We start from the raw sequence: 56,183 nt of genomic DNA on the forward strand, positions 1-56,183 counted from the left end.
CGCTTGCAGGCGCCGCCCGCGCCATGGGCGGCGTGATCGAACAGGGACATGCCAACGGCCTGCTGGACCGCAAGGCTGTGGTCAACATCATCAAGGCGAACACCGACAAGAACAGCTTTGCCCTCGGCAGCTGGTTTGCGGAAGAGCCGAACGCCTTCGACGGCAAGTCGCGCGAGACGCCGGAGCAGCTGGAAACCGGCACCTTCAAGGACGGCTCGTTCAACCCCTACTGGACGAAGCGCAAGGACGGCTCGATCACGCTGTCGACCTTCGAATCCGACTACAAGGCGGAATGGTACGCACTGGCTGCCAAGAGCGGCAAGGGTGCCATGAGCTCACCCTATGCCGAAACCTCGACCGGCGAAGGCCTGACCATGGCCTCCATCGCCTATCCGGTCAGTGTGGGCGGCAAGATGATCGGCGTCACCGGCGTCGACGTCTCGCTGAAGACGCTCTACGAGAAACTCAGCCAGCTGAAGCCCTTCGGCGAAGGCCGCGTCATGCTGGTCTCGCAGACCGGCAAGTGGATCGTCGCACCGACAGTCGAACTCCTCATGAAAGACTATGACGGCCAGGGCCATGAGATCGTCAAGGATGCACTTGCCACCGGCAAGGTCGGCCACATCAAGGATCTTTCATTCGACGAACTCGCCTCCTTTGACCGGGTCGTCTATCCGTTCGCCCTGCCGGACATCAACACGACCTGGGCGGTTCTCGTCGACGTGCCGCACAGCGCGATCAATGCGCCGGTCAACGACCAGACCTATGTGATGATCATCGGCGGCCTGATCGTGCTCGGCGCCGTGCTGGCCGGCCTTTACCTCGCCGTACGCTTCTTCGTGCAGAAGCCGCTTGCCGGCCTGGTCAGCGACGTGGCGACGCTCAGCAACGGCGTCTATACCCAGCCGATCGCCGGCCAGCAGCGCTCGGATGAAACCGGCTCGGTCGCCAAGGCGCTCGAAGGTTTCCGCCACCAGCTCGCCGATACGAAACGCCTGGAAGCCGAAGCCGACAGCCAGCGCCAGATGACGGAGGCCGAGCGTAATCGTTCGGAGGCCGAGCGCGCGGAATCGAACGCCCTCCAGCGCGACATCGTTGCACGCCTCGGTGATGGTCTTGCCCAGCTTTCCTCCGGCAACCTGACCTTCCGTCTCTCCGGCGACTTCCCCGGCGAGTACGGCAAGCTCAAGACCGACTTCAACTCGGCGATTGCCAGCCTCGAAGAGACGATCCAGACGGTCAATACGTCGATCGGCAATATCGGCGGCGGCACCGGCGAAATCTCCAAGGGCGCGGCCGATCTTTCGCATCGCACCGAACAGCAGGCTGCAAGCCTGGAAGAGACCGCAGCTGCCCTCGACCAGCTCACCTCGCAGGTCAATTCCAGCGCGGAGAATGCCCGCGTCGCCGCCAAGTCGGTGGATACGGCGAGCCAGGATGCCAGCAAGTCCGGCGAAGTGGTGCACAAGGCCATCGCTGCCATGCATGGTATCGAACATTCGTCGCGCGAAATCTCCAACATCATCGGCGTGATCGACGACATCGCCTTCCAGACCAACCTGCTGGCGCTCAATGCCGGCGTGGAAGCGGCGCGTGCCGGTGACGCCGGCAAGGGCTTTGCGGTCGTCGCCCAGGAAGTGCGCGAACTCGCCCAACGCTCGGCCAATGCGGCCAAGGAGATCAAGACGCTGATCAACACCTCCGAGGTGCAGGTCCGCGAAGGGGTCGATCTCGTCGGCAAGGCCGGTGGTGCGCTGGAAAACATCGCCGAACAGGTCATCCAGATCAACGGCCTCATCCGCCAGATCTCCGGCTCGGCCACCGAACAGGCCGTCGGCCTCAAGGAGATCAATTCGGCCGTCAACCAGATGGACCAGGTGACCCAGCAGAACGCCGCGATGGTGGAGGAAACCACCGCTGCCTCGGTGGCGCTGAACGACGAAGCCCAGACGCTGAAGGCGCTCGTCGCCCGCTTCCGCGCCGGTGCCGCCAGCATGAGCGCCCAGCCGGTGCAGCACGCGGCTCGCACCCAGGCGGCGCCGCGCTCAAGCTACCAGGCACCGCGCAGCACGGCCCGCGCCATGCCGCAGGTCGCCGGCAACACGGCGCTCGCCCGGGACGACTGGGAAGAGTTCTGAGCCAAGACACCAGGCAAAGAAAAGGCCGGCGTTTTCGCCGGCCTTTTTGTTTGGGGAGCCTACTTTGGCTCCGTCGGTTGTGCCTGAAGCCTGCCGCGGGAGCGAGACCGACTTGCGTTCGCCAGTCGCTGCGTGGCTTCCTTCAGCTCCAGTTCGGAGAACAGGCCCTGATATTCGGGCCGCAGCATCATTGCCTCCATCGAAAGCTCCGACTTGCCGGCGTCAAGCAGGCGTTCCAGGCCCGTCGTACCGGGCTTGAAGACGAGATCCTTTGCCGCCGCGACGCCGCCGTTCAACAGCACGAAACGACGCAGCAGGACCGGGCGGAAGCCGAGTTCCGCAAAGCGATCGTAGAGGCCCATCATCTCCTTGTGGAAACGGCCCTCCGCGCCCGGGGCGGCATGGCGCGGCCCGCGCATCAGAGGCGACCGACGCGCTCGGCGAGCAGCGCGAAGAAGCCGTCGGCGTCGACGTCCTTCATGACGCGGGCATTGTGCTTGCGCCCGGTGACCTGCCACCAATCGACGACCGTCATGCCGACGGTGAGCGGCGAGGCCGTTTCCACCTCGACATTGCAGTCGCGGCCGGCAAACAACTCCGGCTTCAACAGATAGGCGATGACCGTCGGATCGTGCAGCGGGCCACCATCGGAGCCGTATTTCTCGATGTCGAAGCGCTCGAAGAAGTCGAGCATCTCGACCAGCGCGATGGCCGGGCGACTGCCGATTTCACGCAGTTTCGCCACACGGCTCTTCAGCGTCAGCACCTTGTGGGTCACGTCGAGCGGCATCATGACGATCGGGATCCCGGACTTGAAGACGGCGGCGGCCGCTTCCGGGTCGACATAGATGTTGAATTCGGCGGCCGGCGTGATGTTGCCGCCCTCGAAGAAGCCGCCGCCCATCATCACCAGTTCGCGCACACGGCCGGCTATCTCCGGCGCTTTCTCCAGCGCGGTGGCAATGTTGGTCAGCGGGCCGAGCGTGCAGAGCGTCACCGTGCCGGCCGGCTCGCGATTCAACGTCTCGATGATGAAATCGACGGCATGCTGGTCCTGCAGCGGCATTTGCGGGTCGTGCAACTCCGGGCCGTCGAGACCGGTCTTGCCGTGGACATGTTCTGCAGTGATGAGCGGTCGTGCGACCGGCTTGTCGGCTCCGGAAAAAACCTTCACGTCGGGCCGCGCGCAGAATTCCAGGATGATGCGGGCATTGCGGGAGGTCAGAGCCAGCGGCACGTTGCCGGCAACCGTGGTGATGCCGAGGATATCGAGTTCCGGGCTGCCGAGCGCCAGCATGATCGCGGCGGCATCGTCCTGGCCGGGATCCGTGTCGATGATGATTTTCCGTGGCTCAGACATGCCCGCTTCCGTCCCTTGTTTCTTATGATTCTACCCGCGCCGCGCGGGCGAAGCGGCGACTATATTTGCGAAATCGCCTTTCGCAAGCGTCTTGCGTCATGCGCCGGCAATCACCATATTGTAGCCAAAGGGATGCCGATGTCGGGTCCCCTTACAGTCGCTTGAAGCCAAGGACTAGACGATGTCACGCATGACCCCTTTCACGAGCCCATTGCTCCTGGGTTTCGACGCCATGGAAAAGACCCTTGAGCGCATTGCCAAGGGCAACGATGGCTACCCTCCGTACAATATCGAGCGGCTGCGGCCGGATGGCGACACGGGTGCGCCCGAGCGCCTGCGCATCACGCTTGCCGTCGCGGGTTTCTCCGAGGAGGAGCTCGACGTGACGACGGAGGAAAACCAGCTCGTCATTCGCGGCCGCCAGGTCGATAGCGGCGAGCGGGATTATCTTTATCGCGGCATTGCAGCCCGTCAGTTCCAGCGCACCTTCGTGCTTGCCGATGGCATGCGCGTTCAGGGCGCCGAATTGAAGAACGGCCTGCTGGCGGTCGACCTCGTCCGGCCGGAGCCTCAACGAATGGTAAAGAAAATTAACATTTCCGTATCAGACTAGATCATGAGCCGTTCCTGCGGGAACACCCGCCGGATCGTCTCAAGCGTAACCTGATCGCTGACGCACCGATGGGCCATTGTGGCCATTGGCGTCCAGCGGCCGGCCCCTGCCGGCATTGCCATGGAGGCAAAGATGGGACTGAAAACTGCAATCCACACCGTCTCGAAGGCAGATCTTGCGCATCTCGGCGCAGGCGAGGTCGGCTATATCCGCAAGATGAAGGCGGACGAAGTGTCGCGCGTCTTCCCGGAAGCGCCTGAAATCGATCCGAGCCTCGACCTCTGGGCGCTGTTTGGCGCAGACGGCACGCCGATCCTGCTCACCGACAACCGTTCGAGCACCTTCTACAAGGCCGCCGAAGACGAGCTGCGCACCGTCAGCCTGCACTGATACCGGATTGAGGCCTTCCGTCAGAGACGGCGGAAGGTGAGATAGGCCGAGCTACGGCCTTCGCGCTTGGCCTTGGCCTCGTAGCGTGTGCCTGGCCAGCCGGCAAACGGCGTCAGCCAATCGGCCGCGTTTTCCGCGGTCCACACGAAAGCGGGATGAGACCCGCAGTGCATCAGCGTCCAGTTGACATAGGTGTCGATGTCGGACGCAAAGCAGAAGAGCCCGCCCGGCTTCAGCACCCGGGCAAAGCGGTCCAGGTTCACCTTGGAGACGAACCGCCTCTTCCAATGCTTCTTCTTCGGCCATGGATCCGGATAGAGCAGATCGATCTGATCGAGCGACGCCGCCGGCAGCCAGTCCAGAAGCTCCGTCGCATCATCATCATAGAGCCGGATATTTTTTGCGCCCGTTTCCTCGACGCTGCCCACCAGCTTTGCCATGGAATTGACGAAGGGTTCCACGCCGATGAAGCCGGTCTCCGGCTGCTCGACGGCGCGATGAATGAGATGTTCGCCGCCGCCAAAGCCGATTTCGAGGCGCAGGCGCGCGGGCTTCACATCATAGAGCGCCGAAATATCCGCCGGGGCCGGGGTCGAGAGATCGACCTTCAGCTCCGGCAGCAACGTTTCGAGATGCTGCGCCTGCCGCTCGCGCAACGGCTTTCCCTTGCGACGACCGAAAAAGGCCTCGGTCGCCCGGCTACGGCGCTCTGCATCCCTCATGTCAGCCTCAGCTCTTCAAGGCGTCCTTGAGAGCCTTGACGAGGTCTAGGCGCTCCCAAGTGAAGGAACCGTCGCGGCCAGCCTTGCGGCCGAAATGGCCGTAAGCTGCGGTCTTGGCATAGATCGGCTTGTTGAGGTCGAGATGACGACGAATGCCCGACGGCGAAAGGTCCATGACCTTGCGGAGCGCGGCTTCGAGGGCATCTTCGCTGACCTTGCCGGTGTCGTGCAGATCGACATAGACCGAGAGCGGCTGGGCGACGCCGATGGCGTAGGACAGCTGGATCGTGCAGCGATCGGCAAAGCCGGCGGCAACGACGTTCTTGGCGAGATAACGCGCGGCATAGGCGGCCGAACGGTCGACCTTGGTGGTGTCCTTGCCGGAGAAGGCACCACCGCCATGCGGGGCAGCGCCGCCGTAGGTGTCGACGATGATCTTGCGGCCGGTGAGGCCGGCATCACCATCCGGGCCGCCAATGACGAATTTTCCGGTCGGGTTGATGTACCAGACGCAATCGTCAGCGATCTTCAGGTCGTGCAGTGCTTCGCGGATATAGGGCTCGACGACTTCACGAACCTTGTCCGAATCCCAGCTCGCATCGAGATGCTGCGTGGAGAGAACGATGGAGGCGACGTCGGCCGGCTTGCCGTCGACGTAGCGCACAGTCACCTGGCTCTTGGCGTCCGGGCCGAGCTTGCCGGCATCGCCCTCGCCCTTCTTGCGGGCATCGGCGAGCAGCTGGAGAATGCGGTGCGAATAATAGAGCGGCGCCGGCATGAGTTCTGCGGTTTCGCGGCAGGCGTAGCCGAACATGATGCCCTGGTCGCCGGCACCCTCGTCGCCCTGCCGGTCGGCAGCGTTATCGACACCCTGGGCAATATCGGCGGACTGGGAGTGCAACAGCACGTCGATCTTCGCCGTCTTCCAGTGAAAACCGTCCTGCTCGTAGCCGATGTCGCGGATCGCCTTGCGGGCGGCGGCCTTGAACTTCGCGGGATTGATGACGTCGTTGCCGTCCTTGTCCTTCTTGAGCAGGCTCGGCGGCAGGCGGACCTCACCGGCAATCACGACGCGATTGGTCGTCGCAAGCGTCTCGCAGGCGATACGCACTGACCACGGATCGACCTTCGACTTCACGGCTTCGCGATAGACCAGATCGACGATTTCGTCGGAGATGCGGTCGCAAACCTTGTCCGGGTGGCCCTCGGCGACGGACTCGCTGGTGAAGAGATAACTGCTGCGCATGCGGGAATTCCCCTCAAAGAAAATAGACTTCGACGTTGTTATTCAGTTCGCGGGGGAAAGACAAGCACAGAAGGACATAAGAATATGTTTATGTCCTGCGATTTCGGGCGTTGTTTCGCATCTGCCGGCGGCGCGATACGGGCCGCCAGAAACAGGAAAGGCGGCCCCATGGGACCGCCCTTTCATCCGTTGCCAGAACGATTAATCACTCAAGCTCGGCTTCGGCTGCCAGCGCCTTGACGAGGTCGACGAGCTTGCGGCGCACCTTCGGATCACCGATCCGGACGAAGGCGCGGTTGAGCTGGAGGCCCTCGGAGGACGACAGGAAATCGACCACATAGTTGGAGCTCGATGCTTCCGCAAACCCGGCCTGCGTGTTTGTCTGGTCGCCCGGCGCGTCCTCGAAGAAAAAGGAGACGGGGACGTTCAGGATGCTCGAAATGTTCTGCAATCGGCTGGCGCCGACGCGGTTCGTGCCCTTTTCGTATTTCTGGATCTGCTGGAAGGTGATACCGAGGCTTTCCCCCAACTTTTCCTGGCTCATGCCGAGCATGGTCCTGCGAAGCCGAATCCGGCTGCCGACATGAATATCGATCGGATTCGGCTTCTTTTTGTTTTCCATCATCACTTTCGTCCTAACGCGCGGAATTGGCCCCACCCATCCGGCAGCCTTAACGATGACTTAACGTCACGTTGTATGCGCAACCACTGAAGGTCATCACAATACAGGAGAACAGCCGGCGGCGTGCACTATGCTATTTTAGGGGTTTTTGGTCAATTCACCCTGTTTCTAAAACCAATGCGAGAAATGCCCGCCATGACAAAGAGAAGGCCGAGAACGATAGGAAATGACCAGTTCCGCCACTTTTCCCCCTCACCCAACGTAAACCTTCCCGGAAGAGTTGCATCCACGAAGCCCGGTACGTCATGTGCGAGGCCCGCCACGACCTGCCCCTTCGCATCGACGATGGCAGAAATGCCATTATTGGCGGCGCGAATCAGTGGCAGACCGCGCTCGACGGCCCGCAGACGCGCCTGCTGGAAGTGCTGGAAGGGGCCGGGCGTAGTGCCGAACCAGGCGTCATTGGTCACGTTCAGCAACGCCGCCGCGTCGTCGGCCGATCTGTTGATCTCGTGCGGGAAGATCGCCTCGTAGCAGACCAGCGGATAAAGACCCTTGCCGAGCGCATTGAGGAGCTGATGGTCGCGGGCGGCGGAAAAACCGCCCGGCATGGCGACGGCACTCACACCAAAGCTTTCAAAGACCTCGGCAAAGGGCATGTATTCGCCGAACGGCACCAGATGAACCTTGTCGGCCGCGCCGATGATCTGCCCCTTGCCCTCGATCGCGTAGATGGAGTTGTAGTAGCGCGGCGCCTTGCCGGAACCGGCACTCTCCGTGCGCACCGCGCCGGCGATCAGCACCTGATCGTCCTCCAGCACATCGGCAATGCGCACGAGGGCGTCCGGATTGTCCGTGAGTATGAAGGGAATGGAGGTTTCCGGCCAGACGACGATATCGGGCCGCTTGCCGTCCCCTTCCGGCTTTGCCGCACTCAGGGAAAGGTGGCGCTCGAAAATCTCCGCGCGGGCGGAATCATCGAGTTTCGTCGCCTGGTCGATGACCGGCTGGACGAGGCGGATGACAGTCGTCTGGCTTTCCGGCGTCGGCACCAGGTTCAGGGCATAATAGCCGTAACCGACATGGGCGGCAAAGAGCAGCGTGGCGAGCGTGAGACCGGGAAGCCTGCCACGCCGGGTGCCGAGCAGGGCCGGCGCGGCGAAGACGAAGACAGCGAGCGCATTCATGCTCGCGATGCCGACAAGGCCCGACGATTGCATGAACAGCGGTACGGGCATCGCCCCATAACCGATGGCGTTCCAGGGAAACCCGGTAAAAAGCGTGCTGCGCAGCCACTCGCCGATACCGAAGGCGAGGGCGAGGGCGGCAATGCGGCCCATGCCATCCGACCAGAGGAGGCGTGCCAGCGCGGTCGCGAGACCGTAAAACAAGGCGAGGAAGGCGGGCAGGCCGAAGACGGCGAGCGGCAGCGCCCAGGCAAAGGCGTCGGCCTCCACAAGCAGCGCATTGCCGAGCCACCAGAGCCCGCCGACGAAATAACCAAAGCCGAAGAACCAGCCGATACGGAAGGCCGGGGCGAGGCGCCGCATGAAACCGGCCTCCGGTGCCGCGCTCGCGCCGTCGAGCAGCCAGACAAGCACAGTGAAGGAAACGAAGAAGGCTGCGAAGAAACCGAAGGGTGGCAGAGCCAGCACGCCGATCAAGCCCGCAAGAAATGCCACAAGCGCCCGTCTCGTTCCAGACAGGAGCATGACCGTGCTCGCAAGCCGCTCCATGCCGTCCCCTTTGCTCGAGCCTGCGCGCTTCTCAAAAACGCGCAAACGCTCCGTCCCCTTGTTTGTCGCAGTTCCGGACGAAAACCCCTGCGCGCCGTGCTGGAATTGCTGCCCGAATCAGCCCGCGCCAGTCTTCCAAAAAACCAACGCCTTGTCCCGCGTCACGGCGGCACAAGGCGCAGATCATTTTAGAAGAACGGCGGACGCTGCCTATTCGGCGCTCGCCCCGTCATTCTGCTGTTCAGGCAGCTTTGCATGGTCGGCGGGTGTCGCCGTCCCCTCGCCTTCCGGCCGGCGCTCGCGGCGACGGACCGAGCTGGCGCGCTTGCGCGTGACACGCACCCGCTTGACGCGGCGCGGATCGGCATCGAGCACATGGAATTCGAAGCCCGGCACCGCCTGCACGACCTCGCCGCGCACCGGAATGCGGCCGAGCGAGGCGAAAATCAAGCCACCAAGCGTATCGGCATCTTCCAGCTGGTCACGAATATCGAAATCCCGGCCGATCGCTTCGGCCAGTTCCTCGAGCTCGACGCGCGCATCGGCGATAAACACATCGTCGCTGACGCGCTGGATCATCACTTCGTCGTCGTCGTGTTCGTCCTCGATGTCGCCGACGACCATCTCGACGATGTCTTCCAGCGAGGCGAGACCGTCGGTACCGCCATATTCGTCGATGACCAGCGCCATCTGCGTGCGGTCGGCCTGCATGCGCGCCATCAGGTCGGCGGCGAGCATGGAGGGTGGCACGAAGAGAACCTGACGGATGATGCCGGCTTCGGCGACCGTCTTGGAGAGATCGACGCGTCCAAGGTCGAATTCGGGCTTGGGCGTGCGCGCCGGCTTCTCGGCGACTGAAACAACAGGGGCGGCGGTGCCGCTCTTCGCCCTGGTGCGGCGCTTGTTGCGGGCCTGCTTGGTGACATAGGCGAGAAGGTCGCGGATATGGACCATGCCGCGCGGGTCATCGAGGCTCTCGTTGTAGACCGGCATGCGCGAGCGGCCGGAATCCTCGAAGATCACCATCAGTTCGGCAATCGTGATGTCCTGGTCGACGGCCTCGATATCGGCCCGCGGCACCATGACGTCTTCGACCCGCACCTCGCGGAAACGAAGAATATTGTGCAGCATCGCCCGCTCTTCGGGCAGGAAGGCCGGCTCGCCGCCGGTGTCCTCGGTCATCAAGGCCTCGGTGAGGTCCTTGCGAAGGGTCGAGGCGCCCGTCATGCGCCAAAGCCGTGTCGCGCGGGACCAGAGGGATGACCGGCCCGTGCTTTCCTGCTTCGGCGCGCTGCTACTACTGCCCGCCTCGTCCTGACTTGAGGCGTCCGCCTCGCTCTTTTCCGTCGCTACCGACTGGTTTCTGAAGTCGCTCATTGGTCCAAACTATTCATCGGGGTCATCCCCGTAGGGGTCAGATAGGCCAAGCTCGGCAAGAATGCGAGTCTCCAGCCCTTCCATTTTTTCTGCTTCTTCATCGTCCATGTGATCATAGCCGAAGAGATGCAGAAATCCATGCACCAGCAGATGCGTGAGGTGATCGTCGAAAGGCTTGCCGAGTTCGCCCGCCTCGCGGGTCAGCGTTTCCTCGGCAAAGATGATGTCGCCGAGCATCGGCCCCGGCATTTTTCCGGGCGTCAGCGGGAAGGCCGGAAAGGACAGCACGTTGGTCGGCTTGTCCTGGCTGCGCCATTCCGCATTGATGCCGCGGATCTCTGCGTCATTGGTGAAGACCAGCGAAACTTCGGGCGCACCCGTCTTGGGGAACGGCTGTTTTTCCTCTCTTGCGAGGAATCCTGCCGCCACGCCCAGAACGCGTTCGCTCGTCGCGCGCAGGCGCTCTTCGGAGGGCCATGCGCCCTCCTCCACGGAAATCTGTATGTCGAGTTCGCTCATGAGATTATGAGGACCGCCTCAGCGATCGACCTGCTCGCTTTCGTCCTGCACGGCCGTCTGGGCTTCGTAGGCCCGGACGATGCGGGCGACCATCGGGTGGCGCACGACGTCGACATCCTTGAAGCGCGCGACGGCAACGCCTTCGACACCCTTGAGGATCTGCAGCGCTTCGACGAGGCCCGACTTGACGCCACGCGGCAGGTCGACCTGGCTCGGGTCGCCGGTGACGATCATGCGGCCGTTTTCGCCAAGGCGCGTCAGGAACATCTTCATCTGCATCGAGGTCGTATTCTGCGCCTCGTCGAGGATGACCGCGGCATTGGCGAGCGTCCGGCCGCGCATGAAGGCGAGCGGCGCGATTTCGATGACACCGGCGGCGATGGCGCGTTCCACCTTGTCGCCCGGCATCATGTCGTAGAGCGCGTCATAGAGCGGCCGCAGATAGGGATCGACCTTCTCCTTCATGTCGCCCGGCAGGAAGCCGAGGCGCTCGCCGGCTTCGACGGCCGGACGCGACAGGATGATGCGATCGACCGCGCCACGCTCCAGAAGCTGGGCGGCATGGGCGACAGCAAGATAGGTCTTGCCGGTACCGGCCGGGCCGACACCGAAGACGAGTTCGGACCGCTCCAGCGCGCGGATATAGGTATCCTGCATCGGCGTGCGGGCCACGATGGTCTTCTTGCGGGTGGAGATCTGCGACATGGAGAGCTTGGCCTTGCGCTCCATGGTCGGCAGCGAAAGCTGGTCGTCCGCGGCGATCGCCATGCGGATCGCGCCCTCGACGTCGGACAGCTCGATCGAGCCGCCGCTTTGCAGGCGCCCGTAGAGATAGTCGAGCGCACGGCGGGCCTGGTTGGTGGCCACGATTTCGCCGGAGATCGATACGGAATTGCCCCGCGCTCGAGCATCGATGCCGAGGCGCTGTTCGATAAGCTTGAGGTGCTGGTCGAACTGACCGAAAAGCTCGCTTGCGTATCGATTGTTCTCGAAAGTGAGCACGAAGTGATTTGCGTCGGTCTGGGTTTTCGACTGGCGCGGCGATGACGTCATCAGTTCGTGTCCGTTCAAGCGGTCAAGCTCCTTGGGTCCGCCCGTCACCTGATCGCTTCTGCGAAGAGGCTGTTGGGCCCGGCATCGGTGATTCGTACCCTGATAATGTCACCGATTTCCGACGTTTTTGCATCAACATTCACAGGCTGCAGCCAGGGCGAACGGCCAACGAGCTGTCCCGGCATGCGGCCGGGCTTCTCCAGAAGCAGATCGATCTCCTTGCCGATACAGGTGCGGGCGAATTCGCGCTGCTGGCGAAACAGCAAAGCCTGCAATCTTTCAAGGCGTTCCGACTTCACGGCCTCGTCGACATGGCCGTCCATCTCAGCACCTGGCGTGCCGGGACGGATGGAATATTTGAACGAAAATGCCTGTGCATAACCGACCGTCTCGATGAGACGCATCGTATCCTCGAAGTCCTGATCGGTCTCGCCGGGGAAACCGACGATGAAATCACCCGAGATCGCCAGCTCCGGCTGGATGGCGCGGATGCGTTCGATGAGGGCGATGTATTCTGCCGCGGTGTGCCGACGGTTCATGGCTTTCAGGATGCGGTCCGAGCCCGACTGGACCGGCAGATGCAGGTAAGGCATCAGCGCCGGCAGGTCGCGGTGCGCCTCGACCAGGCGGTCGTCCATGTCGCGCGGATGGCTCGTCGTATAGCGGAGCCGCGCGAGCCCTTCGATTTCGGCAAGCCGGTAGAGAAGATCGCCGAGGCCCCATTCGGTACCGTCCGGGCCGAGGCCATGCCAGGCATTGACGTTCTGGCCGAGCAGCGTGATTTCGCGCACGCCGCCATCGACAAGGCGTTCAGCCTCGGAGACGATCTGCGAAACGGGGCGGGAAACTTCGGATCCGCGCGTGTAAGGCACCACGCAGAACGTACAGAACTTGTCGCAGCCTTCCTGCACAGTGAGGAAGGCGGTAACGCCGCGGGCGCGGGTCCTGGCTTTTTCCGGTGCCGGCAGGTGCTCGAACTTGTCCTCGATCGCATAATCCGTCTCGACGACGCGTTCACCGCCCTTGGCGCGGCGCAGAGCGTCGGGCAGGCGATGATAGGTCTGCGGGCCGATCACCAGATCGACCGCTGGCGCGCGGCGCAGGATTTCCTTGCCTTCCGCCTGGGCAACGCAGCCGGTGACGCCGATCACCATCTCGCGGCCGTCCTTGGCGCGGGCCTTCTTCATGTCGCGCAGGCGGCCGAGTTCGGAATAGACCTTTTCCGCCGCCTTCTCGCGGATATGACAGGTATTGAGGAGAACGAGATCAGCGTCCTCCAGCACGTCCGTCGCCTGATAGCCGTCCTTCGACAGCGCATCCGTCATGCGCTCGCTGTCATAGACATTCATCTGACAGCCATAGGTCTTCACGAAGACCTTGCGGGTGTTCGGCGTGGCGGTTGCGACGGGCATGGAGAGGGATTGTTCGCTCATGGCCGCTTCCATAGTGGAAAAACCCCGAAAAATGAAGCCCTGTCTGCCGTGGATCTACCGGCCGCGCAGCCGCGCGCCCAGCATGGCGCGAATACGTGCCTCGACGTCGCGGCTCACCTGCTTGCGATTGCTTGCCCGCGTGTAGTCCACGCGCTCGCCGAAATCGACGTCGACATCGACCGCGCCTTCACGCGCCACGCCGAGAAGATGCGGCAGGAGCTCGATGTCACCCGGCCAGGCGGCGATCGGCCGGTGGAACCGTCCCATCGCCATGCCGTGCACGCCGGTATAGGCAATCGACACCGGCTGGATATGCACCACGCCGCCCGGTGCATGCGGCACGGCGGAGGCGGCGGCGCCAAACAACGAGGTCTTCATCTCCAGCAACCGGTTGCCGTCCGAGGTCGTCCCCTCCGGGAAGAGCACGACGATTTCACCATCGGTCAGACGGCGCGCGATCTCGTCCACCTGGTCGCCGGTCTTCTGGCGCTGCTCGCGCTCCACGAAGATTGTCGCCTGCAAGCGGGCAAGCACGCCGAAGACCGGCCAGCCGCGCACCTCGGCCTTGGCGATATAGACGACGTCAGCCACCGAGCCGAGCACCATGATATCCTTCCATGAGGCATGGTTGGCGGCGATCAGCAGCGGGCGGCTGGGTTCCAATGTGCCATGCACGCGCACCTTCAGGCCGAGCACACGGCAGGCGACACGGTGCCAGAGACGCGGCAGGCGGCGGCGGAATTTCAGGTTGAAGCGCAGGCCGACAAGCTGGATCGGCAGCAGGACCAGCGTCACCGTGACAAGGACGATCAGGGCAATGGCGAGGCGCAGCCAGGTGATCAAAAGATCACCGGGAGGTATTCAGAGGGAGCAAGGGTTTGCCTCACTCGCCCTCCTTGAGGGGAACACCGTAGAGTTCCAGACGGTGGTCGACGAGCCGAAAACCGTGCTCGCGCGCGATGCGCTCCTGCAGGGCCTCGATCTCCGGCGAATGAAACTCGATGACGTTGCCGGTCTTGAGGTCGATCAGGTGATCGTGATGCTCGTCCGGCACCGTCTCATAGCGCGAGCGGCCATCGCGAAAATCATGCCGCTCGATGATACCGGCATCCTCGAAGAGTTTGACGGTGCGATAGACGGTCGAGATGGAAATGCGCGCATCGATGGCAGACGAACGGCGGTAAAGCTCCTCGACGTCCGGATGATCGGCAGAACCTTCCAGCACGCGCGCAATGATTCGGCGCTGCTCCGTCATGCGCATGCCGCGCTCGACACAAAGCTCTTCCAGCGATTTCTCCACTTCCGTCATGCGACCCGCCCTTGTTCGTTCAGCCTCCCAATACAGGGGAACTAGCGAAGATCACGCCGCATGACAAGCGCCGTGGACCGGCGACCATCGGCCGCGGCATAATAGGCCTTGCGCTCGCCCACCTTGAGGAAGCCGAGCTTGGCGTAAAGCCCGCAAGCCGCGACATTGCCATCGTCGACCTCGAGGAAAATATCTTCCGCGCCGCGCATCTTCGCCTCGCGAATCGCGGCCTGCATCAGCCGCCAGCCGAGGCCGGCGCGCTCGAAGCGCAGATCGACGCCGATCGTCAGGATTTCCGCTTCACCGGCCATCGCACGGCCGAGCACGAAGCCGCCGGCAGTACGGCCGAGTACGCCTTCCCGCAGCGCGACGAAGCCGTAGACCGGCTGCTGCGACAGCAGGGAATGGAATTCGCCATCGTTCCACGGCTGGGGAAACCGCGCGCGATGCAGCATCGCGGCAATGCCGGCATCGGCGGTTTCGAGCGGAAAGATATCGAAAGCCGGCTTGCGGGTGAAATAGTCGGTGAGCGCCATCAGATCACGCCCTCCGGATCGCGAATCCCGCCTGCGGCTTGGCATCGGGGCCGCGCAGATAGAGCGGTTTCGGCAAGTGGGCTTGCGGATCGAGGCTTGCACCGAGGCGCGCCACGGTGGCGACGGAGACGCCGTCGCCCGCCTGTGGGGCGCCATCACGCAGCAATGCGGCGGCAGAGCCGGCGAGCACACCATCATGGCCCGCGGCGATGCCGCGCACCTCGTCGATGGAGCCGATCGCCGGCGGTGATGCTTCCGCGCCATCGGCTGCAAAGCGCTGCCAGTAGACCTCATCGCGCTTGGCATCCATCGCGACCATCAGGGGCGTTCCCGTCCGGTGGTCGGCAGCGATCGCCGCAAGCGTCGAGACGCCGACGGCCGGCACGCCGAGCGCCAGCGCGAGGCCCCGTGCGGCCGCCACGCCGACACGGATGCCGGTGAAGGAGCCGGGGCCGACAGTGACCGCGATGCGGCCGATATCCTGCAAGGTCATGCCGGCGGCATCGAGTGCCGCATCGACGAAGTCCATCAGCCGCTCGGCATGGCCGCGGCCGATATCGGCGCCGGCAGCGCCGAGGATGGTGTCCTGATCGGTGTCATAGAGCGCCGCGTAACAGCCCGTGCCTGCCGTATCGATCGCAAGGAGGATCATGACGGAGACCTGCGGTTCGCGGGGCAGGCATTACATGACGGCTTCAACTTCCTGCACTTCCGGTACGAAATGGCGAAGAAGGTTCTGCACGCCGTGCTTCAGCGTCGCCGTCGAAGACGGGCAGCCCGAGCACGCACCCTTCATGTTGAGATAGACGACGCCATCGCGGAAACCCTTGAAGGTGATGTCGCCGCCGTCCTGCGCCACGGCCGGACGCACGCGGGTGTCGAGCAGTTCCTTGATGGTCGCGACGATCGTCTCGTCGCCTTCGTTGAAGAACTCGCCCTCTTCCGGCTGGTCGCTGCCGGCAAGCGCACCGCTCGCCACGACCGGCTGGCCGGACATGAAATGTTCCATGATGTTGCCGAGGATCGCCGGCTTCATGTGCTGCCAGTCGGCGCTGTCCTTGGTGACGGTGATGAAATCATAGCCGAGGAACACGCCGGTGACGCCCGGTACGCCGAACAGGCGGGCGGCCAGCGGCGAAGCGGCGCGCGCTTCCGTCTCGTCGCGGAATTCGGCCGTGCCGGTCTCCAGCACAATCTTGCCCGGCAGGAACTTCAGGGTCGCCGGGTTCGGCGTCGCTTCGGTCTGGATGAACATCTTTCTCTCCGTGCGGCACGGCGCTTGCCGGCCGGCCAAGACATTTAGAATAATTCAAAAGAAGATAGGCTTTTCCAAGCCCTTCTTCAAGACCACTCAGTCCTTCACCTTCGCAATTCGCGGCACGCAAAACTGCTGCGCACGTTTGCTGGAATTGCTTTAGCTCAGCGCGTCCAATTCCTCGTCGCTGAGCTGGTCGGGAATGACGGTGACCGGGATCGGGAAGGCCTGCGCGCGGCTTGCGAGCGACGAGACCAGCGGCCCCGGCCCTTCCTTGGCGGACCCGGCCGCCAGAACGAGGATCGCGATATCGCGGTCCTCCTCGATCAGCCCGTTGATGGCTTCGCTCGCGACACCTTCGCGGATGACCATTTCCGCCTCGATGCCGACCGCTTCGCGCAGCGCCTGCGCCGCCTTGGCGAGCACGGCTTCCGCCTCTTCGCGCGCTTCCGCCCGCATGATCTCCTCGACGCCCAGCCATTGCTGGAAATCGGCGTTGGCGATCACATAGAGCAGCACGACGCCGCCATTGGAATTCTTCGCCCGGCTTCCCGCATAGTGGACGGCGCGCTGGCATTCCGGCGTGTCGTCGATGACCGCCAGAAATTTCCGGCGGTGGCCTTCAAGGCGGGAAAGTCGTCGAGAAACCATACGGCCCCCTTCTCTCAAGGACGTTTCGCGGCGACCTTACTGCACAAAACCGACGATGTCGCGAACTTCCTTCATGGTTTTTTCGGCCCGCGCCCGCGCTCTTTCGCCGCCATCCCGCAGGATCGCGTCGATGTGGGTCGTGTCGTCCATCAGGCGACGCATCTCGTCGGTGATCGGCGACAGCACGGTGACGGCAAGGTCGACCAGCGCCGGCTTGAAGGCGGAGAACTGCTGACCGCCGAACTGGGACAGAATCTCGGCCTTGCTCTTGTCGGAGAGTGCCGCGTAGATGCCGACGAGGTTATCCGCCTCGGGGCGGCCCTTCAGGCCGTCGACTTCACTCGGCAACGCGTCCGGATCGGTCTTCGCCTTGCGGATTTTCTTGGAGATCGTGTCGGCATCGTCGGTGAGGTTGATGCGCGAGAGATCGGACGCATCCGATTTCGACATCTTCTTCGTGCCGTCGCGCAGCGACATGACACGCGGCGCAGGACCGCCGATCAGCGGCTCCACCATCGGGAAATAGGCGTGCACCGGCTCCTCGCCGACAACGATATCAACGCCGGTACCGGCATTGCGGATGTGGCTGCCGAAGTCGATGTTGAATTTCTGGGCGATGTCGCGGGTCAGCTCCAGGTGCTGCTTCTGGTCGTCGCCGACCGGCACATGGGTGGCGCGGTAGACAAGGATGTCGGCCGCCATCAGGCTCGGATAGGCGAGCAGCCCAAGCGAGACCTGCTCGGCATTCTTGCCGCCGGTCTTGTCCTTGAACTGGGTCATGCGCTCCATCCAGCCGATGCGCGCCACGCAGTTGAAGATCCAGGCAAGCTCGGCATGCTGCGGCACGGCGGACTGGTTGAAAACGATGTGTTTCGTCGGGTCGATGCCCGACGCGATGAACGCCGCAGCAATCGAGCGGATCTGGCCCCGCATGTCCTCGTGCACCAGCTGCGCTGTCAGCGCATGCAGGTCGACGACGCAGTAGATGCAGTCGTTATCGGCCTGAAGGGCGACGAATTTGCGGATCGCACCCAGATAGTTGCCGAGATGGAGGTTGCCGGTCGGTTGGACGCCGGAGAAGACGAGAGGCTTGAATGCGCTCATGACGATTATCCTTCAGGCGGGTGGAGGGCCTGATCCTGTTGCTGAAGCCATTCCAAGGCGGTTTTCCGTCCGGAACTGCACGAAAAAATATGTGGGCGCTTATGCACGGCACAGGGATGTCGATCAAGAGGGCCAGCGCGGCAGGGTCTGCGCGCCGCGGCCTCAACCGGCCTCTCATCAGCATCTCCTCATAAATGACACTTTCAGGGCCTCTGTTCCCGGCGGGGAAAGGGGCAGTCGGATTTTGATCGGCCGCGTTTCGACGCGGTGTCGCAAACCGGAGTGTGCCATGCGCAACAATTGCTCGACCCTGCTTGCCTGTGTGATCGCACTGACATCGATTTTCGCGGCCGAAGCCACGGCTGGCGGCAATCACAAACATGTCGCCAAAAGCGAAAAAGGCGGTGTCGCGAAAGTCTACACCGTCCAGACGACGCGCGTGCGGCACCGATGTTTTCCGGGCAAACTGCGCGTCATCCTCTCCCACATTGCGCGCCAGGTCGGGCGCCGCCCGCTTGTCACATCAGGCCACCGTTCGGGTGGTCGGCGCGGATCATTGCACCGAAAATGCCTTGCCGCCGATATCCGCGTGCCGGGCGTCTCCGTGAAGCGGATCATTGCCGCCGCAAGGTCCGCGCCGTCGATCGGCGGCATCGGCACCTATTGCAACGGCATCGTCCATGTCGATGTCGGGCCGAAACGGCGCTGGCACCATTGCGGTGGGCTGGCTCGGCTTGGACGGCGCACGGCGCTTGCCGCGCGCTGAGAGCCTATTCCAACGGCTCGTCCGTGGGTGCCGCCGCAGCCTTCGGCTTGCGCTTGATGTTGCGGCGGATCATGCCGAGGTTGGCGCCGCCGATCAGGAAGGCGACGGAGAAGTAGACGACCATGGCAAAGCCGATGAGAAGACCGAGCGCCAGCAGTTGCTCGTAGAGCGGCGACGCCGGGGCGAGGCGATCGGCAAGGTAGTCGGAGGCATAGTCAAGGGCCACGGCCATGACAACAGTCGCGATCAGCAGCCGTGCGACACGCCAGAGCAGCGCCTTCTCCAATGGCCAATGGCCACGGCGCACCAGGGTTACGAAAAGCAGGATTGCCGTCAGCCAACCGGACACGGCTTCCGCCGTGGCAATGCCGCGCTCGTAGAACAACGGGAAGAGCGAGACCGCGAGCACGCAGTTGATGACGACCGACATGAGCGTGATGCGCATCGGCGTCTTGGTGTCCTCTCGGGCGAAGAAACCGGGGTTTAGTGCCTTGATCATCACGAAGCCCGGCAGGCCAAGACCGTAGATGGCGAGCGTGCCCGCCACGATGGAGGTGGTTTCCGGGCTGAAGGCGCCACGCTCATAGAGCACGCGCACGATCTCGTCGGAAATCACCCACAGCGCGCCGGCGGCCGGCAAAGTCAGGAAGAGCACGAATTCCAGCGAGCGGTTCTGCAGGTTGCCGGCTTCCCGCTCCTGCCCGCCCTTCAGCGCCCGCGCCAGCTCCGGCAGCAGCACGACCCCGACGGCGATGCCGACGACGCCGAGCGGCAACTGGTAGACGCGGTCGGCATATTGCAGCACGGAGATCGCGCCGTCCTTGGTGGAGGCGATCATCTGGCCGATGATCTGGTTGATCTGGGTGATGCCGCCGGTGACGGCTGCAGGAAAAGCCAACCACAGGAGGCGCTTGACGTTCGGCGTGATGCGCGGACGGCGAAAGCCGATCTTCATGCCCGCATGGCGCACGCCCGCATAGAGCACCGCCATCTGCAACAGGCCAGCGACGAGCACGCCCCAGGAGAGATACCACGCTGTCTCAAGCGGCGAAGCGCCCTGCCAGAGACCATAACCAAGTGCTGCGATCAGCACGACATTCAGGAAGACAGGCGCAATCGCAGCCGCAAAATAGTGGTGCAGCGAGTTCAGCATGCCCGACAGCATCGCCGTCAGCGACATGCACATCAGGTAGGGGAACATGACGACGGCGAGCTTCACAGTTACGTCGAACTTTTCCGCGTCCCCCACGAAGCCCGGCGCGATGACCCAGGCGACGAGGAGCGGCATCAACAGCTCCATCGCGATGGTCAGCAACAGAAGCACGCTGAAGAGGACGCCGAAAACCTCTTCGGAGAAACGCTTGGCGCCATCGATGCCGCCGGCCTCGATCTCCTTGGCGAAGAGCGGCACGAAGGCGGCGTTGAAGGCGCCCTCGGCAAACAGGCGACGGAAGAGGTTGGGGAAACGGAAGGCGGCGTAGAAGGCGTCGGCCATCGGCCCGGTGCCGAGTGCCGCCGCCATCAGCGTTTCGCGCGCAAAGCCGAGCACGCGGCTGCCGAGCGTCGCGCCGCCGACGGTCGCGAATTTCTTGACCAGACTCATTGTGGTGCCTTGACCCTTCTCGGCGCAGGGGCGGCCGGCGCGATCATGCCCGGCGGCATGCGGTCGCGCACTTCATCCGCCTCGTCCGCCATCACGGCCTTCAACCGGGCGATGATGTTGGTGTGCCTGTTGTCATTGGTGACCTTCTGGCCGACGAGATCGGTGACGTAGAACGTATCGATGACCTTTTCGCCGAAGGTGGTGATATGCGCCGAGGCAATATCGAGCGACAGATCCGACAGCACCGCCGTCACCTCGGACAGCAGGCCGGGCCGGTCGAGGCATTCGATCTCGATGACCGTGAACTTGTTCGACAGCGTATTCGAGATGGTGACGGCCGGCGGCACGGTGAAGGTGCGGTTGCGCTTGCGGCTCTTAGTGCGGGTCGCAATCACCTCCGGCAGGCGCTTGCGGCCGGACAGCACGTCCTCGATCATCCGGCCGATCGTGGCGGCGCGGCGTGTCTCGTCGGCATCGTTGGGAAACTCGCGGTTGACCAGGATAGTGTCGAGCGCCCGCCCGTCGGAGGTCGTGAAGATCTGCGCGTCGACGATGTTGGCGCCCGCTGCCGCACACGCTCCGGCAATCACCGTCAAGAGACGTGGATGGTCGGGCGACAGCACCGTGATTTCGGTGATGGCGTGGAAGGAATGCGTGCGCACCATGGTGGCGAGCGGCTTGCCGGCCTTGTCCGCCTCGCGGATGAACGCGGCATGGCGCACCTGATCCTCCAGCGACACCGTCAGCAGGTAGGGATCGTAGTGCAGCTTGGTGCAGGCCTTGCGGTCCTTCTGGCTCCAGTCGGCCGGAAGCGCATTGGACAGGACTTCGCGCGCCGCCTGCGCACGCTCCTTGCGCGACAGTTCAGAGAAGCCACCGGAAATCAGCAGCTCGGTTTCATAGTAGAGCGTGCGCAGCAGCTGGCCCTTCCAGCCATTCCACACGCCGGGGCCGACGGCGCGGATATCGCAGACCGTCAGCACCAGTAGCATCTTCAACCGCTCCATCGACTGCACCTTTTCGGCGAAGTCGACGATGGTCTTGCGGTCGTTGAGGTCGCGCGTCTGGGCGACCATCGACATGGTGAGGTGTTCCTCGATCAGCCAGACGACCAGCTCCGTCTGCTTCGGCGAAAGGCCGAAGCGTGGGCAGAGTTTGCGCGCGACCTTGGCGCCCGCCTCGGAATGGTCCTCCGGGCGGCCCTTGGCGATGTCGTGCAACAGGACCGCGACATAAAGCGATATGCGGTCCTCGATGCCAGGCATCACCTGATAGCTCAGCGGATGCGCTTCCTTCTCGCGGCCCTGGTCGATATTGGCCAACACGCCGACGGCACGGATCAGATGCTCGTCGACCGTATAGTGGTGATACATGTTGAACTGCATCATCGCGACGATCTTGCCGAATTCCGGGATAAACTTGCCGAGCACGCCGGCCTCGTTCATGCGACGCAGAATGAGGGCCGGGTCGCGCGGCGAGGTCAGGATCGACAGGAAGAGACGGTTCGCCTCCTCGTTTTCGCGCAGTGCCCCGTTGATGAGCTTCAGCGAACGCGTCACCTGCTTCAGCGCGTCCGGGTGGAACTCCAGCCCATTAATGTCGGCGATATGGAACAGTCGGATGAGATTGACCGGATCGCGCTTGAAGACGTCAGGATCGGCAATCGTGATGCGGCCGCGGTCTTCGAGGAAATCCAGCGTACCGGCAATCTTTCGCGTACGGCGGGTGAAGCGGCTGATGGCGGCCGAAATGCCGGGAGCTTCCTTCGCTTGCTGGTCCTCCAGCGTGGCGCAGAAGATGCGTGTCAGGTCGCCGATGTCCTTGGCGACGAGAAAATAGTGCTTCATGAAGCGTTCGACGGCGGAGAGACCCGGATGCGGCTGGTAGCCCAGGCATTCGGCGATCTCGCGCTGGATGTCGAAGGACAACCGCTCCTCTGCCTTGCCCGTCAGGAAATGCATGTGGCAGCGCACCGCCCAGAGGAAATCGTCCGCCTTCTGGAAGAGCTTGTATTCCTGCCGCGACAGCACACCGAGCTTCACCAGCTCGGCCGGATCGCGGATGTGATAGAAGTACTTGGCGATCCAGAACAGCGTGTGCAGGTCACGCAGCCCGCCCTTGCCTTCCTTGACGTTCGGCTCGACGAGATAACGCGTGTCACCGGCCTTGCGGTGGCGTTCGTCGCGCTCGGCGAGTTTGGCCGCTATGAATTCCGGGCCGGTATTGCGCACGATCTCGCGGTCGAAGCGCACGGCCAGTTCCTCGAACAGCGCGACCGAACCGCAGATATAGCGGGCTTCGAGGATCGCTGTGCGGATCGTCATGTCGCCCTTGGAGAGCTGGATGCACTCTTCCAAATTGCGCGTGGCATGGCCGACCTTGAAGCCGAGATCCCACAGGATATAGAGCATGAACTCGATGGCCGGCTCGCTCCAGGCGGCGGGTTTCGCCGGCAGCAGGAAGAGCAGGTCGATATCCGAGCCCGGTGCCAGCGTGCCGCGGCCATAGCCACCGACGGCCGTGACCGTGATGCGGCTGGCAGGCGAGGCCTGGCCGGCACTAAAGACGTGGTTCAGGGCAAAATCGTGCAGGACGGCGATCAGTTGGTCCTGGAGCCAGGAAATGCGGGCAGCGCATTGCAGGCCGCTGCCATCGGCAAAGAGCAGTTCGCGCGCCCGTTCACGCCCGGCCGCATTGACCTTCTTGAATTCGGCCAGAAGCGCGCTGCGCATCCGGTCGCGGTAATCGGCATTGGTGCTGGCGATGAATTCACATCTGGCGCGCAACGCCGGCACGTCGAGAAGGCCGGAATCGGCCGGTGCCAAAAGCTTATGTTCCATCGGATGCCGGCCTGCGTCCCGCTTGTCTTCCACCGCCCGTTCGGTTCGCATGCGCTATAGACCCTTTCAGCGCCGGAAAACAGCCATCCTAGGCGCTAGCGATTGCCAAGTTCTTTCTTCAGCGCGTAAAGCGCATCAAGCGCCTCGCGCGGCGTCATGTCGTCCGGGTTGATATCCTTGACCAGCGCCTCGACCTTGGAGGGCGCAGAATCCCGCCTGGCCTCCTCGCGACGCACCGCAACCTGGAACAGTGGCAGATCATCGATGAGCTGGCTTGCCGGATTCTTGCGGTCGGCATCCTCCAGCTTGGCCAGCACGTCTTTTGCGCGCGCCACCACGGAGGCCGGCAGGCCTGCAAGCCGCGCGACCTGGATGCCGTAGGAACGGTCCGCGGCACCGGGGCCGACCTCGTGCAGGAAGATCACGTCGCCGTCCCACTCCTTGACGCGCATTGTGGCGTTGGAAAGGCGCGCGAGTTTTTCGGACAGCACCGTCAACTCGTGGAAATGCGTGGCGAAAAGCCCACGGCAGCGATTGGCCTCGTGCAGGTGCTCGACAGCGGCCCAGGCGATGGACAGGCCATCGAACGTGGCGGTGCCGCGGCCGATTTCGTCGAGGATGACGAGCGAACGGTCGGTCGCCTGATTGAGGATCGCCGCCGTCTCGACCATCTCGACCATGAAGGTCGAGCGGCCGCGGGCCAGGTCATCCGACGCGCCGACGCGCGAAAACAGCCGGTCGACGATACCGATATGGGCGCTTTCGGCCGGGACGTAAGACCCCATCTGGGCAAGGATGGCGATCAGCGCGTTCTGGCGCAGGAAGGTCGACTTACCGCCCATGTTCGGACCGGTAAGCAGCCAGATCGCGCCGTGCCCCTTGCCGTCCGCCGGCGAGAGATCACAGGAATTGGCGACGAAGGCGGCACCCTGCTGGCGGCGCAACGCTTGCTCGACGACCGGATGCCGCCCGCCGACGATGGCGAACATGGTGGAATGATCGACAGTCGGCCGGCAATAGGCCTGCTCCTCGGCCAGCGCCGCAAGCCCGACGGACACATCGACGACGCCAAGCGCCCGGGCTGCCGCCTTGATGGGCTCGGCTTCAGCAACGACCGCTTCGACAAGGCCGTCGAAGGCTTTCAATTCGATGGCGAGCGCCCGGTCGGCGGCATTGGCGATCTTCGTTTCCAGCTCGGAGAGCACGGTCGTCGTGAACCGCATGGCGCCGGCCATGGTCTGGCGGTGGATGAAGCGCGCCTTCGCCTCGTCACCATCGGTCAGCGCCGAAGCGTTTCCGGCGGAGACCTCGATGAAATAGCCGAGCACATTGTTGTGTTTGATCTTGAGCGACTTGACGCCCGTCTCCTCGGCATATTGCAGCTGGAGACCGGCGATGACCCGGCGCGACTGGTCGCGCAGCGCCCGCATCTCGTCGAGTTCGCCATCCGCGCCTTCGCGAATGAAACCGCCGTCGCGCTTGAGAAGCGGCAGTTCGTCGGCGAGCATGAAGGCGAGCCGATGCGAAAGGTCGATCGGTAGCGCGGCAACGGCCTTGCGGGCCTCAGAAAGCTCGCCATCAAGATCTTCTACGGCCATCAGCTGAGCGATTTCCGCAGAGGTGGAAAGGCCCTGAAAGATCGCGCCGAGATCCCGCGGGCCGCCGCGGCCGAGCGCGATGCGCGAAAGGGCGCGCGGCATGTCGGGAAGGCGCTTCAGAGCCCGTCGCAAGTCCTCGCAGAAGGAGGCCCGGTCGGCGAGAGCCGAAATCGAATCGAGGCGCGCATTGATCGCGTCGGGATCGGTGAGCGGCGACATCAGGCGCTCGGCCAGAAGCCGCGCACCGCCGCTCGTCACGGTGCGGTCGATGGCTTTCAAAAGCGTGCCGCTGCGCTCGCCGGAGAGTGTACGCACCAATTCTAGATTGGCGCGCGTGGCGGGATCGATGAACAGCGTGGAGGCCGAGCTTTCGCGCTCCGGCCGGCCGAGCGGCGGGCGCTCGGCGATCTGCGTCTTTTCCACATAGGCAACGGCGGCGGACGCCGCCGCCAACTCGGCGCGCGAAAAAGTGCCGAAGCCATCCAGCGTGGAAACGCCGAAATAGCGCGCGATGCGGCCTTCCGCCGTTGCGCTGTCGAACAGCACCGCCGGCTGCGGCACCGCCACACGGCCGACGACATCCAGCACCGGGCGGAATTCCGGGTCATGGAACAGCGTGTCCGGCACGATCAGTTCGCGCGGGTCGATGCGCAGGATATCGGCGAGCAACTGACCCTGCGCCGTCTCCGACAGGCGGAAGATGCCGCTCGAGATGTCAATCCAGGCAAGCGCCATCGCCGGCTCACCACCGCCGCGGATACGAACGACGGCCATCAGGTAGTTGGCGTCGGACGGCGAGAGCAGCTTTTCTTCCGTCAGCGTGCCGGGCGTCACCAGACGCACGACGTCGCGGCGCACGACGGATTTCGAGCCGCGTTTCTTCGCCTCCGCCGGGTCCTCGACCTGCTCGCAGACCGCGACGCGGAAGCCGAGCGAGATCAGCCTTTGCAGATAGTCGTCGGCCGCATGGACGGGCACGCCGCACATCGGGATATCGAGCCCCATATGCTGGCCGCGCTTCGTCAGGGTGATGCCGAGCGCGCGCGACGTCTCCACGGCGTCCTGGAAGAACAGCTCGTAGAAATCGCCCATGCGATAGAACAGCACGCTGTCGGGATTGTTCGCCTTGATCTCGATATATTGTTCCATCATCGGCGTCGCCGATGCGCGGCTTTCGTCGCTGGCAAGCTCGGCGGTCGACAGGATATCGTTCTGGCGGGCGATCTGATCGTTCACGGACTGACTGTTCTTCCCAAAAAAGAGGTGTCACCCTAGCCATGCAGCGATATAGAAAACAACAGCTGTGAGTAGCTATGGGTCTATCGCCCACAGGAGTGTAAGGGGGGAACATGCCGGGTACCGACAAAACCGATCGCCAGAGGGCAACCGTCACGGACAAGGAAGCGCTGGATTTCCACTCGTCTGGCCGTCCCGGCAAGCTGGAAATCACGCCGACCAAGCCGATGGCGACGCAGCGCGACCTGTCGCTTGCCTATTCGCCGGGCGTCGCCGTGCCGGTGAAGGCCATCGCCGAAGATCCCTCGACTGCCTATGACTACACGACGCGCGGCAACATGGTCGCCGTCATCTCGAACGGCACCGCCATCCTCGGCCTCGGCAATCTCGGCGCGCTCGCCTCCAAGCCCGTGATGGAAGGCAAGTCGGTCCTCTTCAAGCGCTTCGCCGATGTCGATTCGATCGACCTCGAGGTCGACACCGAAAATGTCGACGAGTTCATCAACTGCGTGCGCTATCTCGGTCCGTCCTTCGGCGGCATCAATCTCGAGGACATCAAGGCACCCGACTGTTTCATCATCGAGCAGCGCCTGCGCGAATTGATGGACATCCCCGTCTTTCACGACGACCAGCACGGCACCGCGATCATCGCCGCCGCCGGCCTGATCAACGCGCTGGCGCTGACCGGCCGCGACTTCAAGACGACCAAGCTCGTCTGCAATGGTGCAGGTGCAGCCGCCATCGCCTGCATCGAGCTCATCAAGTCGATGGGCTTTGCGCCGGAAAACGTCATCCTTTGCGACACCAAGGGCGTCATCTACCAGGGCCGCGAAGACGGCATGAACCAGTGGAAATCGGCCCATGCGGTGAAAACCGACCGCCGCACGCTCACCGAAGCCATGGAGGGCGCGGATGTCGTCTTCGGCCTCTCCGCCAAGGGCGCTTTCTCGGAAGAGATGATCCGCTCCATGGCGCCGCGGCCGATCATCTTCGCCATGGCCAACCCCGACCCGGAAATCACGCCGGAAGAGGTTGCCCGCATCCGTGACGACGCGATCGTCGCGACCGGCCGTTCGGACTATCCGAACCAGGTCAACAACGTGCTCGGCTTCCCCTACATCTTCCGCGGCGCGCTCGACGTACGCGCCTACACCATCAACGACGCGATGAAGATTGCGGCAGCCGAAGCGCTCGCCAATCTCGCCAAGGAGGATGTGCCGGACGACGTCGCCGCCGCCTACCAGGGTGTGCGCCCGCGTTTCGGCGCGCAATACATCATCCCCGTGCCGTTCGATCCGCGGCTGATTTCGGCGATCCCGGTCGCCGTTGCCAAGGCGGCGATGGAGACGGGTGTCGCACGCAAGGATATCCCGGACCTTGACGCCTATGCCCGCGATCTGAAGGCACGGCGCGACCCGATCGCCTCGACGCTGCAGCAGATCTATGCCCGCGTTCGCCGTCATCCGAAGCGGGTCGTCTTCGCCGAGGGCGAGGAAGAGCAGATGATGCGCGCCGCCGTGTCCTATGCCAACCAGCAGCTCGGCACCGCGATCCTCGTCGGCCGCGACGACCGCATGCGCGAAGTGGCCGATCGTGCCGGCATCGATCTCGACCGGCCCGGCATCGAATTGCTCAACGCCCGCATCTCGACGCGCAACGATGCCTATATCGACTATCTCTACGCCCGCATCCAGCGCAAGGGTTACCTCTACCGCGATGCCCAGCGCCTGATCCACAACGACCGCAACCACTTTGCGGCCTGCATGGTGGCGCTCGGCGACGCGGATGCGATGGTGACGGGCCTGACCCGCAACTATTCCACCGCACTGGAAGACGTGCGCCGCTGCATCGATGCCAAGCCCGGCCATCGCGTCATCGGCGCGTCGCTGGCGCTTTGCCGCGGTCGCACGGTTCTGGTTGCCGATACGGCCGTGCACGACATGCCGTCGTCGGAAGAGCTGGCCGACATTGCGGAAGAAGCAGCCGGCCTTGCCCGCCGCCTCGGCTACGACCCGCGCGTGGCGATGCTTGCCTACTCGACTTTCGGCCATCCGTCCGGCGAACGCTCGGAACGGGTGCGGGAAGCGGTGAAGATTCTCGACCGCCGCCGCGTCGATTTCGAATATGACGGCGAGATGGCGGCCGATGTGGCGCTCAACCCGCGCATCATGGAGCAGTACCCGTTCTGCCGCCTTTCCGGCCCCGGCAATGTCCTCGTCATGCCGGCGTTCCACTCGGCCTCGATCGCGACGAAGATGCTGCAGGAACTCGGTGGCGCGATGGTCATCGGCCCGATGCTCGTCGGCCTCGACAAATCCGTGCAGATCGTCTCGATGGGGGCGAAGGACGCCGATATCGTCAACATGGCGGCGCTTGCCGCCTACAATGCCGGCTGACAGCACGATAAAAAGCCGCCCGCCTCGGGATCGGGACGGGCGGCAAATCAAACTATGCTGACCTTCATCGAATATGCTTGTAGCGGCATGCAATTCCGAACGGAAAACCGCGTCGCAGTCTTCCCGGCATTGCTTAGCTGGCGAAACGCCCGGCGTCCGCGCCGTAATAGTTGAGATAGCGGCCGGAAATCTTGCCGATCGGCAGCACGATCAGCACATCCGTCGTGTTGAAGCCGTGATCGACGACGGCGCCGTTGCCGACTGTCGCACCGAGCCGAAGATAACCCTTGATCAGCGGCGGCATGGCGGAGAGCGCCTTGCGCGCATCAATGCCTTCCGATGGCATCAGGTCCATGGTGCGGAAAAGCTCCGGCCGGGCCGAGACGGTCCATTCGTCCTTCGCCAGCACATTGTGATGCAGGAAGGACAGAGCCAGCGCATGTTCCTCCGGCACTGTTCCGTGGAAGGAGGCGCAGCCGAACATCACGTCGATGCCGTGCTTCAGGGAATAGGCCCAGTTGCCCTGCCAGAGCAGTTCCACCGTGCGCTTGGTGCGGTAGGCCGGCAGCACGCAAGAGCGGCCAAGCTCCATGAAGCGCTTTTCCGGATGGCGCGCGATCAGCGCATCGACGTCGAATTCGGATTGGGAATAGAAGCCACCGGACACCGCAGCGACATCCTGGCGCAGCAGGCGATAGGTGCCGACGATCTGCTCTTCGGCGTCGCCCTCGATCGAGGTGTCGAGCACGAGCAGGTGGTCGCAGACCATGTCCCAGGCGTCGATGTCACGCTTGCGGCGCACGGCGTCGGGCGAAAGCTTTGCGTTCATTTCTTCGGCGAAGACGCGGTAGCGCACGGCCTGGGCGGCGTCGATTTCCGTCACCGAGCGGGCGATGCGCGTCTCAAGATTGCCGATGCGGCCGAGCACGGCCGTTCCCGAGCGGCCCGCGACCGCAACCGTCTTCTGGGCGATCTCCACAGGAGCGATGGTCTGGGCGAGGTCGAGCGTCATGGCAGTGTATCCGTCCAACGAAACTTCATGGTTTTAACCACGATTCTGCAACAGGACAATGACGCAAGTCTGGCCGCGCCAGCGAAAAGCCGGCTCGGCTAGAGATCAGGCCGTGGCGCGCCGGGCCAGACGGGCGATTTCCGCAATCAGATGAACGGGATCCGCCGGTTTTGACAGCACCGCATCGGCGCCGATCGCCAGCAGTTCCTCGCTCAGTCCCTGCCGGCTGTCGGCGGTCAGCACCACGACCGGCAGGCGGGCATTGCCATAGTCGCGCTGGACGATGCGCGCGATCATCTCCTTGCCGTCGCCGCCCGGCATGCCGAGGTCGGTGACGAGAAGGTCGGCGGCGAACGGGCCGGCATCCGTGGCGCCGGCAAGCGCGGAAACGAGCGCCGGATAATCCGGCACATGGCGCACGATATGACCCGCACGCTCCAGCACCGAACGCACCAGCATGGCGTTCACCGGGTCATCCTCCGCAAGCAGGATGCGGGCACCTGTGGTCGCGGCCGGTGTGGGTTCCGGGGCTATCTCCGGCAATTCCGTCAGGATCGGGCGGTTGTCGTTGATCGCATCGCGTACCTCGATGCCCTTCATGCGGCCGCGCAAGACTTCGACCAGCGAACGCTCGCGCAAGGGCCGGATGAGCCAGGAATCATAGCCCTCACCATTTCCGATCGCCCGGCCGCTGCGTTCTTCCGGATTGACGAGATAGATGCGGCGCGCGCGGCTGTCGCGCAGATAGCCGAGATCGGCAAGCTCACGACGGAAGGCACCGGCGAGGCGGTTGTCGACGATGATGTCGGTCAGTTCGGCTCCGCGGCCGGCCAGTTCCTGGACGAGGTCAAGCGCCTCGTCGATGGACGTGGCGAGATGGCAGGCGCCGCCGAGCGCATCGATGGTGCGCACCAGCGCCTTCGATGCCGGGCCGGCCGGCGCCAGCACGAAGACCAGGCTGCCCTTCAGCACGCCCTTGCGCGCGCCGGCTGCCCCCGCCGTCTTGCGCCGATCAGCCGGCATGCGGATGGTGAAGGTGCTGCCCTTGCCGGGCGTGCTTTCCAGCGTCAACGCGCCACCGGCCTCGTTGAGGATACGGGCGGAAATGGCAAGGCCGAGGCCGGTGCCGCCGCTCCTCTGCGAGGCGCTTCCCGTCTGCTCGAACTCCTGAAAGATGCGCGCCTGTTCCTCGGCATTCATGCCGGGGCCTGTGTCGGTGACGCGGATAACGACGGCGCCGCGATCGAGCGTGGTTTCCAGCGACACGCCACCCGTATGGGTGAACTTCACGGCGTTGCCGACGACGTTGTAGAGCACCTGGCGCAGGCGCGGTGCATCGTAGAGCAGCAGGCCCGGCACCTCGGGTGCCACAAAGGAGCCGATCTCGATGCCTTTTTCATGGGCGCGGTGCGAGAGCATCTCCACGACGCTTTCCAGCAGCGGCCGAACCGGCTCTTCCGATGGGCGAAGCTGGAAGCGACCCGCCTCGATGGTCGAGAAATCGAGCAGGTCGTCGACGAGTTGCACGAGCGCATGGCCGGACTGGCGGATGCCGGCTAAATAGTTCTTCTGCTCGGCGGTCAGCCGCGTCTGGCCGATCAGGTGCGACATGCCGAGAATGCCGGAGAGCGGTGTGCGGATTTCGTGGCTGACGGTGGCGAGCAGGCGCGACTTGGCGGCACTCGCCTCCTCCGCGCGCTGGCGGGCGCGCTCGCGCTCGCCTTCGGCCCGACGCTCCTCGGTCACGTCGCGAGCGATGGAATGCACCACCAGGTCACCCGAGGCTGGATCACGCACCGTGACGTCATGCCAGGAATAGATACGCTTGCCGGCCGGACCGTTTACGTCGACATCATAGCGGTGCGCCATGGCCTGCGAGCGGAAGGCAAGACCGAGCGCCTCGCAGGTCTTGCCTTCGACAGCAGCCGTGCCGGTCAACTCGCCAAGCACGGCATTGGCGCGCAGGATGCGGCCATCGAGCGTGCGCATGACGACGATATCACCGAGCACGTCATGGATGGCGGAGAGGATTTCGGAGGTTTCGCTGCGTTCCCAGGACCGGTCATGCGCCGCTTCGACGGCGGCGACCGGACGGTGCGACCAGAAAAGGAACGCAGCACCCGCAATACCGGCGAGACCGAGGCCGATCGCCGCGATATAGAACCCGGTCGCCATGCCGGTTGCCAGCACAAGCGCGCCGCAGAGCAGCCCGACGCCTGCAATCACACTGCGGATCATCGCGTGGCTTTCCGGCTCGGGACGGGGCGCTGCACCCTCCCCGTCGATATCGTGGATATCGTGTGCCGCGTCAAAACGGTCGCCCGCGGAACGCTGCGGCGCTTCGGCAAATTCGGCCTTGAGCCGATTCTGTAGCTTGACGGGTTCGCTCATGACGATCCGCTTAACACACGGACCGTTCAAATCGGCTTCAGCAAGTCGTTAAAAATTTAACGTTTCGCACGACGCAAGAGCAGAAGCTCATCGAGGATGACGAGGCCAGCGCCGATGGTGATGAACGTGTCGGCGAGGTTGAACACCGCGAAGGACCAAGTCTCCGTGTAGAACAGGATATAGTCAATCACGTAGCCGAACAGCGCCCGATCGATGAGATTGCCGAAGGCCCCGGCGATGATGAAGGCATAGCCGGCATGGGCAAAACCCCGCGCCTTGGGTGTCTGCCGCCAGAGCCAGACGACGAAGCCGACGACGAAGAGGCGCAGCGTCACGATGAACCAGCCCTCCATGCCCGACAGCATGGAGAAGGCGACGCCGTAATTGTAGGTGCGGTAGAGCGCCAGCATGGGCACGACATGCACCGCTTCCTGGAAGGGAAGCCACATTTCGACGGCGAATTTCACCGCCTGATCGAGAAGCAGCGCCAGCAGGATGACGACGATGACAGGCACCGGCCGGGACATGAGCGGAATGCGTTCGTTCATGCGCGCTCGTCCAGCGTCAGCAGGTGGCGGCGCGCCTCGAACAGCATGATGCCGGTGGCAATCGCAAGGTTCAACGAATCCGCCCGGCCCGTCTGCGGGATGCGGGCAAGCGCATCCGCCTCGCGGGCGAGCTCCTCCGGCAGGCCTGACTGCTCATTGCCCATCAAGAGCACGACGGGTTTTTTCTTGTAGTCGATGGTGCGGTAGTCGACGGCGCCGGCCAGATGGGTCGCGACGACCTGAACGCTCGCCGTCTTCTTCCAGCCAAGGAAGTCGCCGACGCTCGTTTTCACCAGCGGCACGGCGAAGACCGAGCCCATGGTGGCGCGCACGGTTTCCATCGAGAACGGATCGGTGCTCTCGCCGACGAGGATGACACCGCCGGCGCCTGCCGCATCCGCGGTGCGGATGATCGTGCCGAGATTACCCGGGTCGCGCACGCGGTCGAGCGCGATATAAGTTTCGCCGGTCTTCGGCTTGAGATCGCGCAGGCTCGTCCAGCGCTGCGTGAAGATGCCGACGACCATCTGCGGATTGTCGCGCCGGGTGATCGAGGACAGAACCTTCTCGCTGACTTCCAGCACCAGCCCGCCACGCGCCACCGTCTTGGTGGCGACCTGCACGACCTGCGGCTTGTCCTTGACGTTCTTGGCATAAACGAGCGTCTTGATTTCGAAGCCGAGTTCCAGCGCGTCGATGACGAGCTTCAGGCCTTCGGCCATGAAACTTTTCGTCTCGTCGCGGTCCTTCTTGTTGGCAAGTGCCTTGATGTCCTTGATGATCGGGTTTGCGAGGCTCGTCACCTCTTTCACCTGACCGACGCGGCGCGTTCCGTGATGTTCCTGGCTCATGCGCTGATCCATCGGCTGAAAAGGGAGGTGGAGAGCGCGCGGCCGGTGTCCTTGCCGTCCTTGCCGCTCTCGCGGATGACGAGTTCACCCGATTCCACCGTGCCGCCGGCGCCGCGCATCGTTTCGCGCATCAGTTCGTGGATGGAATAGAAGCTCGCGCGGATCGAGTAGGCCGTCAGCACGAGGCCGATGGCCTTGGGGGACAGAATCTCGCGGCAGATATCGAGCATCAGCGGCAGGTGCTCGAAGAGATGCCAGACCTCACCGTTCGGGCCACGGCCGAACTTCGGCGGGTCCGTCAGGATGATGTCGTATGTGCTGCCCCGGCGCTCCTCGCGCTGGATGAATTTCATCGCGTCTTCGCAGATCCAGCGGATCGGCAGCTTTTCCATGCGGCCGAGCGCCTGGTTTTCGCGTGCCCAGCCGATTGCCTTCCGCGAGGCGTCGACATGGGTGACTTCCGCACCCGCCGCAGCCGCGATGAGCGAGGCGACACCGGTATAGCCGAAAAGGTTCAGCACCTTGACCGGCCGGCCAGCCGTCTCGACCTTCTCCTTCATCCAGCTCCAGTGGGCGAGCTGTTCCGGGAAGACACCCACATGGCGGAAGGCGGTGAAGCGGCCGTGGAAATCGACGCCGAGCAGCTGCATCGGCCAGGTCTCACCGAGCATCGTCTTGGGGAACTTCCAGCGCCCCATGCCGTCTTCATCCGTATCGCCGGTGAAGAGGGCGTCTGCCTTGTCCCAGATGCCGTCGGCGAGGCTGCGCTGCCAGAGCGCCTGTGCTTCCGGCCGCACGATGCGGTAGGGACCGTATTGTTCGAGCTTTTCGCCGGCACCGCTGTCGATGAGACGGTACTGGTCGGAGCCCGCAGTCTCCAGGATGACAGGCAAGCGCTCGGCCGGCTTTTCGCCTTCGCGACGCATCAGCGGGCGGGCGGGTAGCTCGGGCGCCGGGCGCGGCTCCTTCTTGGGCGCCGGCGTCTTTGCGGCCGGGGTCCTTTGGGCTTGCGCCCGAACGGGAGCGGCGGAGCCGACCTTCGGCCGGCGGTGTCTGTCCTTCACGATCGATCATCCGTCGTCGGTTGAATACTTGGCCGGCAGCGCCGGGAAACGAGCGGTCCCCTTACCATTCCTCCCCCTCTTGGCAAAGCGCTTTCCGATTGCGACAATCGGCGCTGTTCCAGGGAGGACCGATCATGGACATGTCCGGCGAAGAACGCATTGCCGCCCCACGCGACGCCGTCTGGGCGGCGCTCAACGATCCGGACATCCTGAAGGCCTGTATTCCGGGCTGTCAGGCGCTCACCATGAAATCGCCGACCGAGCTGGAGGCGACCGTGAAGATCAAGATCGGCCCGGTCTCGGCGACCTTCAGCGGCGAAGTGACGCTTTCCAACCTCAACCCGCCGCTCGGCTACACAATCTCCGGCGAAGGCAAGGGCGGCATTGCCGGTTTTGCCAAGGGCGGCGCCGACGTGCGCCTCACCGAAGACGGCGACGGCACGATCCTGGCTTATGACGTCAAGGCGCAGATCGGCGGCAAGCTCGCCCAGCTCGGATCGCGGTTGATCGATTCCTCATCGAAGAAACTTGCAGCGCAGTTCTTCGCCGATCTCGGCGCGAAGCTCAACGGCGGGCCGGCCTAGCTTATTTTGCCGAGGCCGGAATGACCGCCTGCGAGGCGATCGTCTCGGCGCGCGTGCGGTGCTTTTCCGCCTCGCTGTGCCATTTCACCGCCTCGTGCGCCTCGATGCGGGCACGCTTGCGGTATTTGCCCTGGGTAAACCAGGTGATGAGCGCGCCGAGCACGAGGCCGAAGATCACCGCCAGGAACAGATAGACGAAGAACGGCGCGGTGACGGAGAGCATGCTGTCCTCGGGCCGGAACGGATTGAGCGCCAGCGTCACCGACTGGCGGTTCGCCACCGACAGCACGATCAGCACGATGGCGATCGGGATGAGGACGAGGATGTTGACGACTCTCTTGATCATGGCATCACCTGCTTGGCGCGAGGCGCCGATCAGGCGCCCCGGGTTTTAGTCGTCCTGGTCCGCTTGACCAGGATTAAGCCGCTCGCGCAGCTCCTTGCCGGTCTTGAAGAACGGAACCCACTTCTCCTCGACGAAGACCGCATCGCCCGTGCGCGGGTTGCGGCCTGAGCGAGACGGCCGGTTCTTCACGGAGAAGGCGCCGAAGCCACGCAGCTCGACCCGGTTTCCGCCCGCGAGCGCATCCGTGATTTCGTCGAGCACCGCGTTGACGATATTCTCGACGTCGCGGTGGTAGAGGTGGGGATTGCGCGCGGCGACAATCTGAACCAATTCCGACTTGATCACTGTGTCCCCCTCAAAAATTCTTGTTTTTCAATCACGAGCAACCTGCCAAACCGAGACCAGACCGTCAAGAAACAACTTTTGGCCGGCTAGTTTTTCGATCGTCGGTTGAAGATCGAGCGGCAGGCCGAGAATGGAGCGTGCAAGATCGGCCACATTGCTTCCCAGGAAGGAGAAGCTTGAGCGATTCGGTGCTGTATAGTCGATGAACGGCAGGTCGGCCGCCACCTTGCGCTCGTCGAGATAGGCGCGGATTTCCTCCGGCCCGCCGAGCCGGTCGACGAGCTTGGCGGCAAGCGCCTGGCGGCCGGTGAAGATGCTGCCGTCGGCAAGGCGCAGAACCTCGTCGCGCGGCAGTTTGCGGCGTTCGACGACGAGATCGACGAACCAGTCATAGCTGTCCATCACCATGGCGCGGATCATCGACTTCGCCTCCTCGCTTGCCGGATGGAACGGCGAGGGTTCCGCTTTCAGCGGCGCGGATTTGATTTCCTCGAGGGAAACCCCGATCTTGTCCATCAGTTCCTTCATCTGCGGGTACTGGAAGAGCACGCCGATCGAGCCGGTGATCGAGCTTTCGCCCGCCACGATCGTGTCGCCGGCCGTCGCGATCATGTAGCCGGCGGATGCGGCCAGCGTGCGCACATCCGAGACGACGGGCTTCTTTTCCGCCACCTTGCGCAGCGCCTTGAAGATCACTTCGCCGCCATAGGTCGTGCCGCCGGGCGAGGAAATCGTCACGACGAGCGCCTTCGCCCGGTCGTTGCGGGCAATGCGGTCGAGGCGCTCCAGCAACTCGGTATCGTCCTGGATGATGCCGGAAATGCTGACCCGCGCGATATGATCGCGTGCACCGCTGCCCGGCCAGCGCCAGGCGGCCGCGGCAAAGACGGCGATGAGCGCGATCAGGATGGCGACGACCCGCCAGAAGGTGAGCTTGCGGCGCAGATGCCGGCGGTCGGCGATGGCGGAGTGATCCATTCCCAGTCCTCGATGCTAAAGGCCGCCCATCTCATGAGGTGGCTTGCCGAAGGCCCTATCGATATGGCATTCCAGACGCAAATGGCAATTCGTCGCTGAACATTCTTGGACAGGCATTGTTTGTTCATGAATAATCGCCATATGGGGCCCGTTATCCGAGGCGGCCCACCGTTTCGCAGCGAAGGCCGTACCGCGAGATTTTAGCAGGCAAAATGCTGGACACCGTGACAGAAGCACCGATGACCGGTGCACAGGGCATAGGCGTATCCGCCGAGGCTTACCGCCTCGCGACGCGGCATTCCTCCCGTGTGCGCGTCTTAAAGGTCGCCCTGCCGGTCACCGCCATCATCATCGGCGTCATCTTCGTCATCGTTTCGATCGTGCGCACCTATGTGCCCGATAACCTGCAGGTGGAAAGCGCCTCCATCGAAGACGGCAAGATCGTCATGCGCAACCCGGCGATTTCCGGTCGCAACAAAGACGGCATCAGCTATTCCATGAAGGCGGAGCGGGCGCTGCAGGACATCAAGCAGCCGGATGTGCTCACGCTGGAAAATATCAGGGCGAAGGTGCCGGTCAATGAAAGCACGATTGCCGAGGTGATCGCCGCGACCGGCGTCTATGATCGCGGCAAGAACCTGCTCGACATGATCGCCCCCTTCACCATCAACCTCAATACCGGCCTCGAAGCCGCCTTCCGCTCGGCCCATCTCGATATCGACGGCGGCAACATGTCGACGGAGGAGCCCGTTTCCATCCGTTCGCGCGAAGCATCCATTGTTGCGCAGTCGCTGCGAATGACAGATAAAGGCAGGGTCGTCGTCTTCGAAGGCAAGGTCGTCGTCGACGTCGATCCCGCCGCCATCCGCAACCGAGAAAAGTAAGAGCGCCATGTTCGCCACTCTTTCCGCCCCCATCCGGGCCGCCAGCATTACCGTTCTTGCAGCAAGCCTTGCGCTCATCTCGGTTCCTGCGGGCGCCCAGCAGACGTCGAGCCGCATGAAGGGCATGCAGCTGTCGAACGATCAGCCGATCCAGATCCAGAGCGACAAGCTCGAGATCCGCGACCAGGAAAACAAGGCTGAATTCAGCGGCAATGTGAAGGTCGTGCAGGGCACGACGACGCTCCAGGCCGGCAAGATGATCGTCTATTATGCCGCCGGCGGCAGCGGTTCGGTGGCGAGCGGTAACGCGGATATCGAGAAGATCGACGTTTCGGAAAAAGTCTACCTGAAGTCGGGCACGCAGGAAGCGACGGCCGATACCGGCACGTTCAACCTCGTCAACGAGACGCTGCTGCTGAAGGGCGAAAAGGTCGTGCTGTCGGAGGGCAAGAACGTTTTTGTCGGCTGCCAGCTGCTGGTGACCATGAGCACCGGCGAAGCCAAGCTCGACGCTTGCGGCGGCCGGGTGATGATCCAGCTGGACCCCAAGTCCCGCAAGCAAACGAACTGATATAGCGCCCTGCCCGTGACTTCCTCCCTCATCACCCGCCTGACGCGCCGCCCGAAGAAAGCCGCGCCGGAACCCCAGCGCAGCGCCGATCTTTCGCGCTACGACGGGACCCTCATTGCCCGCGGGCTGACCAAGACCTATCGCGACCGCCGTGTCGTCAACGGCGTGTCGCTTGTCGTGCGCCGCGGCGAGGCCGTCGGCCTGCTCGGGCCGAACGGTGCGGGCAAGACGACCTGTTTCTACATGATCACCGGTCTCGTTCCGGTGGATGAAGGCTCGATCGAGATCAACGGCAACGACGTCACGACCATGCCGATGTACCGGCGCGCGCGCCTCGGCGTCGGCTATCTGCCGCAGGAAGCCTCGATCTTTCGCGGCCTGACGGTCGAAGACAACATCCGCGCCGTGCTGGAAGTGCACCACAAGGACAAGGCGGAGCGCGAGCACAAGCTCGACAGCCTGCTTGCCGAATTCTCGATCTCGCATCTGCGGAAGTCGCCGGCCATCGCGCTGTCGGGCGGTGAACGCCGCCGTCTTGAAATCGCGCGCGCGCTCGCGACCGACCCGACCTTCATGTTGCTCGACGAGCCCTTTGCCGGCGTCGACCCCATTTCGGTCGCCGACATCCAGGCGCTGGTGCGTCACCTCACCTCGCGCGGCATCGGCGTGCTCATTACCGACCACAATGTGCGCGAGACGCTTGGCCTGATCGACCGGGCCTACATCATCCATGCCGGCGAAGTGCTGACGCATGGCCGGGCGAACGACATCGTCGCCAATCCGGATGTGCGCCGCCTCTATCTTGGCGATAATTTCAGCCTGTAGGGCGAAATACGCACCCGATCGCCGCGATCTTCACCAAGTTCGCGGCTGCGACTTGACCAAACTTCTCAAAAAAGCAATTTTTGGGCCAGTTGGATCTCGTCGCCCCGCCACGATGGCCGTGGGCCGCTTTTCCAGGGAGTAAAGCGTCCGCATGGCACTCGCAGCCAGCCTTTTCCTGCGCCAAAGCCAATCGCTGGTGATGACCCCCCAGCTCATGCAGTCCATCCAGCTGCTGCAGATGACGCATATCGAGCTCAACCAGTTCATCGAGCAGGAAGTGGAGAAGAATCCGCTGCTCGAAGTCGTTTCCGGCGATGAGGGGGCACGCGACCCTGAGCGGGCTGCCGAAGACTACTCGACACCCAGTGAAGATCGTGCACACGCCGAACACATTGGCGGTGACGATGGGTTCCAGCCCGACCTCTACGATTCCGCCGATGCAGGAAGTGCCTCCGAAACGCTCGACGGCGGCCTCGACAACATGTTCCCCGACGATGCCGGGCCGCGGACCGCCGATGCGCCGGAACTCGCCGACCAGTGGAAGTCCATGCCCGGTGGTGGTGGTGACGGCGAGGGCTACGACCTCGACGACTTCGTGGCAGGCCGCAAGACGCTGCGGGACGTTCTGGGCGAGCAGATCCCCTTTCTGCTGTCCGACCCGATCGACCGGCTAATCGCCCAGCATCTCGTCGATCAGCTCGACGAAGCCGGCTACCTGCAGGGCAGCACGGCCGAGACGGCGCTTCGCCTCGGCAAGCCCGTCGCTGAGGTCGACCGCGTGCTCTATCGGCTCCAGGAACTCGATCCGCCCGGCGTCTTCGCCCGTTCGCTCAGCGAATGCCTGGCGATCCAGCTGCGAGCCCGCGATCGGTTCGATCCAGCGATGGCGGCCCTCATCGACAATCTCGAGCTTCTCGCGCGGCGCGATTTCGCGACGCTGAAGAAGCTTTGCGGCGTCAACGAGGAAGACCTTCTCGACATGCTGGCGGAAATCCGCAAGCTCGATCCCAAGCCCGGCACGCGCTACGAGACCAGCGCCTCGGAAGCCGTGGTGCCGGATATCCTCGTGCGCGCCGCGCCCGACGGCAGCTGGCATATCGAACTCAATGCCGACACCTTGCCGCGCGTGCTGGTCAACCGTGACTACTATGCCTCCGTCTCTAGCCGCACGCGCCGCGACAGCGAGGACCAGGGTTTTCTCAACGAATGTCTGCAGACGGCCAACTGGCTGACCCGCAGCCTCGACCAGCGCGCCCGCACCATCATGAAGGTGGCGACCGAGATCGTGCGCCAGCAGGATGCCTTCCTGATGCACGGTGTCGACCACCTGCGGCCGCTGAACCTGAAGACGGTCGCCGAGGCGATCAAGATGCATGAATCGACGGTGAGCCGCGTCACCTCCAACAAGTTCATGCTGACGCCGCGCGGCCTGTTCGAGCTCAAATATTTCTTCACGGTCTCGATCGGCTCGGCGGAGGGCGGCGATTCCCATTCGGCGGAATCCGTCCGTCACCGCATCCGTACGATGATCGTGCAGGAGCAGCCGGATGCCGTGCTCTCGGACGATGATATCGTGGATATCCTGCGCAAGGGCGGTGTCGATCTCGCCCGCCGGACGGTCGCGAAGTACCGTGAAGCCATGAACATCCCTTCCTCCGTACAGCGGCGGCGGGAAAAACGGGCGCTCGCCAAGGCAGCCGCCTCCTGAAACAAAGCCGGGAGAACCGGCGTTTCAGACAGCCAAACATTAACAATGCCTGAATCCACTAATTGACTTCGCCACCGGGACGGGCTACTGCGCGCCCCTCTTCTGAAGAGAAGGCAGGCCGGAATTCCGGACATATCCCCGCTTTTCTTGCCGCATGTGACGGAAATTCCATCGCATGCGTAAAAGCTTGGAACGTGGAGAAGGTTGGAATAGACTGTTGCACGCAAATCACGAACGAGAGGAAACCTCCATGAGTGTGCGTGTATCCGGTAAACATATGGAAATCGGCGAAACTTTCCGTCAGCGCATTGAAGACCAGGTCGGAGAGGCCGTAACCAAATATTTTGACGGAGGATATTCGAGCCAGGTCACCGTGGAAAAAGCGGGATCGCGGTACAGCGCGGACTGCAAGATCCACCTGGATACGGGCATGGCCTTGCAGGCAAATGGCGAAGCAAACGACCCCTTGGTGGCCTTCCAATCGGCCTCCGAACGGATCGAGAAACGCCTGCGCCGGTACAAGCGCAAACTCAAGGCACACCACAACGGCAATGGTCACGATGCCTTTGCAGAAGTGGCCTACACGGTGATGGATTCGGTCCCCGACGAAGAGGATGAACTTCCCGAGGACTACGCACCGACCATCGTTGCGGAAAGCACGAAGAAACTGAGGACGATGTCCGTCGCAAGCGCCGTCATGGCGCTCGACATGACGGACGAGCCGGTTCTTCTCTTCCGCAGCGCCGGGTCGGAGCAGCTCAATATCGTCTACCGACGCAACGACGGCAATATTGGCTGGATCGACGCAGCCAATATCAAAGGCTGAGTGACGGGAGCGTGGTGCCGGAAACCGGCACCACGTTTCTTCAATCCCTTCACCCGCCTCACGAGGACAAAAGCATGGCATTGGCAGGTTTGCTGCAGCAAAGTGCGATTATTCCGGCGATGAAGGCCAATTCCAAGAAGCAGATGCTTCAGGAACTGGCGGCAAAAGCGGCGAAGCTCACCGGAATTCCGGAACGCGAGATTTTTGACGTCATTCTTCAGCGCGAACGGCTCGGTTCGACCGGTGTGGGCAATGGCATCGCCATCCCGCACGGCAAGCTGAAGGAGCTTTCACAGATCACCGGCCTCTTCGCGAGACTGGAGACCCCTGTGGACTTCGAGGCATTGGACGACCAGCCGGTCGACCTCGTCTTCCTGCTTCTGGCGCCGGAAGGCGCCGGTGCGGACCATTTGAAGGCGCTGTCACGCATCGCCCGCGTGCTGCGCGATCCATCGATGGTCGCGAAGCTGCGCGCCTCCGACAGCGAGAGCGCGATCTACGCCTGCCTCAGCGAGGAGCAGGCGTCGAACGCGGCCTGACAATTTCGTATACGCATGAAAAAACCGGCGGTTTTGCGACCGCCGGTTTTTCTTTTTCATTCGATCGAGGATCAGGCCTGCGCAGCACTTGCCTCGCCGGCGGGCGCCTTCGGGCCGCCCTTCGACACGCCGACCATGGCAGGGCGCAGCACGCGCTCGCCGATGACGAAGCCGGCCTGCACGACCTGCACGACCGTGTTGTTGGCGACTTCCGGGTTCGGCACTTCAAACATCGCCTGGTGGAAGTTCGGGTCGAACTTTTCGCCGACCGGATCAAGCTTGCGCACGCCGTGGCGTTCGAGGGCGGCGAGCATGGAACGCTCGGTCATCTCGACACCTTCCGCCAGCGCCTTCAGGCCGGCATCGCCGCTTTCCAGGGCATCGGCCGGAATGGCGTCCAGTGCGCGGCGCAGGTTGTCGGACACGGCCAGCATGTCACGCGCAAAACCGGCGACGGAATAGGACTTGGCGTCCTTCACATCACGCTCGGTGCGGCGACGCAGGTTGTCCATTTCCGCGGCGAGGCGGAGATACCGGTCCCTGAGGTCGCTGTTTTCCGCGCGCAGAACGTCGATCGGATCCGGCTCGGCAGGGGCATCAACCTCGGCAGCCACGTCGTCCGGTGCGGACGTTTCTGCTGCAAAGCCGTTTTCCGCGCCTTCGTCAGGTCCATGTTTCTTGTTGTCGTCGGTCATGACGTACTCCGAATTGCATCTTTTAAGGGTTGGGCCCGATATCGAGCTTTGAACCCGAAAAATCAAGGGCTGATGGCTGGATTGCCAGAGTTCAGCGCGAAAGCCGCGACATGAGCTGGGCCGTATAGTCCACCATGGGCACGATACGGGAATAGTTGAGCCGGGTCGGCCCGATGACGCCGACAGCGCCGACGATCTTCTCGTCGCTGTCGCGGTAGGGCGCCACGATCAGCGAAGAACCGGAGAGCGAGAAGAGCTTGTTTTCCGAGCCGATGAAGATACGCACGCCCGGGCCGGTCTCGGCGAGGTTCAAGAGCTCGATCAGGCTGTCCTTGCGCTCCAGGTCGTCGAACAGCATGCGCAGCCGATCGATATCCTCCGCCCCGGCAAGGCCTTCGAGCAGGTTTGCCCGGCCGCGCACGATGAGCCGCGTCGGCTTCGCCGCATCGAAGCCGCCGGACCAGACCGCAAGCCCGCGCTCGACCAGATCCTGCGACAGCTTGTCGAGCTCGCCGCTGATTTCGCCGCGCAGGCGCTCCAGCTGGGCGCGCGCTTCAAACAGCGTGTTGCCGGCAAGATGGGCGTTGAGGAAGTTGGCCGCTTCCGTCAACTGCGAGCTGGTGACGCCGGCCGGCAGTTCGATGATGCGGTTTTCGATCTGATCATGATCGCCGACCAGCACGACAAGCGCTTTGGTCGGCTCCAGCCGGATGAACTCGACATGTTTCAAAATGGCGTCGTTCTTCGAGGTAATGACGAGGCCAGCGCCGCGCGACATGCCGGACAGCGCCTGGCTCGCCTCGTTCATCATCGTCTCGACGGCGGTATGTTTCTGGCCGTGCGGGCGCACATGCCGCTCGATCGAGGCGCGGTCTTCCGCCGAAATGTTGCCGACCTGCATGAAGGCATCGACAAAGAAGCGCAGGCCAAGCTGCGTCGGCAGCCGACCGGCGCTGGTATGCGGTGAATAGATGAGACCGAGCTCTTCAAGGTCGCTCATCACGTTGCGCACGGAAGCGGGCGACAGCGACATGGGCAGGATACGCGACAGGTTGCGCGAGCCGAGAGGCTCTCCGCTTTCCAGATAGCTTTCCACGATGCGGCGAAAGACTTCGCCCGAACGCTCGTCGAGCGCCGCCTGACTGTCAGGACCCGGAGACTTCAAAACCATCTTTCCGCTGCAACCTCGTTATTTCCAGGGAATATAGTGATTTCGGGCGGAAGCGCAAAACGGATTTTCGCGGCGCAGCATCCCGAGAAATCGCGCGGGGTGACGCCGCGCCATTCCCTCGCCCGGCGAACTGGTCTAAAGCAGCGTTCCAGATATCACGAGACAGGAGTTCGCAATGCGGCCGTCCGGCAGAAAAACCGATCAGATGCGCAAGGTTTCCTTCGAGCGCAACATCTCCAAGCATGCCGAAGGCTCCTGTCTCGTCAAGTTCGGCGACACGCATGTGCTCGTTACTGCAAGCCTCGAAGAGAAGACGCCGCCATGGCTGCGCAACAGCGGCAAGGGCTGGGTGACCGCTGAATACGGCATGCTGCCGCGCGCCACGGGTGACCGCATGCGCCGCGAAGCCGCTGCCGGCAAGCAGGGCGGCCGCACGCAGGAAATCCAGCGCCTCATCGGCCGGTCGCTGCGCGCCGTCGTCGATCTCGAAGCGCTCGGCGAACGCCAGATCACCGTCGACTGCGACGTCATCCAGGCCGATGGCGGCACCCGTACCGCCTCGATCACCGGCGCCTTCATCGCCCTTCACGACTGCCTGAAGTGGATGGAAGCGCGCAGCATGATCAAGGTCGAGAAGGTCCTGAAGGACCATGTCGCCGCGATCTCCTGCGGCATCTTCGCCAGCCAGTCGGTCATCGACCTCGACTATCTCGAGGATTCCGCTGCCGAGACGGACGCCAACTTCGTCATGACCGGCTCGGGCGGCATCGTCGAAATCCAGGGCACGGCCGAAGGCAAGCCGTTCACGGAAGAAGAGTTCTCCAGCCTGATGGCGCTTGCCCGCAATGGCATTGCCGAACTGGTCACCCTGCAGAAGCAGACCATCGCCTAAGGAAGGCGCCCATGACCGCCGCGATCGAAGGCATTCTCGAAACCGCGCTCTATGCGGACGACCTCGACGCGGCGGAAGCCTTCTATGGCGGTGTTCTCGGCCTTGAAAAGATCACGCGGCAGGCGAACCGCCACGTCTTCTTCCGCTGCGGTCCCGGCGTTCTCCTGATCTTCAATGCCAAGGAGACCGTCGTTCCGCCGCCCCACGCCTTTCCCGTGCCGGTCCATGGGGCGACAGGACCAGGCCATGCCTGTTTCCGCGTGCCGGGGCCAGAGCTTGATTTCTGGGTGAAAAAGCTCGAAGAAGCCGGCATCACCATCGAAGCGGATTTTTGTTGGCCGAACGGCGCCCGCTCCATCTATTTCCGCGACCCAGCCGGCAACAGTCTTGAATGTGCCGAGCCGAGCCTCTGGAACATCGCTTAGGGACTTTTATGCGCAAGCTCGACACCAAGACGATCGTCGTCGCCAGCCACAATGCCGGAAAAATCCGCGAGATCGAGGACCTGATCGGCCCCTTCGGCTTCTCGGCCAAATCGGCCGCCGAGTTGAAGTTCGAAGAGCCGGACGAGACGGGCACGACCTTCGAAGAGAATGCGGCGATCAAGGCGCTCGCCTCGGCCAAGGCCTCCGGCCTGCCTTCCCTTTCGGACGATTCCGGCCTCGTCATCGATGCGCTCGACGGTGCGCCGGGCGTCTACACGGCAAACTGGGCGGAGAAAGAGGACGGCACGCGCGACTTCGCGATGGCCATGGAGAAGGTCGAGAAGGCCCTTGCCGACAAGGGCGTGACCGACGCGCAGGATCGCACCGCGCGCTTCGTCTCCGTGCTCTGCCTTGCCTGGCCGGATGGCCATACGGAACTGTTCCGCGGCGAAGTCGAGGGCACCGTCGTCTGGCCGCCGCGCGGCAGCCAGGGTTTTGGTTATGACTCGGTCTTCCAGCCCGAAGGCTATGAGACGACCTTCGGCGAAATGAGTGCGGAGCAGAAGCATGGCTGGAAGCCGGGTGACGCGGCAGCGCTGTCGCACCGCGCCCGCGCCTTCAAGCTCTTCGTCGAAACCTGCCTGAAGGCTTGAGGTTCAATGACGGCGGCGCCCTTCGATATCCGGCCGAATTCCGCCGTGGATCTCTCCGATCCGGGCTTCGGCATCTATGTGCACTGGCCGTTCTGTGCCGCCAAATGCCCCTATTGCGACTTCAACAGCCATGTGCGCCATCAGCCGGTGGACCAGCCGCGCTTCGTGCAGGCGTTTCTGAAGGAAATGGCGACGATGCGTCGCCTCACCGGCTCGCGCAGCGTCACCAGCATCTTCATGGGCGGCGGCACGCCCTCGCTGATGGCACCGGAGACGGTTGATGCGATCCTGAACGGTATCGCGCGCCACTGGCATGTGCCTGACGGCATCGAGATTACCATGGAGGCCAATCCGTCGAGCGTCGAGGCCGAGCGGTTTCGCGGTTATCGCGCGGCGGGTGTCAACCGCGTCTCGCTCGGCGTGCAGGCGCTGAACGATCGGGACCTGAAATTCCTCGGCCGACTGCATGACGTCGCCGATGCGCTGAAGGCGATACGGCTGGCGCGCGACATCTTTCCGCGCATGTCGTTCGACCTGATCTACGCCCGCCCGAACCAGACGGTCGAAGAGTGGGATCGCGAGCTGAAAGAAGCCGTCTCCTACGCCGTCGACCATCTCTCGCTCTACCAGCTCACCATCGAGGAGGGCACGCCCTTCTACGGCCTGCACAAGGCGGGCAAGCTGATCGTGCCGGACGGCGAACACTCAGCCGTGCTCTATGAGGCGACGCAGGAGATTACCGAGCGCGAGGGTATGCCGGCCTACGAGGTCTCGAACCATGCCCGCCCCGGCTCCGAAAGCCGCCACAACCTCACCTACTGGCGCTATGGCGATTATGTCGGCATCGGCCCCGGCGCGCATGGCCGGTTGACGACCGGTGGCGCGAAGATCGCGACCGCCACGGAACGGCGGCCGGAAGGCTGGCTTGAACTGGTCGAGGCAGAGGGCCACGGCATGGTCGAGCAAGAACTGCTGGAGCGCGAGGCGCAGTCGGACGAGTTGCTGCTGATGGGGCTGCGCCTCAAGGAGGGCATCGATCTCGTCCGCTGGCAGATGCTGTCTGGTCGCGACCTGGATCCGGATCGCGAACAGTTTCTTATCGATCACGGCTTCATCGAGCGGCTCGGCAATTCGCGGCTGCGCTGTACACCGGCCGGCATGCTGATCCTCGACGCGGTCGTTGCCGATCTCGCCTGCTGAGCCGCCTCAGCTCTTGGCGTCCGAGCCGATCGGCCGGCGCTTCTCCAGAAACATCCGCACGAGCCGCCCGTCGATCGCTGCTAGCCCGACGGCAATCAGCGCCATGCCGGCAAAATGTTTTGGCGCTAGCATCTCGCCCAGCACCATCGCGCCGAGCAGGATGGCGCTGACCGGAATGAGGAAGGTGACGAGCATCAGGTTCGTTGCCCCGGCTGTCGCAAGAATGCGGAAGAAGATGACATAGGCGAGTGCGGTGGCGAGGAAGGCGAGGCCGAAGAGCGCCGCCCAGGCTTCCGCCGACGGCATGGCGAGTGTCCACGGCCGATCGACCACCAGGGCCACAGGCAGCATCAGCAGCGCCGACGTCGTCACCTGCCCTGCGGCCGGCAGCAGCGGCGGCAGGCCCATGCTGCGGAAGCGACGGCCGAAGATGCCGGCAATCGAATAGGAGACGGCGCCGCCGAGCACGGCGAGCTGCGCCAGCACGTTCGTGCCAAGATCGGAGAGCACCGAGGGACCGATCATCAGCGCGACACCGGCAAAGCCGACGAGCACGCCGACAAGCCGACCGCCCGTCATCTTCTCGTCCTGCGTCAGCAGATGAGCGGCGATCACGGCGAAGAGTGGCGTGGTCGCGTTGAGGATCGACGCAAGGCCGCTTGCAATATGCGTCTGACCCCAGACGATCAGCGAAAAGGGGATGATGTTGTTGAGCACGCCCATGCCGAGGAAGGCGAGCCAGACCTCCTTGCTGCGCGGAATGGCGTGGCCGGAGAGACGAACGATGGTCCAGAGGGCAATGGCCGCCAGCGCCACGCGCGCGGCGACAATGGTGAGTGTCGGCAGCTCACGCACGAGGATGCCGTTGAACAGGAACGAGCCGCCCCAGAGGATCGACAAGGCGATGAGCAGGCCCCATTCGGTGGTGGTCATGTAGCGGTTCGCCATAGCGGCCTCCTAAGCGATTTTTTCTAAATCAAGCGGGATATCCGAGTGTCAAAACCCGGCGTTGGCGCTATAATTCCCCGTCTTTTCGCTTCGCACAAACGATCATATTTCGGGGAAACAGCGAGGAAAACTAAATCATGAGCAACCGCCTTCCTTCCCTGTCCGGCCTGCGCGCCTTCGAGGCGACGGCACGCCATTTGAGCGTCACGCTCGCCGCCGGCGAGCTCAACGTCACGCCCGGTGCGGTAAGCCTGCAGATCCGCGACCTGGAGCAGGCGCTTGGCGTGCGCCTGTTCGACCGGCTGCCGCGCCAGCTCAGGCTGACGGAGGATGGCGAGGGCTATTTCAAGGCCATGCGTTCGGCTTTCCGGTTGATGCGGGAGGCGACCGATGAGTTGCTGGCCCGTGCCCGGCCGGCGACGCTCTCGATCAGCTGCACGCCGACCTTCGCGGCGCAATGGCTCGTGCCGCGACTGCCGAATTTCGAGGAGCGCATGCCTGGCGTCGACATTCGGATCAGTGCCTCGAACCGCCTGGTCGATTTCGTGCGGGACGGCGTCGATATTGCGATCCGCCACGGCTTCGGCCGCTACCAGGGCCTGGTGAGTGAACGCCTGCTCGACGACGACCTCGTGCCCGTCATCGCGCCGGCATTGCGTGAGACCAAGCCGCTCGACACGCCGGACGATCTCGTGAACCATGTGCTGATCCACGACGTGCACCGGCAGGACTGGCGGCTCTGGCTGGAAGCGATGGGCGTGACCGAGATCGACGCCATGCGCGGCCCCGTGTTCAACGACAGCAACGGCGCAATCGAGGCGGTGAAGGCGGGCGATGGGGTCGGGCTGGTACGGCTGTCGCTGGTGGCGCGCGAAATTCAGGAGCGTCGGCTCGTCGCGCCCTTTTCACGCGGCGTCTCGACGGGTCTTGCCTACTACATCGTCTACCCGCCGGGCGCCCTCGACCGGCCGGCGGTCACGGCGCTGCGGCAATGGCTGACGGACGAGGCGCGCGCCGTGCGTGGAAGCTGAAGGACAGGAAGCCGGCTCAATCCGGAAAGTCTTCCATCCGCTGCATGTAGGGCTGGAACCCCGCCCGGGAATAAACCGTCTGCGCCTTCGGATGATCATTCGTGTCGGTATGAAGCCAGATGCGCCGTGTCCCCGCGCGCCAGACCGCTTGCAGGGCGTTTGTGAGCAGGAAAGGCCCGAGCCGTCGGCCGTAAGCCGCCGGAACCAGGCCGAAATGCGTAAGCTCGATATCCTCGGCCTCGGCGGCGTCGAATTCACAAAGGCCGACCGGCTGCCCCTCCTCTCTCAGGATGAAGGTGCGCGTGGATGGGGCGGACAGGAACTGCGCGACCTCCCCCACCGGCATGCAAAGACGCAGGTCCCAGGTGAGCGGCTCGCCGATGGTGCGATAGAGCGACAGATAGTCTTCCACCGACGGATGCTCGGCACGGATCTCCAGATTGGCGGAGGGCGCCGGGTGAACCGCCGCACTCGACGGCTGCGTGCACAATTCCATGTAGGTGACGAGGAGATTCATGCCGCGACCTCATGTACCTGCCAAAAGCAGAACGCCGTGCCGTCCGAAGACCGTGCACGGCGTTCATGCATCTATGGCGATCGAAGCGCCTATTCGTTGATCAGGCGCTTCAGCAGCTCGATCTCGTGGCTCAGCTTGGTGTCGCCCGAGATCAGGTCCTCGATCTTGCGCACGGCGTGCAGCACGGTCGTGTGATCGCGTCCGCCAAAACGGCGGCCGATTTCCGGGAAGGAACGCGGCGTCAGCGTCTTCGACAGATACATGGCGATCTGGCGCGGCTTGACGATGACGCGCGTGCGGCGGTTCGAGACCAGCTCCTGGCGCGACACGTTGTAATGTTTCGCAACGACGCGCTGGATGTCCTCGATGCGCACGCGGCGCGGCTCGCCGGCGGCGACGAGATGGCCGAGCAGTTCATCGACGCGCTCGATCGTCAGGTTCGGCTCGAAGGAGCGACGGAAGAGCAGCTGGTTGAAGGCGCCTTCCAGCTCGCGGCCGCTCGCCGTGATGTTGCGGGCAACGTGGCTCAGGATCTCGGGCGAGATATCGAGCGAATGGTCTTCCTGTTGCGCGACGGCAAGCCGGCGCTTGAGGATTTCCAGGCGCATCTCGTAGTCCGGCGCTTCCATCTCGATGGCGACGCCGCCCTGGAGGCGGGAGCGCACCCGCGGATCAAGCGATTCCAGCTCCCACGGCGCACGGTCGGCGGCGACCACGACCTGCTTGGCGGAATCGAGCAGCATGTTGAGCAGATGGCAGAACTCGTTCTGGATCGAGTTACCCTGCAGGAACTGCATGTCGTCGATGATCAGGAGATCGATGTTGCGCAGCGTCTCCTTGAGGGAGAGCGCATCATTGTCGCGGATCGCGGTTGCGAAACGCCACATGAAATATTCGGCCGTCAGATAGACGACACGCGGGTTGCGGGCGCTCGAAAGAGCACCGAGCGCAATCGCCTGCAGAAGGTGCGTCTTGCCGAGGCCGACATTTGAATGGACGAACAGCGGGTTGAAGCGCACGGCGCCGGCGCCGGCTTCCGCAATGGTGCGGGCTGCGGCAAGGGCCACGCGGTTCGACGTGCCTTCAACGAAGGCATCGAACGTATAACGCTGGTCGAGCGGCGAACCGAAGAGCGGGCCGGAATGCTGGGCGCGCGGCTGGGCCGAGGCCGTGACCGATGCGATGGCATTTGCCACCGGCTGCGGGCCACCGGCCGAGCGGCGCGGCTGGGCCTGCGGAGCGGGCTGCTCGACAATGGCCTCATCGACAGAGCCCGGACGAATGCCACGGGTCGCGGTGCGCACCAGGATTTCCACCTTGAGGATTTCCGCATCCTCCTGCTGGAACAGGTTGGTGATGAGATCGAGATAACGGTTGTTGATCCAGGACTTCAGGAACGTCGTGGGCACCGAAAGGCGCACGAGGCTCTTGGAAACCGAATGAAGCTTCAGCCGACCGAACCAGCTCGCGAAGACGTCTGGGCCGACCTGCGCCTTGAGGCGCGCACTGACCCGTTCGAAAATCGCGTCTTGTTTCATATCGGATGGTACCCCCGCCGCCATCTGCACTCCTTCTGGCGGGAGTGCCTTCAGTGCATTTTCCCCGTTCGTGAATGCACCAGCCTTTGTGGCCGTATTCATCTGCATCTTGCCGCCTTTCATGCTTCCTTCGCCACGTCGGCATTCCTGCCGGCGCCTTTCATGTTTGCCATCTCCCGGCCGTGCCGAGCCATCGCCCGGTCCGGAATCTGGTGCCCCGATCACGTTGGCCCCCTACATCCAACGCAATCCTGTTTGCCAAACACATTTCGGTGCAGCACGGCCCGGTGTCATACCCGGTCGCACAGTCCCGTCTGTGATCCCTGCCGTCCGCTCCCTCGTCGAGCGCCCGGCAAGTCTTGCCCTCAATCATCCGGCCGTCCTCACGGCCGCAACCAAAAATCACAAATGCTCTCGCCAGAATGCCAGAAGGCATCTGGGGCAAGCATTGCCGGTTTGATGATTTTACGAAGCGGAGCCGCTCCGTTACAAGGGACAAAACAATCACCGCTGCCTCGAAAGACAGTCTTGTCGGCGATCATTTTAAGGCTGTGTCCGCGCCCCCTGTGGAAAGCATTTAGGCAGGATCATGCCCCAAGATCAATCGCGAATTTTACGCAAAATTAAGGGCCGGGCGTTGACTCGCAAGGTGCTTCCTGACTCGGAATCAGCCCCCCGCAGGAGAATCTGTTAGGAATCAATGGCTTTGTTTTCGGGTAGGTTTCGGAATGCCCGGAAAACGAAAAAAATAAAAATTCGCTTGACTCAAATTGCCGTCAAACTCCCGTAACGAAAGGTCGCCAGAACGGGATAACCTCCGGCAACTAACTGAATTTAAAGGATTTTTCTCGTCACGCTTTTGACACGATCGAGCCTTGCACATTAACCATAGCAGGGTCGAAAAAACAAAGAAAAGCCCGGTGCAAGCACCGGGCTTTTTCTAATATTGCATAGCTCGATGGGTCTGATCAGATCAGGCCGTCATCGTCTTAACGCGGTTCGCCAGGCGCGAGACCTTGCGGGACGCTGTATTGGAATGGAGCACACCGCGGGTGGCAGCGCGCATCAGTTCCGGCTGGGCAGCCTTCAGAGCGGCCGCGGCCTGCGTCTGGTCGCCAGAGGCGATGGCCTCTTCGACCTTGCGGATGAAGTTGCGGACGCGCGAGCGGCGCGACTTGTTGACTGCGGTACGCGCGGCGATCTTGCGGGTCGCCTTCTTTGCCGAGGTTGTATTGGCCATGTATGCCTCTCTTCAGAAATCTGACACAAACTCCACCCTCGCCGTGCCGGGTCACTGCGACCTGTCATCAAAGCAATTCGGGAGCAATATCGGAAAACCTCAGAATTCGGCTTTCCAAACTGTGGGCGGCGTATAGCTGGAAACCGCGGGGTCGTCAACGCGGATTCTGCAAGAAACGCCGCCCGGCTGCCTCGAAGACTCTCAGCGGTGGCGGAAGGCGGGCTTGCGCTTCTCGATGAAGGCCGCCATGCCCTCCTTCTGGTCCTCGGTCGCAAACAGGGCGTGGAACAGCCGGCGCTCGGCCCGCATGCCTTCCGACAACACGGTCTCATACGCGCGCCCAACGGCCTCCTTGGCCATCATGGCGGCGGTGAGCGAGAAGCCGGCGATCTTCTCCGCAGCGGCCAGCGCCTCGTCGAGCAGCGTCTCAGGCGCCACCACGCGGGCCACGAGACCGGAGCGCTCGGCTTCCGCCGCATCCATCAGCCGGCCCGTCAGGCAAAGATCCATCGCCTTCGACTTGCCGATCGCGCGCGTCAGCCGCTGCGTGCCGCCCATGCCGGGAATGACGCCGAGCGTGATTTCCGGCTGGCCGAATTTCGCGGTCTCGGACGCGATGATGAAATCGCACATCATGGCGAGCTCGCAGCCGCCACCGAGCGCAAAACCGCTGACGGCGGCGATCATCGGCTTGCGGCAGCCCGCCACGTCGTCCCAGCCGGCGGCGAGGTCCTCGAGCATCGCCTTTGCAAAGCCGTAGGGCTGCATCTCCTTGATGTCGGCCCCGGCGGCAAAGGCCTTTTCCGAACCGGTGATGACGATGGCGCCGATGCCGTCATCGGCCTCGAAGCCGGCAAGCACGTCCTTCAATTCTTCCAGCAGCTGGCGGTTCAGCGCGTTCAGCGCCTGTGGTCGGTTCAGCGTGATGAGACCGACGCGTCCGCGCGTCTCCACCAGCAGGGTTTCATAGGTCATGTCTCTCTCCTCAGTTTTGCCGGGCAATGCGCACTTTCCGGCATCGTTCTACGTCTGGCAGGCAGCACAGTAAAAGGTCGACCTCCCGCTCTGCACGATGCGGCCGATCGTGCCCGTGCAGCCGGGCGTGCGGCAAGGCTGCTTTTCGCGGTCATAGGCGGAAAAGGAATGCTGGAAGTAGCCGAGCGATCCGTCGGCGCGGATATGGTCGCGCAAGGTCGAGCCGCCGGCCTCGATGGCATCGGCAATCACCTCGCGGATCGACTGCGTCAGGGCCACCAGCTCCTTCTTCGGCTTGCCCGTTGCCGTGACCAGCGAGCCGGCCAACCGCTCCGGCGACAGGTGCGACCGCCACAGCGCCTCGCAGACATAAATGTTACCGAGGCCGGCAATATTCTTCTGGTCGAGCAGCGCGGCCTTCAGCGGCGTCTGGCGCCCGCGGAATTTTGCCGCGATGTAATCGGCATCGAGCGTGTTGCCGGTTGGCTCGGCGCCGAGATCGCGGAAGAAGGCGTGGCCGGCGAGATCCTCGCGGCGGGCGAGATCCATGAAACCGAAGCGGCGCGGATCGTTGTAGACGACGCGGCGCTCACCGTCCGGTGTCTCCAGATGGAAAACGACGTGATCGTGGCGCTGGTCCTTGCTGCGCGGGATTTGAAAATCGCCGGGCGTCTCAGCCGCGATCTCCGCACCCTCGACCCTGAACGAACCGGACATGCCGAGATGGGCGATCACCACGTCGCCGCCTTCGAGGTCGATCAGCAGATACTTGGCGCGCCGGCCGAGCGAGACGACGTGGCGGCCTTCGAGCGCCTCGGAAAAGGCCGGCGGGAAGGGAAAGCGCAGATCCGGGCGGCGCAGTTCCGCGCGACGGATCCGTGACCCTTCCATGACGGGGGCGAGGCCACGCTTCACCGTTTCCACTTCCGGCAATTCCGGCATGTTCCACTCCTTGAAGTCGCTTTAACCTTGGGCGCATTTGCCGCGGCCGGGCATTTCCCTCCCGGCAATCTATGTCCTATATACGCGAGCGTATCGACACGCGAATGCCGGGTTCGGTGCTCAGATAGCGCGGCCAATGCCAATTCGCTATGGTCTTTGCGGCAATTCGGCTGCGACAGACCGGCCCATGGAGACGATGATGACGGAACAGCGCACATCCGCGGACGGCGGCATGGAAACCTCCTACGGCTTTCGCCAGGTGGCCGAGGGCGAAAAGCAGGCGCTCGTCAACGACGTCTTCCACAAGGTCGCCAAGCGCTACGACATCATGAACGACGTCATGTCCGCCGGCCTGCACCGGGCCTGGAAGGACGCGATGATCGCCAGCCTCAACCCGCGCAAGGATCCGTCCTACAAGGTGCTGGACGTCGCCGGCGGCACCGGCGACATCGCCTTCCGCATCGTGGAGGCCTCCGACCGCCTGGCGCACGCCACCGTGCTCGACATCAATGGCTCGATGCTCGGTGTCGGCGCCGACCGCGCCGCCAAGAAAGGCCTTACGGCCAATCTCGATTTCGTCGAGGCCAATGCGGAGGAACTGCCCTTCGAAAATGGCACGTTCGACGCCTATACGATCGCGTTCGGCATCCGCAACGTGCCGCGCATCGACGTGGCCCTGTCGGAAGCCTACCGCGTGCTGAAGCGCGGCGGCCGGCTGCTTGTGCTGGAGTTCTCCGAAGTGGAGATGCCGCTGCTCGACAAGTTTTACGAAACCTGGTCATTCAAGGCGATCCCGCAGTTCGGCAAGATGATCACCGGCGAAGCGGAGCCCTACCAGTATCTCGTGGAATCGATCCGCAAGTTCCCGAACCAGCAGGATTTTGCCGCGATGATCCGCATGGCCGGCTTCTCGCGCGTCAACTTCACCAATTACACAGGCGGTATCGCGGCCTTGCATTCGGGCTGGAAGCTCTGAGCATGGCCCTTCCCCCTCGCATGGATAATCGTCCCGCATGAGCGTTTTCGGCGCCTATCTTCGCCTTGCCCGTGTGGGCTGGGTCCTCGTGCGCGAAGGCGTCGTCTCGGCGTTTCCGACCGAAGGCATGCCGCCACTTGCGCGCATGGCACACGGCGTTGCCGGCCTCTTCGCCCGTCGCAGGGCCTCCCGCGAAGACCGCGGTGATCGCCTCGCCCGCGCCATCGAGCGCCTCGGCCCCTCCTATGTGAAGATGGGGCAGTTCCTGGCGACCCGGCCGGACGTTGTCGGCGCCGAGATCGCCGTGGAACTGTCCGCCCTTCAGGATCGCATGGCGACCTTTCCGCGCGAGGCGGCGGTTGCCACGGTGGAGGGCTCGCTCGGCCGGACGCTCGATGACCTCTATGTCGAATTCGGCGATCCGGTCGCCGCCGCCTCCATCGCGCAGGTCCATCCCGCAATCGTGCGCGATGCGAATGGCGAACGCCGCGTCGCCGTCAAAGTCATCCGTCCCGGCGTGCGCCAGCGTTTCGGCCATGACCTGGAGGCGATGTATGCCGCCGCCCGACTGCAGGAAAAGATCCTGCCCAACACGCGCCGGCTGAAGCCGGTCGAGGTGACGCGCACGCTGGAGCAGACGACGAAGATCGAAATGGATCTTCGCCTGGAAGCCGCAGCCCTTTCCGAGCTTGGCGAAAACACCAAGGACGACCCCGGCTTCCGTGTGCCGAAGGTCGATTGGGAGCGTACGGGTCGCGATGTCGTTACCATGGAATGGATCGACGGTATCAAGATGTCGGATGTCGAGGGCCTGCGCGCCGCGGGCTTCGACCTCGACACGCTCGCCGACACGCTGATCCAGTCCTTCCTGCGTCACACGCTGCGCGACGGCTTCTTCCATGCCGACATGCACCAGGGCAATCTCTTCGTCGATCCGCAGGGCGTGATCGTCGCCGTCGACATGGGCATCGTCGGACGGCTCGGCAAGAAGGAACGCCGCTTCCT

55 protein-coding genes (2 of these 55 running past the window's edge) are annotated in these 56,183 nt (G+C 63.4%); 19 read left to right on the top strand and 36 right to left on the bottom strand.

Translation table 11 applies throughout. The annotated features are described in order from the left end of the window. Window positions 1–2,138, top strand: the 3' portion of a protein-coding gene (locus AC1RT2_RS13790) for a methyl-accepting chemotaxis protein (RefSeq protein WP_493102634.1). 193 nt of this gene lie to the left of the window's left edge; only the last 2,138 of its 2,331 coding nucleotides appear in the window; its start codon lies beyond the left edge, outside the window; the stop codon is at window positions 2,136–2,138. A gap of 59 nt (window positions 2,139–2,197) precedes the next feature. Here the strand turns inward: AC1RT2_RS13790 and AC1RT2_RS13795 are convergent, their stop codons facing one another. Then, complete coding sequence (locus AC1RT2_RS13795; protein WP_493102637.1) at window positions 2,198–2,557, bottom strand: hypothetical protein; 360 nt, start codon at window positions 2,555–2,557, stop codon at window positions 2,198–2,200. Continuing rightward, the gene (locus tag AC1RT2_RS13800; protein ID WP_493102639.1) at window positions 2,557–3,498 is read right to left on the bottom strand and encodes a nucleoside hydrolase; all 942 of its coding nucleotides are present in this window, start codon (window positions 3,496–3,498) and stop codon (window positions 2,557–2,559) included. Before AC1RT2_RS13800 ends, AC1RT2_RS13795 begins: the two co-directional genes overlap by 1 nt. Before the next feature lie 181 nt (window positions 3,499–3,679). Here AC1RT2_RS13800 and AC1RT2_RS13805 point away from each other — a divergent pair, with 181 nt between their 5' ends. After that, entirely contained in the window at window positions 3,680–4,111 is a 432-nt protein-coding gene (locus AC1RT2_RS13805) for an Hsp20 family protein (protein ID WP_069060178.1), read from the top strand. A gap of 132 nt (window positions 4,112–4,243) precedes the next feature. Further along, window positions 4,244–4,501 (top strand): BQ00720 family protein, encoded by a 258-nt coding sequence (locus AC1RT2_RS13810; protein ID WP_069061543.1) that lies wholly within the window; start codon window positions 4,244–4,246, stop codon window positions 4,499–4,501. 20 nt (window positions 4,502–4,521) lie between these two features. Here the strand turns inward: AC1RT2_RS13810 and trmB are convergent, their stop codons facing one another. The 15 genes from trmB to trpS all read right to left on the bottom strand — a co-directional run bounded on the left by trmB (window position 4,522) and on the right by trpS (window position 18,064). Next, window positions 4,522–5,223, bottom strand: a complete 702-nt coding sequence (gene trmB / locus AC1RT2_RS13815) for a tRNA (guanosine(46)-N7)-methyltransferase TrmB (RefSeq protein ID WP_493102642.1) — start codon at window positions 5,221–5,223, stop codon at window positions 4,522–4,524. Between the two features lie 7 nt (window positions 5,224–5,230). Next, window positions 5,231–6,469 carry a methionine adenosyltransferase gene (gene metK / locus AC1RT2_RS13820; RefSeq protein WP_493102644.1) on the bottom strand — a complete coding sequence of 413 codons (1,239 nt, stop codon included), beginning with the start codon at window positions 6,467–6,469 and terminating at the stop codon, window positions 5,231–5,233. A gap of 205 nt (window positions 6,470–6,674) precedes the next feature. After that, window positions 6,675–7,094: a helix-turn-helix domain-containing protein gene (locus AC1RT2_RS13825; protein WP_069060181.1), complete on the bottom strand. Its 420-nt coding sequence runs from the start codon at window positions 7,092–7,094 to the stop codon at window positions 6,675–6,677. Between the two features lie 149 nt (window positions 7,095–7,243). Then, complete coding sequence (gene lnt / locus AC1RT2_RS13830; RefSeq protein WP_493102646.1) at window positions 7,244–8,827, bottom strand: apolipoprotein N-acyltransferase; 1,584 nt, start codon at window positions 8,825–8,827, stop codon at window positions 7,244–7,246. A 210-nt stretch (window positions 8,828–9,037) separates the two neighbouring features. Then, window positions 9,038–10,204 carry a hemolysin family protein gene (locus tag AC1RT2_RS13835; RefSeq protein ID WP_493102648.1) on the bottom strand — a complete coding sequence of 389 codons (1,167 nt, stop codon included), beginning with the start codon at window positions 10,202–10,204 and terminating at the stop codon, window positions 9,038–9,040. A gap of 9 nt (window positions 10,205–10,213) precedes the next feature. After that, a complete protein-coding gene (gene ybeY / locus AC1RT2_RS13840) occupies window positions 10,214–10,723 on the bottom strand; it encodes an rRNA maturation RNase YbeY (RefSeq protein WP_493102650.1) in 510 nt (169 codons plus the stop codon). 18 nt (window positions 10,724–10,741) lie between these two features. Further along, window positions 10,742–11,794, bottom strand: coding sequence for a PhoH family protein (locus AC1RT2_RS13845; RefSeq protein WP_069061544.1), 1,053 nt, complete (start codon window positions 11,792–11,794; stop codon window positions 10,742–10,744). 26 nt (window positions 11,795–11,820) lie between these two features. Continuing rightward, the gene (gene miaB / locus AC1RT2_RS13850) at window positions 11,821–13,209 is read right to left on the bottom strand and encodes a tRNA (N6-isopentenyl adenosine(37)-C2)-methylthiotransferase MiaB (protein ID WP_493102653.1); all 1,389 of its coding nucleotides are present in this window, start codon (window positions 13,207–13,209) and stop codon (window positions 11,821–11,823) included. Window positions 13,210–13,263: 54 nt separating this feature from the next. Next, window positions 13,264–14,052, bottom strand: coding sequence for a lyso-ornithine lipid O-acyltransferase (gene olsA, locus AC1RT2_RS13855; protein ID WP_493102654.1), 789 nt, complete (start codon window positions 14,050–14,052; stop codon window positions 13,264–13,266). Window positions 14,053–14,092: 40 nt separating this feature from the next. Next, on the bottom strand, window positions 14,093–14,518 hold the full coding sequence (locus AC1RT2_RS13860; protein WP_493102656.1) for a Fur family transcriptional regulator: 426 nt from the start codon (window positions 14,516–14,518) through the stop codon (window positions 14,093–14,095). Between the two features lie 41 nt (window positions 14,519–14,559). After that, the gene (locus tag AC1RT2_RS13865; RefSeq protein WP_493102658.1) at window positions 14,560–15,054 is read right to left on the bottom strand and encodes a GNAT family N-acetyltransferase; all 495 of its coding nucleotides are present in this window, start codon (window positions 15,052–15,054) and stop codon (window positions 14,560–14,562) included. Window positions 15,055–15,058: 4 nt separating this feature from the next. Further along, window positions 15,059–15,706, bottom strand: coding sequence for a tRNA (adenosine(37)-N6)-threonylcarbamoyltransferase complex dimerization subunit type 1 TsaB (gene tsaB, locus AC1RT2_RS13870; RefSeq protein WP_493102660.1), 648 nt, complete (start codon window positions 15,704–15,706; stop codon window positions 15,059–15,061). A 30-nt stretch (window positions 15,707–15,736) separates the two neighbouring features. Then, window positions 15,737–16,309 carry a NifU family protein gene (locus tag AC1RT2_RS13875; RefSeq protein WP_069060189.1) on the bottom strand — a complete coding sequence of 191 codons (573 nt, stop codon included), beginning with the start codon at window positions 16,307–16,309 and terminating at the stop codon, window positions 15,737–15,739. A 159-nt stretch (window positions 16,310–16,468) separates the two neighbouring features. Beyond that, a complete protein-coding gene (locus AC1RT2_RS13880; RefSeq protein WP_069060190.1) occupies window positions 16,469–16,960 on the bottom strand; it encodes a universal stress protein in 492 nt (163 codons plus the stop codon). 36 nt (window positions 16,961–16,996) lie between these two features. Further along, window positions 16,997–18,064, bottom strand: a complete 1,068-nt coding sequence (gene trpS / locus AC1RT2_RS13885; protein ID WP_069060191.1) for a tryptophan--tRNA ligase — start codon at window positions 18,062–18,064, stop codon at window positions 16,997–16,999. Window positions 18,065–18,353: 289 nt separating this feature from the next. On the opposite strand from trpS, the gene AC1RT2_RS13890 reads away from it, so the two are divergent. Further along, window positions 18,354–18,830 (top strand): YcbK family protein, encoded by a 477-nt coding sequence (locus tag AC1RT2_RS13890; protein ID WP_493102663.1) that lies wholly within the window; start codon window positions 18,354–18,356, stop codon window positions 18,828–18,830. Window positions 18,831–18,834: 4 nt separating this feature from the next. Here the strand turns inward: AC1RT2_RS13890 and murJ are convergent, their stop codons facing one another. The 3 genes from murJ to mutS all read right to left on the bottom strand — a co-directional run bounded on the left by murJ (window position 18,835) and on the right by mutS (window position 26,107). Further along, window positions 18,835–20,433 carry a murein biosynthesis integral membrane protein MurJ gene (gene murJ / locus AC1RT2_RS13895; RefSeq protein WP_493102665.1) on the bottom strand — a complete coding sequence of 533 codons (1,599 nt, stop codon included), beginning with the start codon at window positions 20,431–20,433 and terminating at the stop codon, window positions 18,835–18,837. After that, complete coding sequence (locus AC1RT2_RS13900; protein ID WP_493102932.1) at window positions 20,430–23,273, bottom strand: [protein-PII] uridylyltransferase; 2,844 nt, start codon at window positions 23,271–23,273, stop codon at window positions 20,430–20,432. The genes murJ and AC1RT2_RS13900 overlap by 4 nt, the downstream gene beginning before the upstream one ends. A gap of 95 nt (window positions 23,274–23,368) precedes the next feature. Continuing rightward, window positions 23,369–26,107, bottom strand: coding sequence for a DNA mismatch repair protein MutS (gene mutS, locus AC1RT2_RS13905; protein WP_493102667.1), 2,739 nt, complete (start codon window positions 26,105–26,107; stop codon window positions 23,369–23,371). Between the two features lie 113 nt (window positions 26,108–26,220). Between mutS and AC1RT2_RS13910 the strand changes: the two genes are divergently transcribed. Beyond that, window positions 26,221–28,503, top strand: coding sequence for an NADP-dependent malic enzyme (locus tag AC1RT2_RS13910; protein WP_069060196.1), 2,283 nt, complete (start codon window positions 26,221–26,223; stop codon window positions 28,501–28,503). Window positions 28,504–28,636: 133 nt separating this feature from the next. On the opposite strand, the gene olsB is transcribed toward AC1RT2_RS13910, so the two are convergent. The 5 genes from olsB to AC1RT2_RS13935 all read right to left on the bottom strand — a co-directional run bounded on the left by olsB (window position 28,637) and on the right by AC1RT2_RS13935 (window position 34,369). Beyond that, on the bottom strand, window positions 28,637–29,515 hold the full coding sequence (gene olsB / locus AC1RT2_RS13915; RefSeq protein ID WP_069060197.1) for a l-ornithine N(alpha)-acyltransferase: 879 nt from the start codon (window positions 29,513–29,515) through the stop codon (window positions 28,637–28,639). Window positions 29,516–29,620: 105 nt separating this feature from the next. Then, on the bottom strand, window positions 29,621–31,906 hold the full coding sequence (locus tag AC1RT2_RS13920; protein ID WP_493102670.1) for a hybrid sensor histidine kinase/response regulator: 2,286 nt from the start codon (window positions 31,904–31,906) through the stop codon (window positions 29,621–29,623). 56 nt (window positions 31,907–31,962) lie between these two features. After that, window positions 31,963–32,454 (bottom strand): signal peptidase II, encoded by a 492-nt coding sequence (gene lspA / locus AC1RT2_RS13925; protein WP_160857771.1) that lies wholly within the window; start codon window positions 32,452–32,454, stop codon window positions 31,963–31,965. Further along, window positions 32,451–33,305 carry a TrmH family RNA methyltransferase gene (locus tag AC1RT2_RS13930; protein ID WP_493102672.1) on the bottom strand — a complete coding sequence of 285 codons (855 nt, stop codon included), beginning with the start codon at window positions 33,303–33,305 and terminating at the stop codon, window positions 32,451–32,453. The genes lspA and AC1RT2_RS13930 overlap by 4 nt, the downstream gene beginning before the upstream one ends. After that, entirely contained in the window at window positions 33,302–34,369 is a 1,068-nt protein-coding gene (locus AC1RT2_RS13935; protein WP_150129964.1) for a class I SAM-dependent methyltransferase, read from the bottom strand. The genes AC1RT2_RS13930 and AC1RT2_RS13935 overlap by 4 nt, the downstream gene beginning before the upstream one ends. Before the next feature lie 134 nt (window positions 34,370–34,503). Between AC1RT2_RS13935 and AC1RT2_RS13940 the strand changes: the two genes are divergently transcribed. Next, entirely contained in the window at window positions 34,504–34,953 is a 450-nt protein-coding gene (locus AC1RT2_RS13940) for an SRPBCC family protein (protein WP_493102674.1), read from the top strand. Window position 34,954: 1 nt separating this feature from the next. On the opposite strand, the gene AC1RT2_RS13945 is transcribed toward AC1RT2_RS13940, so the two are convergent. From AC1RT2_RS13945 to sppA, 3 genes are read right to left on the bottom strand one after another with little or no spacing between them, the layout of a single operon-like run. Continuing rightward, a complete protein-coding gene (locus AC1RT2_RS13945; RefSeq protein WP_069060203.1) occupies window positions 34,955–35,299 on the bottom strand; it encodes a LapA family protein in 345 nt (114 codons plus the stop codon). Between the two features lie 45 nt (window positions 35,300–35,344). Next, the gene (locus tag AC1RT2_RS13950; RefSeq protein ID WP_160858077.1) at window positions 35,345–35,662 is read right to left on the bottom strand and encodes an integration host factor subunit beta; all 318 of its coding nucleotides are present in this window, start codon (window positions 35,660–35,662) and stop codon (window positions 35,345–35,347) included. A 9-nt stretch (window positions 35,663–35,671) separates the two neighbouring features. Then, window positions 35,672–36,622: a signal peptide peptidase SppA gene (gene sppA, locus AC1RT2_RS13955; protein ID WP_493102676.1), complete on the bottom strand. Its 951-nt coding sequence runs from the start codon at window positions 36,620–36,622 to the stop codon at window positions 35,672–35,674. Window positions 36,623–36,834: 212 nt separating this feature from the next. Here sppA and lptC point away from each other — a divergent pair, with 212 nt between their 5' ends. From lptC to ptsN, 6 genes are all read left to right on the top strand, one after another. After that, window positions 36,835–37,506: an LPS export ABC transporter periplasmic protein LptC gene (gene lptC / locus AC1RT2_RS13960; protein WP_493102678.1), complete on the top strand. Its 672-nt coding sequence runs from the start codon at window positions 36,835–36,837 to the stop codon at window positions 37,504–37,506. A gap of 7 nt (window positions 37,507–37,513) precedes the next feature. Next, window positions 37,514–38,077: an LptA/OstA family protein gene (locus tag AC1RT2_RS13965; RefSeq protein WP_493102681.1), complete on the top strand. Its 564-nt coding sequence runs from the start codon at window positions 37,514–37,516 to the stop codon at window positions 38,075–38,077. A gap of 30 nt (window positions 38,078–38,107) precedes the next feature. Then, the gene (lptB, locus tag AC1RT2_RS13970; RefSeq protein WP_493102934.1) at window positions 38,108–38,902 is read left to right on the top strand and encodes an LPS export ABC transporter ATP-binding protein; all 795 of its coding nucleotides are present in this window, start codon (window positions 38,108–38,110) and stop codon (window positions 38,900–38,902) included. A gap of 151 nt (window positions 38,903–39,053) precedes the next feature. Then, on the top strand, window positions 39,054–40,610 hold the full coding sequence (gene rpoN / locus AC1RT2_RS13975; RefSeq protein ID WP_493102683.1) for an RNA polymerase factor sigma-54: 1,557 nt from the start codon (window positions 39,054–39,056) through the stop codon (window positions 40,608–40,610). A 250-nt stretch (window positions 40,611–40,860) separates the two neighbouring features. After that, on the top strand, window positions 40,861–41,436 hold the full coding sequence (gene hpf / locus AC1RT2_RS13980) for a ribosome hibernation-promoting factor, HPF/YfiA family (RefSeq protein ID WP_069060208.1): 576 nt from the start codon (window positions 40,861–40,863) through the stop codon (window positions 41,434–41,436). A gap of 74 nt (window positions 41,437–41,510) precedes the next feature. Beyond that, window positions 41,511–41,975, top strand: coding sequence for a PTS IIA-like nitrogen regulatory protein PtsN (ptsN, locus tag AC1RT2_RS13985; protein ID WP_069060209.1), 465 nt, complete (start codon window positions 41,511–41,513; stop codon window positions 41,973–41,975). 71 nt (window positions 41,976–42,046) lie between these two features. Here the strand turns inward: ptsN and grpE are convergent, their stop codons facing one another. Both grpE and hrcA read right to left on the bottom strand, forming a co-directional pair. Next, window positions 42,047–42,670 (bottom strand): nucleotide exchange factor GrpE, encoded by a 624-nt coding sequence (grpE, locus tag AC1RT2_RS13990; protein ID WP_493102685.1) that lies wholly within the window; start codon window positions 42,668–42,670, stop codon window positions 42,047–42,049. A gap of 91 nt (window positions 42,671–42,761) precedes the next feature. After that, window positions 42,762–43,841 carry a heat-inducible transcriptional repressor HrcA gene (hrcA, locus tag AC1RT2_RS13995; RefSeq protein WP_069060211.1) on the bottom strand — a complete coding sequence of 360 codons (1,080 nt, stop codon included), beginning with the start codon at window positions 43,839–43,841 and terminating at the stop codon, window positions 42,762–42,764. Between the two features lie 175 nt (window positions 43,842–44,016). Between hrcA and rph the strand changes: the two genes are divergently transcribed. The 4 genes from rph to hemW are packed head-to-tail and all read left to right on the top strand — an operon-like array spanning window position 44,017 to window position 47,011. Then, on the top strand, window positions 44,017–44,733 hold the full coding sequence (rph, locus tag AC1RT2_RS14000; RefSeq protein WP_069060212.1) for a ribonuclease PH: 717 nt from the start codon (window positions 44,017–44,019) through the stop codon (window positions 44,731–44,733). An 11-nt stretch (window positions 44,734–44,744) separates the two neighbouring features. After that, complete coding sequence (locus AC1RT2_RS14005; protein WP_493102688.1) at window positions 44,745–45,158, top strand: VOC family protein; 414 nt, start codon at window positions 44,745–44,747, stop codon at window positions 45,156–45,158. 8 nt (window positions 45,159–45,166) lie between these two features. Then, window positions 45,167–45,811, top strand: coding sequence for an RdgB/HAM1 family non-canonical purine NTP pyrophosphatase (rdgB, locus tag AC1RT2_RS14010; protein ID WP_493102690.1), 645 nt, complete (start codon window positions 45,167–45,169; stop codon window positions 45,809–45,811). 6 nt (window positions 45,812–45,817) lie between these two features. Then, the gene (gene hemW / locus AC1RT2_RS14015; protein ID WP_069060215.1) at window positions 45,818–47,011 is read left to right on the top strand and encodes a radical SAM family heme chaperone HemW; all 1,194 of its coding nucleotides are present in this window, start codon (window positions 45,818–45,820) and stop codon (window positions 47,009–47,011) included. Between the two features lie 6 nt (window positions 47,012–47,017). On the opposite strand, the gene AC1RT2_RS14020 is transcribed toward hemW, so the two are convergent. Beyond that, a complete protein-coding gene (locus AC1RT2_RS14020) occupies window positions 47,018–47,959 on the bottom strand; it encodes a DMT family transporter (protein ID WP_493102692.1) in 942 nt (313 codons plus the stop codon). 137 nt (window positions 47,960–48,096) lie between these two features. Here AC1RT2_RS14020 and gcvA point away from each other — a divergent pair, with 137 nt between their 5' ends. Next, entirely contained in the window at window positions 48,097–48,990 is an 894-nt protein-coding gene (gene gcvA / locus AC1RT2_RS14025; protein ID WP_493102694.1) for a transcriptional regulator GcvA, read from the top strand. A gap of 16 nt (window positions 48,991–49,006) precedes the next feature. Here the strand turns inward: gcvA and AC1RT2_RS14030 are convergent, their stop codons facing one another. The 5 genes from AC1RT2_RS14030 to mutM all read right to left on the bottom strand — a co-directional run bounded on the left by AC1RT2_RS14030 (window position 49,007) and on the right by mutM (window position 54,202). Next, window positions 49,007–49,507: a GNAT family N-acetyltransferase gene (locus AC1RT2_RS14030; RefSeq protein WP_493102696.1), complete on the bottom strand. Its 501-nt coding sequence runs from the start codon at window positions 49,505–49,507 to the stop codon at window positions 49,007–49,009. Window positions 49,508–49,596: 89 nt separating this feature from the next. Next, window positions 49,597–51,045 carry a chromosomal replication initiator protein DnaA gene (dnaA, locus tag AC1RT2_RS14035; RefSeq protein ID WP_493102698.1) on the bottom strand — a complete coding sequence of 483 codons (1,449 nt, stop codon included), beginning with the start codon at window positions 51,043–51,045 and terminating at the stop codon, window positions 49,597–49,599. Window positions 51,046–52,018: 973 nt separating this feature from the next. Next, window positions 52,019–52,285, bottom strand: a complete 267-nt coding sequence (gene rpsT, locus AC1RT2_RS14040) for a 30S ribosomal protein S20 (protein WP_069060219.1) — start codon at window positions 52,283–52,285, stop codon at window positions 52,019–52,021. A 201-nt stretch (window positions 52,286–52,486) separates the two neighbouring features. Continuing rightward, window positions 52,487–53,260, bottom strand: coding sequence for an enoyl-CoA hydratase (locus AC1RT2_RS14045; RefSeq protein ID WP_493102700.1), 774 nt, complete (start codon window positions 53,258–53,260; stop codon window positions 52,487–52,489). 48 nt (window positions 53,261–53,308) lie between these two features. Then, entirely contained in the window at window positions 53,309–54,202 is an 894-nt protein-coding gene (mutM, locus tag AC1RT2_RS14050; protein WP_493102702.1) for a bifunctional DNA-formamidopyrimidine glycosylase/DNA-(apurinic or apyrimidinic site) lyase, read from the bottom strand. A gap of 199 nt (window positions 54,203–54,401) precedes the next feature. Here mutM and ubiE point away from each other — a divergent pair, with 199 nt between their 5' ends. Together ubiE and ubiB are read left to right on the top strand one after the other, a co-directional pair. Next, window positions 54,402–55,178 carry a bifunctional demethylmenaquinone methyltransferase/2-methoxy-6-polyprenyl-1,4-benzoquinol methylase UbiE gene (gene ubiE, locus AC1RT2_RS14055; protein ID WP_493102704.1) on the top strand — a complete coding sequence of 259 codons (777 nt, stop codon included), beginning with the start codon at window positions 54,402–54,404 and terminating at the stop codon, window positions 55,176–55,178. Window positions 55,179–55,215: 37 nt separating this feature from the next. Further along, window positions 55,216–56,183, top strand: partial view of a 2-polyprenylphenol 6-hydroxylase gene (ubiB, locus tag AC1RT2_RS14060; RefSeq protein WP_493102706.1) — the 5' portion only. 607 nt of this gene lie beyond the right edge of the window; 968 of the gene's 1,575 nt are visible here — the first part of the coding sequence; it begins with the start codon at window positions 55,216–55,218; the stop codon falls past the right edge of the window.

The sequence above is a fragment of the Shinella sp. GW821-FHT11G07 genome, from assembly GCF_058808115.1.

Bases quoted from the DNA above. Each gene is read 5' to 3' on its own strand.
- miaB (WP_493102653.1), bottom strand. From the start codon at position 13,209: ATGAGCGAACAATCCCTCTCCATGCCCGTCGCAACCGCCACGCCGAAC.
- AC1RT2_RS13805 (WP_069060178.1), top strand. From the start codon at position 3,680: ATGTCACGCATGACCCCTTTCACGAGCCCATTGCTCCTGGGTTTCGAC.
- AC1RT2_RS13860 (WP_493102656.1), bottom strand. From the start codon at position 14,518: ATGACGGAAGTGGAGAAATCGCTGGAAGAGCTTTGTGTCGAGCGCGGC.
- trpS (WP_069060191.1), bottom strand. From the start codon at position 18,064: ATGAGCGCATTCAAGCCTCTCGTCTTCTCCGGCGTCCAACCGACCGGC.
- AC1RT2_RS13835 (WP_493102648.1), bottom strand. From the start codon at position 10,204: ATGAGCGACTTCAGAAACCAGTCGGTAGCGACGGAAAAGAGCGAGGCG.
- tsaB (WP_493102660.1), bottom strand. From the start codon at position 15,706: ATGATCCTCCTTGCGATCGATACGGCAGGCACGGGCTGTTACGCGGCG.
- AC1RT2_RS14020 (WP_493102692.1), bottom strand. From the start codon at position 47,959: ATGGCGAACCGCTACATGACCACCACCGAATGGGGCCTGCTCATCGCC.
- AC1RT2_RS13800 (WP_493102639.1), bottom strand. From the start codon at position 3,498: ATGTCTGAGCCACGGAAAATCATCATCGACACGGATCCCGGCCAGGAC.
- hrcA (WP_069060211.1), bottom strand. From the start codon at position 43,841: ATGGTTTTGAAGTCTCCGGGTCCTGACAGTCAGGCGGCGCTCGACGAG.
- ubiE (WP_493102704.1), top strand. From the start codon at position 54,402: ATGACGGAACAGCGCACATCCGCGGACGGCGGCATGGAAACCTCCTAC.
- olsB (WP_069060197.1), bottom strand. From the start codon at position 29,515: ATGACGCTCGACCTCGCCCAGACCATCGCTCCTGTGGAGATCGCCCAG.
- rph (WP_069060212.1), top strand. From the start codon at position 44,017: ATGCGGCCGTCCGGCAGAAAAACCGATCAGATGCGCAAGGTTTCCTTC.
- hpf (WP_069060208.1), top strand. From the start codon at position 40,861: ATGAGTGTGCGTGTATCCGGTAAACATATGGAAATCGGCGAAACTTTC.
- AC1RT2_RS13945 (WP_069060203.1), bottom strand. From the start codon at position 35,299: ATGATCAAGAGAGTCGTCAACATCCTCGTCCTCATCCCGATCGCCATC.
- AC1RT2_RS13795 (WP_493102637.1), bottom strand. From the start codon at position 2,557: ATGCGCGGGCCGCGCCATGCCGCCCCGGGCGCGGAGGGCCGTTTCCAC.
- AC1RT2_RS13910 (WP_069060196.1), top strand. From the start codon at position 26,221: ATGCCGGGTACCGACAAAACCGATCGCCAGAGGGCAACCGTCACGGAC.
- rpoN (WP_493102683.1), top strand. From the start codon at position 39,054: ATGGCACTCGCAGCCAGCCTTTTCCTGCGCCAAAGCCAATCGCTGGTG.
- AC1RT2_RS14005 (WP_493102688.1), top strand. From the start codon at position 44,745: ATGACCGCCGCGATCGAAGGCATTCTCGAAACCGCGCTCTATGCGGAC.
- hemW (WP_069060215.1), top strand. From the start codon at position 45,818: ATGACGGCGGCGCCCTTCGATATCCGGCCGAATTCCGCCGTGGATCTC.
- AC1RT2_RS13825 (WP_069060181.1), bottom strand. From the start codon at position 7,094: ATGATGGAAAACAAAAAGAAGCCGAATCCGATCGATATTCATGTCGGC.
- lptC (WP_493102678.1), top strand. From the start codon at position 36,835: ATGCTGGACACCGTGACAGAAGCACCGATGACCGGTGCACAGGGCATA.
- AC1RT2_RS13880 (WP_069060190.1), bottom strand. From the start codon at position 16,960: ATGGTTTCTCGACGACTTTCCCGCCTTGAAGGCCACCGCCGGAAATTT.
- lspA (WP_160857771.1), bottom strand. From the start codon at position 32,454: ATGAACGAACGCATTCCGCTCATGTCCCGGCCGGTGCCTGTCATCGTC.
- AC1RT2_RS14045 (WP_493102700.1), bottom strand. From the start codon at position 53,260: ATGACCTATGAAACCCTGCTGGTGGAGACGCGCGGACGCGTCGGTCTC.
- AC1RT2_RS13875 (WP_069060189.1), bottom strand. From the start codon at position 16,309: ATGTTCATCCAGACCGAAGCGACGCCGAACCCGGCGACCCTGAAGTTC.
- AC1RT2_RS13940 (WP_493102674.1), top strand. From the start codon at position 34,504: ATGGACATGTCCGGCGAAGAACGCATTGCCGCCCCACGCGACGCCGTC.
- mutM (WP_493102702.1), bottom strand. From the start codon at position 54,202: ATGCCGGAATTGCCGGAAGTGGAAACGGTGAAGCGTGGCCTCGCCCCC.
- grpE (WP_493102685.1), bottom strand. From the start codon at position 42,670: ATGACCGACGACAACAAGAAACATGGACCTGACGAAGGCGCGGAAAAC.
- AC1RT2_RS14030 (WP_493102696.1), bottom strand. From the start codon at position 49,507: ATGAATCTCCTCGTCACCTACATGGAATTGTGCACGCAGCCGTCGAGT.
- dnaA (WP_493102698.1), bottom strand. From the start codon at position 51,045: ATGAAACAAGACGCGATTTTCGAACGGGTCAGTGCGCGCCTCAAGGCG.
- gcvA (WP_493102694.1), top strand. From the start codon at position 48,097: ATGAGCAACCGCCTTCCTTCCCTGTCCGGCCTGCGCGCCTTCGAGGCG.
- AC1RT2_RS13810 (WP_069061543.1), top strand. From the start codon at position 4,244: ATGGGACTGAAAACTGCAATCCACACCGTCTCGAAGGCAGATCTTGCG.
- rdgB (WP_493102690.1), top strand. From the start codon at position 45,167: ATGCGCAAGCTCGACACCAAGACGATCGTCGTCGCCAGCCACAATGCC.
- murJ (WP_493102665.1), bottom strand. From the start codon at position 20,433: ATGAGTCTGGTCAAGAAATTCGCGACCGTCGGCGGCGCGACGCTCGGC.
- AC1RT2_RS13920 (WP_493102670.1), bottom strand. From the start codon at position 31,906: ATGAGCGAACCCGTCAAGCTACAGAATCGGCTCAAGGCCGAATTTGCC.
- metK (WP_493102644.1), bottom strand. From the start codon at position 6,469: ATGCGCAGCAGTTATCTCTTCACCAGCGAGTCCGTCGCCGAGGGCCAC.
- lnt (WP_493102646.1), bottom strand. From the start codon at position 8,827: ATGGAGCGGCTTGCGAGCACGGTCATGCTCCTGTCTGGAACGAGACGG.
- AC1RT2_RS13890 (WP_493102663.1), top strand. From the start codon at position 18,354: ATGCGCAACAATTGCTCGACCCTGCTTGCCTGTGTGATCGCACTGACA.
- AC1RT2_RS13930 (WP_493102672.1), bottom strand. From the start codon at position 33,305: ATGAGCCAGGAACATCACGGAACGCGCCGCGTCGGTCAGGTGAAAGAG.
- sppA (WP_493102676.1), bottom strand. From the start codon at position 36,622: ATGGATCACTCCGCCATCGCCGACCGCCGGCATCTGCGCCGCAAGCTC.
- trmB (WP_493102642.1), bottom strand. From the start codon at position 5,223: ATGAGGGATGCAGAGCGCCGTAGCCGGGCGACCGAGGCCTTTTTCGGT.
- ptsN (WP_069060209.1), top strand. From the start codon at position 41,511: ATGGCATTGGCAGGTTTGCTGCAGCAAAGTGCGATTATTCCGGCGATG.
- ybeY (WP_493102650.1), bottom strand. From the start codon at position 10,723: ATGAGCGAACTCGACATACAGATTTCCGTGGAGGAGGGCGCATGGCCC.
- AC1RT2_RS13900 (WP_493102932.1), bottom strand. From the start codon at position 23,273: ATGGAACATAAGCTTTTGGCACCGGCCGATTCCGGCCTTCTCGACGTG.
- AC1RT2_RS13965 (WP_493102681.1), top strand. From the start codon at position 37,514: ATGTTCGCCACTCTTTCCGCCCCCATCCGGGCCGCCAGCATTACCGTT.
- AC1RT2_RS13865 (WP_493102658.1), bottom strand. From the start codon at position 15,054: ATGGCGCTCACCGACTATTTCACCCGCAAGCCGGCTTTCGATATCTTT.
- rpsT (WP_069060219.1), bottom strand. From the start codon at position 52,285: ATGGCCAATACAACCTCGGCAAAGAAGGCGACCCGCAAGATCGCCGCG.